The 55,522-nt window shown below is 69.3% G+C and carries 55 protein-coding genes and 2 tRNA genes (1 of these 57 cut by a window edge); 34 read left to right on the forward strand and 23 right to left on the reverse strand.

The features are described from left to right. The 17 genes from AAHG09_RS24915 to greA all read left to right on the forward strand — a co-directional run. A partial coding sequence (locus AAHG09_RS24915; protein ID WP_459558971.1) for an EF-Tu C-terminal domain-related protein occupies positions 1-127 on the forward strand: 127 nt, incomplete at its 5' end. Positions 128-296: 169 nt separating this feature from the next. Continuing rightward, positions 297-1,187, forward strand: a complete 891-nt coding sequence (locus AAHG09_RS24920) for a DUF1444 domain-containing protein (RefSeq protein ID WP_342110193.1) — start codon at positions 297-299, stop codon at positions 1,185-1,187. A gap of 179 nt (positions 1,188-1,366) precedes the next feature. After that, positions 1,367-1,443, forward strand: a tRNA-Trp gene (locus AAHG09_RS24925). Positions 1,444-1,623: 180 nt separating this feature from the next. Further along, positions 1,624-1,920 carry a preprotein translocase subunit SecE gene (secE, locus tag AAHG09_RS24930; protein WP_342110194.1) on the forward strand — a complete coding sequence of 99 codons (297 nt, stop codon included), beginning with the start codon at positions 1,624-1,626 and terminating at the stop codon, positions 1,918-1,920. Positions 1,921-1,976: 56 nt separating this feature from the next. Further along, entirely contained in the window at positions 1,977-2,510 is a 534-nt protein-coding gene (gene nusG, locus AAHG09_RS24935) for a transcription termination/antitermination protein NusG (protein WP_244041703.1), read from the forward strand. Positions 2,511-2,726: 216 nt separating this feature from the next. Continuing rightward, a complete protein-coding gene (gene rplK, locus AAHG09_RS24940; RefSeq protein ID WP_043385646.1) occupies positions 2,727-3,176 on the forward strand; it encodes a 50S ribosomal protein L11 in 450 nt (149 codons plus the stop codon). An 11-nt stretch (positions 3,177-3,187) separates the two neighbouring features. Beyond that, positions 3,188-3,886: a 50S ribosomal protein L1 gene (gene rplA / locus AAHG09_RS24945; protein ID WP_043348287.1), complete on the forward strand. Its 699-nt coding sequence runs from the start codon at positions 3,188-3,190 to the stop codon at positions 3,884-3,886. A 74-nt stretch (positions 3,887-3,960) separates the two neighbouring features. Further along, entirely contained in the window at positions 3,961-4,251 is a 291-nt protein-coding gene (locus AAHG09_RS24950; RefSeq protein ID WP_342110195.1) for a GIY-YIG nuclease family protein, read from the forward strand. Positions 4,252-4,495: 244 nt separating this feature from the next. Next, positions 4,496-6,139 carry a B12-binding domain-containing radical SAM protein gene (locus AAHG09_RS24955; protein ID WP_342110196.1) on the forward strand — a complete coding sequence of 548 codons (1,644 nt, stop codon included), beginning with the start codon at positions 4,496-4,498 and terminating at the stop codon, positions 6,137-6,139. A 527-nt stretch (positions 6,140-6,666) separates the two neighbouring features. After that, positions 6,667-7,185 (forward strand): 50S ribosomal protein L10, encoded by a 519-nt coding sequence (gene rplJ / locus AAHG09_RS24960; RefSeq protein WP_342110197.1) that lies wholly within the window; start codon positions 6,667-6,669, stop codon positions 7,183-7,185. A 48-nt stretch (positions 7,186-7,233) separates the two neighbouring features. Continuing rightward, positions 7,234-7,611, forward strand: coding sequence for a 50S ribosomal protein L7/L12 (gene rplL / locus AAHG09_RS24965; RefSeq protein WP_007566046.1), 378 nt, complete (start codon positions 7,234-7,236; stop codon positions 7,609-7,611). Positions 7,612-7,856: 245 nt separating this feature from the next. Further along, positions 7,857-11,981 (forward strand): DNA-directed RNA polymerase subunit beta, encoded by a 4,125-nt coding sequence (gene rpoB, locus AAHG09_RS24970; protein WP_342110198.1) that lies wholly within the window; start codon positions 7,857-7,859, stop codon positions 11,979-11,981. Positions 11,982-12,156: 175 nt separating this feature from the next. After that, positions 12,157-16,368, forward strand: a complete 4,212-nt coding sequence (rpoC, locus tag AAHG09_RS24975; protein ID WP_342110199.1) for a DNA-directed RNA polymerase subunit beta' — start codon at positions 12,157-12,159, stop codon at positions 16,366-16,368. 268 nt (positions 16,369-16,636) lie between these two features. Then, positions 16,637-17,734, forward strand: a complete 1,098-nt coding sequence (locus AAHG09_RS24980) for a cell wall hydrolase (RefSeq protein ID WP_342110281.1) — start codon at positions 16,637-16,639, stop codon at positions 17,732-17,734. A 212-nt stretch (positions 17,735-17,946) separates the two neighbouring features. After that, a complete protein-coding gene (locus AAHG09_RS24985) occupies positions 17,947-18,528 on the forward strand; it encodes a hypothetical protein (protein ID WP_342110200.1) in 582 nt (193 codons plus the stop codon). 66 nt (positions 18,529-18,594) lie between these two features. Further along, entirely contained in the window at positions 18,595-19,581 is a 987-nt protein-coding gene (gene acuI, locus AAHG09_RS24990; protein ID WP_342110201.1) for an acrylyl-CoA reductase (NADPH), read from the forward strand. Between the two features lie 46 nt (positions 19,582-19,627). Further along, positions 19,628-20,101: a transcription elongation factor GreA gene (greA, locus tag AAHG09_RS24995; protein WP_342110202.1), complete on the forward strand. Its 474-nt coding sequence runs from the start codon at positions 19,628-19,630 to the stop codon at positions 20,099-20,101. Between the two features lie 6 nt (positions 20,102-20,107). Here the strand turns inward: greA and AAHG09_RS25000 are convergent, their stop codons facing one another. Then, positions 20,108-20,992 carry a LysR family transcriptional regulator gene (locus AAHG09_RS25000; protein WP_342110203.1) on the reverse strand — a complete coding sequence of 295 codons (885 nt, stop codon included), beginning with the start codon at positions 20,990-20,992 and terminating at the stop codon, positions 20,108-20,110. Between the two features lie 137 nt (positions 20,993-21,129). Here AAHG09_RS25000 and wrbA point away from each other — a divergent pair, with 137 nt between their 5' ends. Further along, a complete protein-coding gene (wrbA, locus tag AAHG09_RS25005; protein ID WP_342110204.1) occupies positions 21,130-21,726 on the forward strand; it encodes an NAD(P)H:quinone oxidoreductase in 597 nt (198 codons plus the stop codon). Positions 21,727-21,868: 142 nt separating this feature from the next. Here wrbA and AAHG09_RS25010 read toward each other — a convergent pair whose 3' ends face one another. After that, positions 21,869-22,867, reverse strand: a complete 999-nt coding sequence (locus tag AAHG09_RS25010) for an L-threonylcarbamoyladenylate synthase (RefSeq protein WP_342110205.1) — start codon at positions 22,865-22,867, stop codon at positions 21,869-21,871. 125 nt (positions 22,868-22,992) lie between these two features. Here AAHG09_RS25010 and AAHG09_RS25015 point away from each other — a divergent pair, with 125 nt between their 5' ends. The 6 genes from AAHG09_RS25015 to AAHG09_RS25040 all read left to right on the forward strand — a co-directional run bounded on the left by AAHG09_RS25015 (position 22,993) and on the right by AAHG09_RS25040 (position 29,235). Continuing rightward, a complete protein-coding gene (locus AAHG09_RS25015; protein ID WP_342110206.1) occupies positions 22,993-24,732 on the forward strand; it encodes an acyl-CoA dehydrogenase in 1,740 nt (579 codons plus the stop codon). Positions 24,733-24,758: 26 nt separating this feature from the next. Beyond that, on the forward strand, positions 24,759-25,223 hold the full coding sequence (locus AAHG09_RS25020; protein WP_342110207.1) for a hypothetical protein: 465 nt from the start codon (positions 24,759-24,761) through the stop codon (positions 25,221-25,223). A 21-nt stretch (positions 25,224-25,244) separates the two neighbouring features. Further along, a complete protein-coding gene (locus AAHG09_RS25025; RefSeq protein ID WP_342110208.1) occupies positions 25,245-26,006 on the forward strand; it encodes an enoyl-CoA hydratase-related protein in 762 nt (253 codons plus the stop codon). Further along, the gene (locus AAHG09_RS25030) at positions 26,003-26,845 is read left to right on the forward strand and encodes an SDR family NAD(P)-dependent oxidoreductase (RefSeq protein WP_342110209.1); all 843 of its coding nucleotides are present in this window, start codon (positions 26,003-26,005) and stop codon (positions 26,843-26,845) included. Before AAHG09_RS25025 ends, AAHG09_RS25030 begins: the two co-directional genes overlap by 4 nt. Before the next feature lie 236 nt (positions 26,846-27,081). Continuing rightward, the gene (locus AAHG09_RS25035; RefSeq protein ID WP_342110210.1) at positions 27,082-28,770 is read left to right on the forward strand and encodes a B12-binding domain-containing radical SAM protein; all 1,689 of its coding nucleotides are present in this window, start codon (positions 27,082-27,084) and stop codon (positions 28,768-28,770) included. A gap of 144 nt (positions 28,771-28,914) precedes the next feature. Beyond that, positions 28,915-29,235 carry a DMT family transporter gene (locus AAHG09_RS25040; protein ID WP_342110211.1) on the forward strand — a complete coding sequence of 107 codons (321 nt, stop codon included), beginning with the start codon at positions 28,915-28,917 and terminating at the stop codon, positions 29,233-29,235. 141 nt (positions 29,236-29,376) lie between these two features. On the opposite strand, the gene AAHG09_RS25045 is transcribed toward AAHG09_RS25040, so the two are convergent. The 5 genes from AAHG09_RS25045 to AAHG09_RS25065 form a co-directional block, all read right to left on the reverse strand. Beyond that, positions 29,377-31,062, reverse strand: a complete 1,686-nt coding sequence (locus tag AAHG09_RS25045; protein WP_342110212.1) for a methyl-accepting chemotaxis protein — start codon at positions 31,060-31,062, stop codon at positions 29,377-29,379. 94 nt (positions 31,063-31,156) lie between these two features. Then, positions 31,157-32,161, reverse strand: coding sequence for a magnesium transporter CorA family protein (locus tag AAHG09_RS25050; protein ID WP_342110213.1), 1,005 nt, complete (start codon positions 32,159-32,161; stop codon positions 31,157-31,159). A 207-nt stretch (positions 32,162-32,368) separates the two neighbouring features. Continuing rightward, complete coding sequence (locus AAHG09_RS25055; RefSeq protein ID WP_342110214.1) at positions 32,369-32,641, reverse strand: hypothetical protein; 273 nt, start codon at positions 32,639-32,641, stop codon at positions 32,369-32,371. A gap of 53 nt (positions 32,642-32,694) precedes the next feature. Further along, the gene (locus tag AAHG09_RS25060; protein WP_412760087.1) at positions 32,695-33,954 is read right to left on the reverse strand and encodes a class I SAM-dependent RNA methyltransferase; all 1,260 of its coding nucleotides are present in this window, start codon (positions 33,952-33,954) and stop codon (positions 32,695-32,697) included. Next, complete coding sequence (locus tag AAHG09_RS25065) at positions 33,951-34,712, reverse strand: TlyA family RNA methyltransferase (RefSeq protein WP_342110215.1); 762 nt, start codon at positions 34,710-34,712, stop codon at positions 33,951-33,953. Before AAHG09_RS25065 ends, AAHG09_RS25060 begins: the two co-directional genes overlap by 4 nt. 109 nt (positions 34,713-34,821) lie before the next feature. Here AAHG09_RS25065 and AAHG09_RS25070 point away from each other — a divergent pair, with 109 nt between their 5' ends. Next, on the forward strand, positions 34,822-35,361 hold the full coding sequence (locus tag AAHG09_RS25070) for a superoxide dismutase family protein (protein WP_342110216.1): 540 nt from the start codon (positions 34,822-34,824) through the stop codon (positions 35,359-35,361). On the opposite strand, the gene AAHG09_RS25075 is transcribed toward AAHG09_RS25070, so the two are convergent. From AAHG09_RS25075 to AAHG09_RS25100, 6 genes are all read right to left on the reverse strand, one after another. Next, positions 35,354-35,821 carry an acyl-CoA thioesterase gene (locus AAHG09_RS25075; protein ID WP_342110217.1) on the reverse strand — a complete coding sequence of 156 codons (468 nt, stop codon included), beginning with the start codon at positions 35,819-35,821 and terminating at the stop codon, positions 35,354-35,356. The genes AAHG09_RS25070 and AAHG09_RS25075 overlap by 8 nt on opposite strands. A gap of 26 nt (positions 35,822-35,847) precedes the next feature. Further along, on the reverse strand, positions 35,848-35,985 hold the full coding sequence (locus AAHG09_RS25080) for a hypothetical protein (protein ID WP_342110218.1): 138 nt from the start codon (positions 35,983-35,985) through the stop codon (positions 35,848-35,850). A gap of 147 nt (positions 35,986-36,132) precedes the next feature. After that, positions 36,133-36,414 carry a hypothetical protein gene (locus AAHG09_RS25085; RefSeq protein ID WP_342110219.1) on the reverse strand — a complete coding sequence of 94 codons (282 nt, stop codon included), beginning with the start codon at positions 36,412-36,414 and terminating at the stop codon, positions 36,133-36,135. 164 nt (positions 36,415-36,578) lie between these two features. Further along, a complete protein-coding gene (locus tag AAHG09_RS25090; RefSeq protein WP_160533420.1) occupies positions 36,579-36,764 on the reverse strand; it encodes a YegP family protein in 186 nt (61 codons plus the stop codon). A 134-nt stretch (positions 36,765-36,898) separates the two neighbouring features. Further along, positions 36,899-37,372, reverse strand: a complete 474-nt coding sequence (locus AAHG09_RS25095) for an SRPBCC family protein (protein WP_342110220.1) — start codon at positions 37,370-37,372, stop codon at positions 36,899-36,901. 190 nt (positions 37,373-37,562) lie between these two features. Continuing rightward, positions 37,563-39,095 (reverse strand): DEAD/DEAH box helicase, encoded by a 1,533-nt coding sequence (locus tag AAHG09_RS25100; RefSeq protein ID WP_342110222.1) that lies wholly within the window; start codon positions 39,093-39,095, stop codon positions 37,563-37,565. Positions 39,096-39,590: 495 nt separating this feature from the next. Here AAHG09_RS25100 and AAHG09_RS25105 point away from each other — a divergent pair, with 495 nt between their 5' ends. After that, positions 39,591-40,145 carry a ComEA family DNA-binding protein gene (locus AAHG09_RS25105; RefSeq protein WP_342110223.1) on the forward strand — a complete coding sequence of 185 codons (555 nt, stop codon included), beginning with the start codon at positions 39,591-39,593 and terminating at the stop codon, positions 40,143-40,145. A 99-nt stretch (positions 40,146-40,244) separates the two neighbouring features. After that, on the forward strand, positions 40,245-40,520 hold the full coding sequence (locus tag AAHG09_RS25110) for a hypothetical protein (RefSeq protein WP_342110224.1): 276 nt from the start codon (positions 40,245-40,247) through the stop codon (positions 40,518-40,520). A gap of 210 nt (positions 40,521-40,730) precedes the next feature. On the opposite strand, the gene AAHG09_RS25115 is transcribed toward AAHG09_RS25110, so the two are convergent. Further along, a tRNA-Leu gene (locus AAHG09_RS25115) sits at positions 40,731-40,815 on the reverse strand. On the opposite strand from AAHG09_RS25115, the gene AAHG09_RS25120 reads away from it, so the two are divergent. Then, positions 40,808-40,954, forward strand: coding sequence for a hypothetical protein (locus AAHG09_RS25120; RefSeq protein ID WP_342110225.1), 147 nt, complete (start codon positions 40,808-40,810; stop codon positions 40,952-40,954). The two genes, AAHG09_RS25115 and AAHG09_RS25120, sit on opposite strands and share 8 nt — an antisense overlap. On the opposite strand, the gene AAHG09_RS25125 is transcribed toward AAHG09_RS25120, so the two are convergent. Beyond that, positions 40,939-41,244 carry a FliM/FliN family flagellar motor switch protein gene (locus tag AAHG09_RS25125; RefSeq protein ID WP_342110226.1) on the reverse strand — a complete coding sequence of 102 codons (306 nt, stop codon included), beginning with the start codon at positions 41,242-41,244 and terminating at the stop codon, positions 40,939-40,941. The genes AAHG09_RS25120 and AAHG09_RS25125 overlap by 16 nt on opposite strands. 88 nt (positions 41,245-41,332) lie before the next feature. Here AAHG09_RS25125 and lipB point away from each other — a divergent pair, with 88 nt between their 5' ends. After that, positions 41,333-42,073: a lipoyl(octanoyl) transferase LipB gene (gene lipB / locus AAHG09_RS25130; protein ID WP_342110227.1), complete on the forward strand. Its 741-nt coding sequence runs from the start codon at positions 41,333-41,335 to the stop codon at positions 42,071-42,073. A gap of 60 nt (positions 42,074-42,133) precedes the next feature. On the opposite strand, the gene AAHG09_RS25135 is transcribed toward lipB, so the two are convergent. Beyond that, positions 42,134-44,290: a carbohydrate porin gene (locus AAHG09_RS25135; RefSeq protein ID WP_342110228.1), complete on the reverse strand. Its 2,157-nt coding sequence runs from the start codon at positions 44,288-44,290 to the stop codon at positions 42,134-42,136. A gap of 366 nt (positions 44,291-44,656) precedes the next feature. On the opposite strand from AAHG09_RS25135, the gene AAHG09_RS25140 reads away from it, so the two are divergent. From AAHG09_RS25140 to AAHG09_RS25155, 4 genes are read left to right on the forward strand one after another with little or no spacing between them, the layout of a single operon-like run. Beyond that, a complete protein-coding gene (locus AAHG09_RS25140; RefSeq protein WP_342110229.1) occupies positions 44,657-45,220 on the forward strand; it encodes an iron transporter in 564 nt (187 codons plus the stop codon). 17 nt (positions 45,221-45,237) lie between these two features. Then, entirely contained in the window at positions 45,238-45,579 is a 342-nt protein-coding gene (locus AAHG09_RS25145; RefSeq protein WP_342110230.1) for a cupredoxin domain-containing protein, read from the forward strand. Next, entirely contained in the window at positions 45,576-47,009 is a 1,434-nt protein-coding gene (locus AAHG09_RS25150) for a 4Fe-4S binding protein (protein ID WP_342110231.1), read from the forward strand. The genes AAHG09_RS25145 and AAHG09_RS25150 overlap by 4 nt, the downstream gene beginning before the upstream one ends. A gap of 49 nt (positions 47,010-47,058) precedes the next feature. Continuing rightward, complete coding sequence (locus AAHG09_RS25155; RefSeq protein WP_342110232.1) at positions 47,059-47,883, forward strand: FTR1 family iron permease; 825 nt, start codon at positions 47,059-47,061, stop codon at positions 47,881-47,883. Between the two features lie 162 nt (positions 47,884-48,045). Here the strand turns inward: AAHG09_RS25155 and AAHG09_RS25160 are convergent, their stop codons facing one another. Both AAHG09_RS25160 and sseA read right to left on the reverse strand, forming a co-directional pair. Next, positions 48,046-48,513, reverse strand: coding sequence for a hypothetical protein (locus tag AAHG09_RS25160; protein WP_342110233.1), 468 nt, complete (start codon positions 48,511-48,513; stop codon positions 48,046-48,048). Positions 48,514-48,624: 111 nt separating this feature from the next. Next, positions 48,625-49,470: a 3-mercaptopyruvate sulfurtransferase gene (gene sseA, locus AAHG09_RS25165; protein WP_342110234.1), complete on the reverse strand. Its 846-nt coding sequence runs from the start codon at positions 49,468-49,470 to the stop codon at positions 48,625-48,627. Between the two features lie 472 nt (positions 49,471-49,942). On the opposite strand from sseA, the gene AAHG09_RS25170 reads away from it, so the two are divergent. Next, on the forward strand, positions 49,943-50,176 hold the full coding sequence (locus AAHG09_RS25170) for a GcrA family cell cycle regulator (protein WP_342110235.1): 234 nt from the start codon (positions 49,943-49,945) through the stop codon (positions 50,174-50,176). 21 nt (positions 50,177-50,197) lie between these two features. Here the strand turns inward: AAHG09_RS25170 and AAHG09_RS25175 are convergent, their stop codons facing one another. From AAHG09_RS25175 to AAHG09_RS25195, 5 genes are all read right to left on the reverse strand, one after another. Then, a complete protein-coding gene (locus AAHG09_RS25175) occupies positions 50,198-51,175 on the reverse strand; it encodes a type II secretion system F family protein (RefSeq protein WP_342110236.1) in 978 nt (325 codons plus the stop codon). A gap of 46 nt (positions 51,176-51,221) precedes the next feature. Beyond that, entirely contained in the window at positions 51,222-52,214 is a 993-nt protein-coding gene (locus AAHG09_RS25180) for a type II secretion system F family protein (protein ID WP_342110237.1), read from the reverse strand. 3 nt (positions 52,215-52,217) lie between these two features. After that, positions 52,218-53,660: a CpaF family protein gene (locus AAHG09_RS25185; protein WP_342110238.1), complete on the reverse strand. Its 1,443-nt coding sequence runs from the start codon at positions 53,658-53,660 to the stop codon at positions 52,218-52,220. A 30-nt stretch (positions 53,661-53,690) separates the two neighbouring features. Next, positions 53,691-54,968, reverse strand: a complete 1,278-nt coding sequence (locus AAHG09_RS25190; protein ID WP_342110239.1) for an AAA family ATPase — start codon at positions 54,966-54,968, stop codon at positions 53,691-53,693. Positions 54,969-55,035: 67 nt separating this feature from the next. After that, positions 55,036-55,522, reverse strand: partial view of a CpaD family pilus assembly protein gene (locus tag AAHG09_RS25195; RefSeq protein ID WP_342110240.1) — the 3' portion only. It continues 272 nt past the right edge of the window; only the last 487 of its 759 coding nucleotides appear in the window; its start codon lies off the right edge, out of view; its stop codon occupies positions 55,036-55,038.

Below are 55,522 nucleotides of genomic sequence, written 5' to 3' on the forward strand. Positions count from 1 at the left end.
GGGCGACAGCGTGACGATGGACGTGGCGCTGATCGTGCCGGTGGCCATGGAGGAGAAGCTGCGCTTCGCCATCCGCGAGGGCGGCCGCACGGTCGGTGCCGGCGTCGTCGCCGCCATCAACGACTGAGCCGGCACTGAGCCAGCAAGGCCCGGCGCATCCCGCGCCGGGCCACGAGCATCCCGCCGTCTCGACGGTGGCTGTCGACTTGGATGGATGTGAATCGCGCCGGCCTTCGTCTTGACGGAGCGCCGGCGTTGCTTTGTCCTGTCTCTGCCTGGTCTTGGGGGAGACTCGGATGTCGGTCGGTTCCATTGTCCGGGCCGGGTGTTTCGTCGCCCTGATCTGTGTGGGGGCGGCGGTCCTGACCGGCGCGGCCTGGGGCGATGCGTTGACCGACGGGCGTTTCCGCGCGGAGGTGACGACGCTGATCCAGGGCATCCGGCCGGGGTCGAAGGTTCTCCTGGGCGCGGATCCGGCGCAGCTCAGCGTCGGCACGAAGACGCTCGATCTCACCAACCTGTATCGGCGCGTCGACGGCCTCTCCGAAGCCGAGCGCCGTCGGGAGGTGGAGGAGTTCCTCGCCGTCGCCTTCGCGAAGGCTGCCCCGGCGCCGGACGCCGGCGACTTCACGGCGATCCGGCCGCGCCTGCGCCCGCAGCTCGTGCCGGACGAGATCCTCCAGCAATACACGATGCTCGCGCATCGACGATTTTCCGAGACGCTGCACGTGGTCTACGTGCTCGACGAGCCGAACCGCTATCAGTACGTGACCCGCGAGATGCTCGCGGGCTGGCAGGTCGATCCCGGCCTGGTGGAAACGGCGGCCGTCGCGAATCTGACGGGGACCTCGCGGGATGCGCCGTTCCAGCTGGTGCTCGGGGACGGTGCGCCCCTGTTCGCCATGGCCGATCCCGGCGACGACTTCGCCATCGCGCGGCTGCTCGTGCCGTCCTACCTCGACGAGATCCGGCATGCCCTCAAGGCAGACAGCATCACGCTGGCCGGACCGACGCGCAACCTGCTCCTCGCATGGCCATCGGACAGCCCGGCCCGGCGCGACCTGGCCGCGGAGGCCACGCGTTACCTGCGCGAGGGCCCGTACGGCCGCAGCGATGAACTGTTCCGCTTCGACGGCCGGGAAGTCCGGCCGCTGAACACGATGGAACGGGCCGATCACGGCCGGTGAGGCGTGGCGGCCGAGCGGTCGCGGCCGTCCCGGCGCCGAAGCGGCCGTCCCGCGCCGTCGCAGCGGGGCGCATCCCGATCCGGACTGGATCGGAGGCCGCGATTTTCGGTTCGCCGACCCCGTCCAGGCCGCCGAGCCCCTTGCAAGCCGGGCCGCGATGAGGCATTTGGCAACGCGCTAGGAGTGTAGCTCAACTGGTCAGAGCGCCGGTCTCCAAAACCGGAGGTTGCGGGTTCGAGTCCCTCCACTCCTGCCAGACATCCTGCCCGATCCCGCGCGGCGGCCCGGTCGACAAGGCCGCGGAGTTGCGCTAGAGCGGGCGCAATCCGAGATCTGAAGCGACCGTCGGTGCGGGCCCATCCGGGTCCTCGGCGCCGTCATTCGTGTTCCCGGAGCGGTCTCTGCCCGGGGCCGAACACGCACAGACACTGGCGCCATGGCATCGAACGAAGCGACCAAGAAGGTGGACCTGGTGCGCGGCGCGGCCCGCGGCCCCGCGAACCCGCCGCCGGCCCGGCCGGCGACCCCGGCCCGGGCGCCGCAGAAGCGCGCCACGCCGGGCGAGTTTTTCGCCCAGGTCCGCGACGAGGCCCGTAAGGTCACGTGGCCGTCCCGCCGGGAGACCACGATCACCACCATCATGGTGTTCGTGATGGTGGTGGTGACGAGCCTGTTCTTCACGGTGGTGGATCAGGCCCTGCGCTTCGTGGTCGGCCTGATCCTGGGCCTCTGAGGCCACGCCATCGGACGAGGGAGACCTCGCAGACGAATTCGGAGTTGAACGGAACCGTGTCGAAGCGCTGGTACATCGTCCACGCCTACTCGAACTTCGAGAACAAGGTCGCGCAGTCCATCAAGGACCAGGCGGCCCAGCGCGGGCTGACCGAGCTGTTCGACGAGGTGATGGTCCCGATCGAGAAGGTCGTGGAGGTGCGCCGCGGCCGGAAGGTCGATGCCGAGCGCAAGTTCTTCCCGGGCTACGTGCTGGTGAAGTGCGACCTCACCGACGAGGTCTACCACCTGATCAAGAACACCCCGAAGGTCACGGGCTTCCTGGGCGCCGACAAGTCGAAGCCGGTGCCGATCCCCGACTCCGAGGCCGAGCGGATCAAGGGCCAAGTCGCCGAGGGTGTCGACCGGCCGAAGCCGTCGGTCTCCTTCGAGATCGGCGAGACCGTCCGGGTCGCCGACGGCCCGTTCGCCAGCTTCAACGGCACCGTCGAGGAGATCGACGAGGCCCGCTCGCGCCTCAAGGTGGCTGTGTCGATCTTCGGCCGCGCCACCCCGGTGGAGCTCGAATACGCCCAGGTCGAGAAAGCCTGAGCCTCCTGATTTCGGCAGCCCTCGGGTTGCCGGTTTTTCCGGTCGGTGCTGAGCGGCGGCCGTGAAGCCGCCGCATCCCGTTGGGGATGCGGCACCATCCGCGGGAGATCCGCCCGGCCTCGCCTCCGGGACTTACGGCTCGCACCGCGACCTGCAACCGTCCGACCCGCCGCGCTTCAGGCCGCGTGGGGGCGGATTCTCATTGGGAGCAGTCCCATGGCGAAGAAGATCACGGGCTACGTGAAGCTTCAGGTCCCGGCCGGCGCGGCGAACCCGTCGCCGCCGATCGGTCCCGCGCTCGGTCAGCGCGGCCTCAACATCATGGAATTCTGCAAGGCCTTCAACGCGAAGACCGCGCAGATGGAGAAGGGCACCCCGATTCCGGTGATCATCACCGCGTATCAGGATCGCTCCTTCACCTTCGAGATGAAGCAGCCCCCGGTCACCTTCTTCCTGAAGAAGGCCGTCGGCCTGAAGATCGGCAAGAAGCCGGCCTCCGGCTCGAAGACCCCGGGCAAGGGCCCGACCGTCGGCAAGATCTCCGAGGCGCAGCTGCGCGAGATCGCCGAGAAGAAGATGCCCGACCTCAACTGCGACTCGATCGAGTCGGCCGTTGCCATGATCCGCGGCTCCGCCCGGGCCATGGGCCTCGAAGTGACGGCCTGAGGGAGGACAGCATGGCTAAGGAAGGCAAGCGCATCCGCGCCGCCCGCGAGGGCATCGAGGTCACCAAGCTCTATCCCCTCGACGAGGCGATCAAGCTGGTGAAGGAGCGGGCGACCGCGAAGTTCGACGAGACCGTCGAGGTCTCCATGAACCTCGGCGTCGATCCCCGCCACGCCGACCAGATGGTCCGCGGCGTCTGCAACCTCCCGAACGGCTCCGGCCGGACGGTGCGGGTGGCGGTCTTCGCCCGCGGCGCCAAGGCGGACGACGCCAAGGCGGCGGGTGCCGACATCGTCGGCGCCGAGGATCTCCTGGAGATCGTGCAGAGCGGCAAGATCGAGTTCGATCGCTGCATCGCGACCCCGGACATGATGCCGCTGGTCGGCCGTCTCGGTAAGGTGCTGGGCCCGCGCGGCCTGATGCCGAACCCGAAGGTCGGCACCGTCACGATGGACGTGAAGGGTGCGGTGGCCGGCGCCAAGGGCGGCTCGGTGGAGTTCCGCGTCGAGAAGGCCGGCATCGTCCATGCCGGCGTCGGCAAGGTCTCGTTCGACGCCGACAAGCTCGTCGAGAACATCAAGGCCTTCGCGGACGCCGTCGCCAAGGCGAAGCCCGCGGGCGCCAAGGGCACCTACGTCCAGCGCATCGCCGTCACCTCGACGATGGGCCCGGGCGTGAAGGTCGAGCCGAACACGGTTCTGACCGCCTGAGACAAGGCACAGCGTTCACGCTGCGGAGCGCCCGGCCGGAAACGGCCGGGCGTTTTCCGTTTGCGGGGGCGTGGATGGAGCGGCTGTCCCACGTGTACATTCTGGCGAGCCGGCGCAATGGCACGCTCTACACCGGTTCGACCACGGATCTGGCGCGGCGCGTCTGGGAACACCGCACGGGCGCGAGGCCGGGATTCACCCGGGATTACGGCGTGACCATGCTGGTCTGGTACGAGGCCTATCCGCGGATCATTGACGCGCGGGTGCGGGAATATGCGATCAAGCGCTGGCGGCGGGCTTGGAAGCTCGCGTTGATTGAGGGGTTCAATCCGGGTTGGCGCGACCTTTATGATGAGATGATCTGATGAGCCGCTGTCGCGGCGATTCTTGTGCTGGATCCCGGATCAGGTTCCGCTTCGCTGCACCCGTCCGGGAAAAGGGTGGTGCAGAATAAAACGGAACCCTTTTCCCGGGCGCATGCAGCGCCAGCGGAATGCGACCCGGGACCCAGCGCATGAAATCGCCGCGACAGCGCCGCCGCTTCTCCTCACGTCATTCTCAACCACGGAGGGGGGCGCCATCCGCCACGGCTGTGCTAGATAGGCCGCCATGCGATGCACCCTGACGGTCTCCTCCAAGCGACGCATCCTGTGCGTCTTCCCCGCCTACACGCCGTCCTTCGGGACGTTCTCACACGCCTACCCGCTGATGGGCGGGGTGAAGGCGTTCATGCCGCCGCAGGGGCTGCTGCTGATCGCGGCCTACATGCCGGAGGCGTGGGAATGCCGGTTCATCGATGAGAATATCCGCCGCGCGGGCCCGGCCGACTTCGCCTGGGCCGACGCGGTGTTCGTCTCCGGCATGCATATCCAGGAGGCGCAGATCCATGACATCCGTGACCGCGCCCATGCGGCCGGCAAGGTCACGGTGCTGGGCGGCCCCTCGGTCTCGGGCGCGCCGGAGAAGTACGGCGACTTCGACTACCTCCATATCGGCGAGATCGGCGACGCCACCGACCAGCTCGTCGCCCGGCTCGATGCCGACCTGACGCCGCCCCCCGCCCAGATGGTGCTGGAGACCAAGGACCGGCTCGCGCTCGCCGACTTCCCGGCCCCGGCCTACGAGGCGGCGCCGCTCAAGCGCTACCTGATCGGCTCCCTGCAATTCTCCTCGGGCTGCCCCTATCGCTGCGAGTTCTGCGACATCCCGCAGCTCTACGGCCGCCAGCCGCGCCTGAAGAGCCCCGAGCAGATGTGCGCCGAGCTCGACGCGATCATCAGCCAGCCGGGCCATCCGGCGGTGGTCTACTTCGTCGACGACAATTTCATCGCCAACCGCAAGGCCACCCGCGAGATGCTGCCGCACCTCGTCGCATGGCAGAAGAAGAACAACTACCCGCTCCAGTTCGCCTGCGAGGCGACGCTGAACATGGCCAAGCAGCCCGAGATCCTCGAGCTGATGCGGCAGGCGAACTTCATGACGGTGTTCGTCGGCATCGAGACCCCGGAGGCCGAGGCGCTCAAGGGGATCGACAAGACCCACAACGCCGCCGTGCCGATGTACGAGGCGATCGAGACCCTGAACTCCTACGGGCTGGAGGTGACCTCCGGCATCATCCTGGGGCTCGATTCCGACACCGACAAATCCGAGCAGAATCTGATCGACTTCATCGACCGCTCGGCGATTCCCGTGCTGACCATCAACCTGCTCCAGGCCCTGCCCAAGACGCCGCTCTGGGACCGACTGGAGCGCGAGGGGCGGCTCCTGCACGATGCCAGCCTCGAATCGAACGTCCTGTTCAAGCGCCCACACGACACGGTGGTGTCGAGCTGGCGCCGGGCGATCGCGCATGCCTACGAGCCCGAAAAGATCTTCGAGCGGTTCAAGCACCAATGCGCGGTGACCTACCCGAACCGCATCACGACGCCGACCGCGGGCAAGCTCACCTTCACCAACCTGCGCCGCGGCCTGATCCTGGGCTTCAACATCATCACCCGGGTCGGGATTTTTTCCGACTATCGCAAGCCGTTCTGGAGCGCGGCGGGCTATGCCCTGAAGCGCGGGCAGATCGAAGCGGTATTCAACATGGGCTTCGTGGCCCACCACCTGATCCGCTTCACCCGCGAGGCCCTGCGCGGCGAGCACAACGCCTCCTTCTACGCCGCCAAGGCCGCGGAGGCGAAGGAAGCGCGCGATCGCAGCTGGTGGGAGGCGGCCCGGCGGAAGCTGGTGCCGGAGCGGGAGGCGGCGTAGCGCGGCGCTTCCTGGGCGATGCAATCGCGGCAGGGCTCTTTAAGAAGCCCTTGCCTGCGGCGGAAAAGTCGCGCTTCGGCCCTTGGCAGGCGGCTTGCTAGGCTCTATACACCGCGCCTCACGCATTTCATCCTCACGGAAGGAGAACGGCCAATCGGCCGGTTTCCGCTCGAAATGTCGCCCGGGCAACCGGGTGGCACTGGCCGGACGGACCCCAGGGGCCAAACGCCCCGCGGAGCCTTGTCCGGCCATGTCCTGTCCGAGACTGCAGGTGCCGGTTCGCCGGCTTAATCCGCCAGCCTGCACAGACGGGGAAGACCGAATTCAAGAACGCCTCGCTGCGGCTCGCGCCGCGGAGGGGCTATCGGTTTGAACCAACTCGCCCGAGGCGGCCCGGAAGGGTCCGCGCGGGGACAGGGCCGCGAAGCGTCGTTCGGACGTTCCCGGTCTTACGGCCGAGATCACGTCCGGGCGGCATGTGCAACCGGCGGACCCGAAACCGGGTTCCGCCAACCGGAGAGAGCCCAGTGGACCGGACAGCTAAAGCTGATCTCGTCTCGACGCTCAACGGCGTGTTCAATGAGAGCGCCGTCGTCGTCGTGGCCCACTACAAGGGCCTCACGGTCGCCGACATGCAGAAGCTGCGCACGCAGATGAAGCAGGCCGGCGCCACCGTGAAGGTCGCCAAGAACAGCCTCGCCGGCATCGCACTCGATGGCACGGACGTCGCCTCCATCAAGCCGCTCCTGAAGGGCCCGACCCTGCTCGCCTATTCCGGCGATCCGGTCGCAGCCGCCAAGGTCGCGGTGGATTTCGCCAAGGCTAACGACAAGCTCGTGATCCTCGGCGGCGCCATGGGGACGACCGCCCTGAACCCGGACGGCGTGAAGGCTCTGGCCTCGCTTCCGTCCCTCGACGAACTGCGCGCGAAGATCGTGGGCCTCGTGCAGGCGCCCGCGACCAAGATCGCCCAGGTCGTCAACGCGCCGGCGGCGAAGCTCGCCCGCGTGTTCGGGGCCTATGCCAAGAAGGACGAGGCCGCCTGAGGCCCTTCAAAAACCATCCGTTCGAACCGATATTGAGAGGAATTTACCATGGCTGATCTCGCCAAGCTCGTCGACGACCTGTCCTCGCTGACCGTTCTCGAGGCCGCTGACCTGGCCAAGATGCTCGAGGAGAAGTGGGGCGTCTCGGCGGCTGCCGCCGTCGCCGTCGCCGCTGGTCCGGCTGCCGGTGGCGCCGCTGCCGCCGTCGAGGAGCAGACCGAGTTCACGGTCGTCCTCGCCGCCGCCGGCGACAAGAAGATCGAGGTCATCAAGGAGGTCCGCGCGATCACCGGCCTCGGCCTCAAGGAAGCGAAGGACCTCGTCGAGGGCGCGCCGAAGCCGGTCAAGGAAGGCGTCGCCAAGGACGAGGCCGAGAAGCTCAAGGCCCAGCTCGAGAAGGCCGGCGCCAAGGTCGAGCTCAAGTAAGTCGACGATGGGCCGGCTTCGGCCCATCATCTCACGAAGGTCCGTTCCGGGCCGATCGTGACCGGAGCCCGCGGGTGCACACCCGCGGGCTTTAGGCCGCTTCGGCGGATGGTCCCGAAAGGGGCCGCAAACGAGATTCGGTTCGGTGGCGCGGCTCGGCGGGGCGCGCGTCACGGCCCGGCGCGGGAGGTCCCTTTCGGGAACGCTTCCCCGGGCGCGAGGCACGCGGGTAGGAGCGAGGTCACATGGCCAACACGCTGGTCGGTCGCAAGCGCATTCGGAAGTTCTTCGGCAAGATCAAGGAAGTTGCCGAGATGCCGAACCTCATCGAGGTTCAGAAGGCGTCCTACGACCAGTTCCTGATGGTCGACGAGCCCGAAGGCGGGCGCGGCGACGAGGGGCTGCAGAGCGTGTTCAAGTCGGTGTTCCCGATCTCCGACTTCGCCGCCACGGCCCTTCTGGAGTTCGTCCGCTACACCTTCGAGCAGCCGAAATACGACGTGGACGAGTGCCGCCAGCGCGGCATCACCTTCGCGGCCCCGCTGAAGGTCACGCTCCGCCTCATCGTGTTCGATGTCGATCCCGACACCCAGGCCAAGTCGGTCAAGGACATCAAGGAGCAGGACGTCTACATGGGCGACATGCCCCTGATGACGGAGAACGGCACCTTCATCGTCAACGGCACCGAGCGCGTCATCGTCTCGCAGATGCACCGCTCGCCGGGCGTGTTCTTCGACCACGACAAGGGCAAGACCCATTCCTCGGGCAAGCTCCTGTTCGCCGCCCGCATCATCCCGTACCGGGGCTCCTGGCTCGACGTCGAGTTCGACGCCAAGGACATCGTGCATGTCCGCATCGACCGGAAGCGCAAGCTGCCGGCGACGTCGCTGCTCTATGCCCTGGGCCTCGACGGCGAGGAGATCCTGTCGACCTTCTACAACAGGGTCGTGTACGACCGGGACGGCGCCGACTGGCGCGTGCCGTTCGATGCCGAGCGCATGAAGGGCATGAAGGCCACGGTCGACCTGATCGACGCCGATTCCGGCGAGGTCGTGCTCGAGGCCGGCAAGAAGCTCAACGCCCGCAACGCGCGCCAGATCACCGAGAAGGGCACCAAGTTCCTCAAGGCGACCGACGAGGATCTCGTCGGGCAGTACATCGCAGAGGATCTGGTCAACGCCCAGACCGGCGAGATCTGGGCCGAGGCCGGCGAGGAGATCTCCGAGAAGCTCCTGAAGAGCCTCGAGGATGTCGGCACCACCGAGCTGCCGGTGCTCGACATCGACCACGTCAATGTCGGTCCCTACATCCGCAACACCCTGGCGGTGGACAAGAATTCCGGCCGCGAGGGTGCTCTGTTCGACATCTACCGGGTCATGCGCCCGGGCGAGCCGCCGACCCTCGACACCGCCGAGGCGATGTTCCACTCGCTGTTCTTCGATTCCGAGCGCTACGACCTCTCGGCGGTCGGCCGCGTGAAGATGAACATGCGTCTCGACCTCGACGCCGCCGACACGGTCCGCACCCTTCGCAAGGAGGACATGCTGGCGGTGGTCAAGGCGCTCGTGGAGCTGCGCGACGGCAAGGGCGAGGTCGACGACATCGATCACCTCGGCAACCGCCGCGTCCGCTCGGTGGGCGAGCTGATGGAGAACCAGTACCGCCTGGGCCTCCTGCGCATGGAGCGCGCCATCCGCGAGCGCATGAGCCAAGTCGATATCGACACGGTCATGCCGCAGGACCTGATCAACGCGAAGCCCGCGGCCGCGGCCGTGCGCGAGTTCTTCGGCTCGTCGCAGCTCTCGCAGTTCATGGACCAGACCAACCCGCTGTCCGAGGTGACGCACAAGCGCCGCCTCTCGGCGCTTGGCCCGGGCGGTCTGACCCGCGAGCGCGCCGGCTTCGAGGTGCGCGACGTGCACCCGACCCACTACGGCCGCATCTGCCCGATCGAGACGCCGGAAGGCCCGAACATCGGCCTGATCAACTCGCTCGCCACCTTCGCGCGGGTAAACAAGTACGGCTTCATCGAGACCCCGTTCCGCCGCGTGCGCGACGGCGTGGTCACCGACGAGGTCGCCTACCTCTCGGCCATGGAGGAGGCGAAGTACTACGTCGCCCAGGCGAACGCCCAGATGGACGAGGCCCGCAAGCTCACGGAGGACCTCGTGGTCTGCCGTCGCGCCGGCGAGGTGATCGTCGTGGGCCCCGAGCGCGTCGACCTCATGGACGTGTCGCCGAAGCAGCTCGTCTCGGTCGCCGCGGCTTTGATCCCGTTCCTGGAGAACGACGACGCCAACCGCGCGCTCATGGGCTCGAACATGCAGCGCCAGGCGGTGCCGCTGGTCCGCGCCGACGCCCCGTTCGTGGGCACCGGCATGGAGGCGGTGGTCGCCCGGGATTCCGGCGCCGCCATCGCGGCCCGCCGGGCCGGCATCATCGATCAGGTGGACGCCACCCGTATCGTCATCCGCGCGACGGAAGAGGCGGATGCGAACAAGCCGGGAGTCGATATCTATCGTCTCCAGAAATTCCAGCGCTCCAACCAGTCGACCTGCATCACGCAGAAGCCGCTGGTCCGCGTCGGCGAGTTCGTGAAGAAGGGCGAGATCATCGCCGACGGTCCCTCGACCGAGTTCGGCGAGCTGGCGCTCGGCCGGAACGTGCTCGTCGCGTTCATGCCGTGGAACGGCTACAACTTCGAGGACTCGATCCTGCTCTCCGAGCGGATCGTGAAGGATGACGTGTTCACCTCGATCCACATCGAGGAGTTCGAGGTGATGGCCCGCGACACCAAGCTCGGGCCGGAGGAAATCACCCGCGACATCCCGAACGTTTCGGAAGAAGCGCTCAAGAACCTCGACGAGGCCGGCATCGTCTACATCGGTGCCGAGGTGAATGCCGGCGACATCCTCGTGGGCAAGATCACCCCGAAGGGCGAGAGCCCGATGACGCCGGAGGAGAAGCTGCTCCGCGCCATCTTCGGCGAGAAGGCCTCGGACGTGCGCGACACCTCCCTGCGGGTGCCGCCGGGCGTCACCGGCACGATCGTCGAGGTCCGGGTGTTCAACCGCCACGGCGTCGACAAGGACGAGCGCGCCCAGGCGATCGAGCGCGAGGAGATCGAGCGGCTCGCCAAGGACCGCGACGACGAGCAGGCGATCCTCGACCGCAACACCTACGCCCGTCTGGCGGATGTGCTGATCGGTCAGGCGCCGGTGGCCGGCCCAAAGGGCTTCAAGAAGGACACCACGCTCACCCGCGAGCTGATCAACGACTACCCGCGCTCGCAGTGGTGGCAGTTCGCCGTCATCGAAGACCGTCTCATGACCGAGATGGAGGCGATGCAGAAGCAGTACGACGAGTCTAAGAAGCGCCTGGAGCAGCGCTTCCTCGACAAGGTCGAGAAGCTGCAGCGCGGCGACGAGCTGCCCCCTGGCGTCATGAAGATGGTCAAGGTCTTCGTGGCGGTGAAGCGCAAGATCCAGCCGGGCGACAAGATGGCCGGCCGTCACGGCAACAAGGGTGTCGTGTCGCGGATCGTGCCGATCGAGGACATGCCGTTCCTGGAGGACGGGACGCATGCCGACATCGTGCTCAACCCGCTGGGCGTGCCGTCGCGTATGAATGTCGGCCAGATCCTGGAGACGCACCTGGGCTGGGCGGCTGCGGGCCTGGGTCGCAAGGTGTCGAAGGCGGTGGATGCCTATCTGAAGACGCAGGACATCGCGCCGCTGCGGGAGGAGATGACGGCGATCTACTCCCCGGGCGAGCTCGACGGCCTGACGGACGAGGAGCTGGCCGAGGCCGGCAACAACGTCCGCCGCGGCGTGCCGATGGCCACTCCGGTGTTCAACGGCGCCAAGGAGGCCGACATCGAGCAGATGCTGGAGATGGCCGGTCTCGACCGCTCGGCGCAGTCGACGCTCTATGACGGCCGCACCGGCGAGCCCTTCGACCGCAAGGTGACGATGGGCTACATCTACATGCTGAAGCTGCACCACCTCGTGGACGACAAGATCCACGCCCGGTCGATCGGCCCGTACTCGCTCGTCACCCAGCAGCCGCTGGGCGGCAAGGCGCAGTTCGGCGGTCAGCGCTTCGGCGAGATGGAGGTCTGGGCGCTGGAGGCCTACGGCGCGGCCTACACGCTGCAGGAGATGCTCACGGTGAAGTCGGACGACGTGGCCGGCCGCACCAAGGTCTACGAGGCGATCGTCCGCGGCGACGACACGTTCGAGGCCGGCATCCCCGAGTCGTTCAACGTGCTCGTCAAGGAGATGCGCTCGCTCGGCCTCAACGTCGAGCTGACGTCCTCCAAGAAGGCCGCCAACGACCAGCTCGAGCCCCCGGCCGACGCGGCCGAGTAAGCCGGCAAAAAACCTCCCGTGGCGGCGGCGTACCGCCGCCACGGTCGAGCGGGGAGGGGAGGGGCCTTCCAGGGTTCGACGACGGTGAGCAGCGCCCGCGCGGGGCGCGGCGCCGGATTGTTTTCAGGACGCGGTGGCCCGGCGCGGGGCTGCCGGCGTCAACAAGGAGCGGATCATGAACCAAGAGGTCATGAACCTTTTCAACCAGCAGGCCACGCCGGTCAGCTTCGACCAGATCAAGATCTCGATCTCGTCCCCGGAGAAGATCCTCTCCTGGTCGTACGGCGAGATCAAGAAGCCGGAGACCATCAACTACCGGACCTTCAAGCCCGAGCGCGACGGCCTGTTCTGCGCGCGCATCTTCGGGCCGATCAAGGATTACGAGTGCTTGTGCGGCAAGTACAAGCGCATGAAGTACAAGGGCGTCATCTGCGAGAAGTGCGGCGTCGAGGTCACCCTCGCGCGCGTCCGGCGCGACCGCATGGGCCATATCGAACTGGCCGCCCCCGTCGCGCATATCTGGTTCCTGAAGTCGCTGCCCTCCCGCATCGGCCTGCTGCTCGACATGGCGCTCAAGGACCTTGAGCGGATCCTGTACTTCGAGTCGTACTGCGTCATCGAGCCGGGCCTCACCCCCCTGAAGGAGCGTCAGCTCCTGACGGAGGAGGAGTACCTGCGCGCCCAGGAGGAGTACGGCGAGGACTCGTTCACCGCCATGATCGGCGCCGAGGCCATCCGGCGCATCCTGCAGGAGCTCGACCTCGACAAGATCGCCAACGATCTGCGCGAGGAGATCGCGGTCACCACCTCGGAGCTGAAGCCCAAGAAGCTCCTGAAGCGGCTCAAGATCATCGAGGCCTTCCAGATGTCCGGCAACAAGCCGGAATGGATGATCCTCACCGTCGTGCCGGTGATCCCGCCGGACCTGCGCCCGCTGGTCCCGCTGGACGGCGGCCGCTTCGCGACCTCCGACCTGAACGACCTGTACCGCCGCGTCATCAACCGCAACAACCGCCTGAAGCGGCTGATCGAGCTGCGCGCGCCCGACATCATCATCCGCAACGAGAAGCGGATGCTGCAGGAGGCGGTCGACGCCCTGTTCGACAACGGCCGCCGCGGCCGCGTCATCACGGGCGCTAACAAGCGCCCGCTGAAGTCGCTCGCCGACATGCTCAAGGGCAAGCAGGGCCGGTTCCGCCAGAACCTGCTCGGCAAGCGCGTCGACTACTCGGGCCGCTCGGTCATCGTGGTCGGCCCGGAGCTGAAGCTGCACCAGTGCGGCCTGCCCAAGAAGATGGCTCTGGAGCTGTTCAAGCCGTTCATCTACGCGCGCCTGGACGCCAAGGGTTTCTCCGCCACGGTGAAGCAGGCGAAGAAGCTCGTCGAAAAAGAAAAGCCGGAGGTTTGGGATATCCTCGATGAGGTGATCCGCGAGCACCCGGTGATGCTGAACCGCGCGCCGACGCTGCACCGCCTCGGCATCCAGGCCTTCGAGCCGAAGCTGATCGAGGGCAAGGCGATCCAGCTGCACCCGCTGGTCTGCGCCGCGTTCAACGCCGACTTCGACGGCGACCAGATGGCCGTGCACGTCCCGCTGTCGCTCGAGGCGCAGCTGGAAGCGCGCGTCCTCATGATGTCGACCAACAACATCCTGCACCCGGCCAACGGTCAGCCGATCATCGTGCCGTCGCAGGATATCGTGCTCGGCCTCTACTACCTGTCGATCGTGGCCGAGGGCGCGCCGGGCGAGTACAAGCCCGACAACGCCAAGAACCCGATGCAGGGCGTCTACGGCGACATGGGCGAACTCGAGCACGCGCTCGCCGCCAAGGCGGTGTCGCTGCACTCGAAGATCAAGTGGCGCTGGACCGGCATCGGCCCGGACGGCGAGCCCCTGACCAAGACCTACGAGACCACCCCCGGCCGGGTGATCCTGTCCGGCGCCCTGCCCAAGCACCGGAAGGTGCCCTTCGACGTCGTCAACAAGCTGATGACCAAGAAGGAGATCTCGGCGATGATCGATACCGTCTACCGCCACTGCGGTCAGAAGGAGTCGGTGATCTTCTGCGACCGGATCATGGCGCTCGGCTTCAACCACGCGTTCAAGGCCGGCATCTCGTTCGGCAAGGACGACATGGTCGTGCCGGAGAACAAGTGGTCGATCGTCGACACGACCCGCGCGCTCGTGAAGGATTACGAGCAGCAGTACAACGACGGCCTGATCACCCAGGGCGAGAAGTACAACAAGGTGGTCGATGCCTGGGCCAAATGCTCGGACAAGCTGGCCGCCGAGATGATGGGCCGGATCTCGGCCGTCCAAAAGGACGAGCACGGGGCCGACAAGCAGGTCAACTCGATCTACATGATGAGCCACTCGGGTGCCCGTGGCTCGCCTGCCCAGATGAAGCAGCTCGCGGCGATGCGCGGCCTCATGGCCAAGCCGTCGGGTGAGATCATCGAGACGCCGATCATCTCGAACTTCAAGGAAGGCCTGGACGTTCTGGAGTACTTCAACTCCACGCACGGTGCCCGTAAGGGCCTGGCCGACACCGCGCTGAAGACCGCCAACTCCGGCTACCTGACCCGCCGCCTCGTCGACGTGGCGCAGGACGCGGTGATCCGCGAGGTGGATTGCGGCACGACCAACGGCATCAAGATGCGCGCCATCGTGGATGCCGGTCAGGTCGTGGCGACGCTCGCCACCCGCATCCTGGGCCGCGCCACGGCCGAGGATCTGGTGGCCGCGGACGGCACGGTGATCGTCAAGACCGGCGAAACCATCGAGGAGCGGCACCTGCCGGCGATCAACGCCGCCGGCATCCAGGAGGTGAAGATCCGCTCGGTGCTGGTCTGCGCGACCAAGAGCGGCGTCTGCGCCACCTGCTACGGGCGCGACCTCGCCCGCGGCACGCCCGTCAACATGGGTGAGGCCGTCGGCGTCATCGCGGCGCAGTCGATCGGCGAGCCGGGCACGCAGCTCACGATGCGCACCTTCCACATCGGTGGTGCGGCCCAGATCGCCGACTCGTCCTTCATCGAGTCGAGCTTCGAAGGCACGATCAAGATCCGCAACCGCGCCGTCGCCAAGAACACGGACGGGGACCTGATCGCCACGGGCCGCAACGTGGCGGTGGTCATCGTCGGGTCGGACGGGGTCGAGCGGGCGGTTCACCGCCTGCAATACGGCGCCAAGCTCCGGGTCGACGAGGGTGACAAGATCAAGCGCGGGCAGCGGATCGCCGAGTGGGATCCCTACACCCGTCCGATCCTCACCGAGGTCGACGGCCTCGTGGCCTACGAGGATCTGGTCGACGGCCAGTCCATGACCGAGACCACCGACGAGTCGACCGGCATCGCCAAGCGCGTGGTCGTCGACTGGCGCGGTTCGGCCCGGACCTCGGACCTGAAGCCCGCGATGGTCGTGGTCGATCGGGAGGGCAAGGCGCTCAAGCTGCCGCGCGGCTCGGACGCCCGCTACTTCCTGCCGGTCGACGCCATCATCGGCTTCGATCCGGGTGCGACGGTCAAGGCCGGCGACATCCTCGCCCGTGTCTCGACCGACTCGGCCAAGACCCGCGACATCACCGGCGGTCTGCCGCGTGTGGCGGAGCTGTTCGAGGCCCGGCGCCCGAAGGACGCGGCGATCATCGCTGAGAAGTCGGGCACCATCGCGTTCGGCCGCGACTATAAGAACAAGCGTCGGCTCACGCTGACGCCGCATGACGGCTCGGAGGCGGTCGAGTACCTGATCCCGAAGGGCAAGCACATCCACCTGCAGGACGGGGACGTGGTCGAGCTCGGCGATTACATCGTCGACGGAAACCCGGCGCCGCACGACATCCTGGCGATCAAGGGCGTGGAGGAACTCGCCGCCTACCTCGTCAACGAGATCCAGGAGGTCTACCGGCTGCAGGGCGTGTCGATCAACGACAAGCACATCGAGGTGATCGTCCGTCAGATGCTGCAGAAGGTCGAAGTGACCGATGGCGGCGACTCGGACATCCTCTCGGGTGACCAGATCGATCGGACCGAGCTGACCGAGTTCAACGAGAAGCTGCTCGCCGAGGGCAAGAAGCCGATCCAGGGCGTCCCGGTCCTGCTCGGCATCACCAAGGCGTCGCTGCAGACGAAGTCGTTCATCTCGGCGGCCTCGTTCCAGGAGACCACCCGCGTCCTCACCGAGGCGGCGGTCAACGGCAAGGTCGACACCCTGGAAGGCCTGAAGGAGAACGTCATCGTCGGCTCGCTCATCCCGGCCGGCACGGGCTCGATGGTGGCGGATATCCGCGCCATCGCCCGCCGCCGCGACGCGATGATCCTGCAGCAGAAGCAGGCCGAGAGCGGCGCGATGCCGGTCGAGGAGCTTCCCCCCGCCGCCGCCGAGTGAGGCCGCCGGCAGGACTGAGATGAGAGAGGGCGGCCTTCGGGTCGCCCTTTTTCGTGGCCGCTGTCGAAGCGGGACGCCGCGCGCGGCACCGGCTTAACCGGCGCTCAACCATACCGGGCGATAAACCTCGCACGGCCGCAGAAACACCCTGGAAACGGGGAGGCTGGGGTCGGTTCGGGTGCGTGAGTACGGGTCGGGCGTCGTGGCAGCGAAACGAGGACGACGGGAAACGGGTCTGCGCTGGCTCTCGGCCGCGATGACCCCCTGGATGGTCGGCCTCGGCCTGCTGGTGTCGTTCACGGCCGATGCCGGCACGGAGAACGCCCTCGGATCGAGCCGCCTCAGCCTGATCGATGTCGACACCGTCCCGCCCCTGCCACCCGGCACGGTGCTGATCGGCTCCGCCCTGCGCCGCCTGAACGACGAGCCGCCCCGGACGGTGTTCAAGACCGGCGCGCACGTCTTCCCGATCGTGGAACGGGCCGGCAAGGGCAACCCGGCCCGGCCGCCGGCCGAAAGCTTCGCGCGCCGCGCCGTGAACCTCCGCGAGACCGGTGCCGCCCTGGTCTTCGGCGACGTCACCGGCAGCGTCACCGGCGTGCTCACGCAAGGGGCCGCGGTCTGGGATCCGGAATCCGAGCCGGAGGCCACCTTCCTGCCCGTCCCCGATCTCGGCTTGACCACCGGCTCCGGCAGCGCGGCCTCCACGGGCGCCGGCACGGCCGACCTCACGGAGGACGGCGACCCCGCGCGCTTCGACGGCTCGACCCCGCCGGTGCCCCGCGCCGTCGCCCTGTCGTCCACCACCCCGGCGCCGGCCGACGCGATCCCCGTCGAGGTGGCGGCTGCGAGCCTCGCGCTGCCCGATTTCGCGATCCGCACCGAGCGCCCCGACAGCGCCCAGCCGGTCCCGGAGGATGCCCGGCGGCGTTACGCCGACCTGATCGACCCCGAATCCCTCGACAAGGAGCAGCGCTGCCTGTCGGAGGCGGTCTATTTCGAGGCCCGCAGCGAGCCTGAGGCCGGACAGGCCGCCGTCGCCCAGGTGGTGTTGAACCGCGTGAAGAGCGGTCTCTATCCGGCGAGCGTCTGCGGCGTCGTCTACCAGAACCGGCACCATTACATGGGCTGCCAATTCTCCTTCGCCTGCGAGGGCAAGTCGCTGCGCATCACCGATGCCGGCGCTTGGGAGTCCGCCACCCGCATCGCCCGCTCGGTGATCGAGGGCCGGACCTACCTCGCCGAGGTCGGCGCGGCGACCCACTACCACGCCGACTACGTCCGGCCGAGCTGGGCGCGCCGCCTGCGCAAGATGGACGTGATCGGCCGGCACATCTTCTACCAGCTCAAGGCCGGTCAGACCTGACCGAGTCCCGGCCGGACCTGATAAGAGATCCTCAAGAGGATCCGAGCAATTTTACCTAGGTAGGCGACGACTAAGCAGTCGAAACCAAGGGTTAATTTTACCCTCGTTCCCGATAAAGCTTGCGCGCCGGGCAACGAGTCTGGCCTCTGGTACGTCGAGACGGGTGCCGCCTATGCGGCCCCTTCCGCCGTATTGCGTACCAGAGGATTTCCATGACCGCGCCGGTCGCCAGCACCCTCGTCCTCGCCGCCCTGGGCGGCCTGCTCCTCGCCGCCCCCGCCCAGGCCGGCGGCTGCTACGGCAGCGAATGCTACCGCCGCGTGGTCATGCCGCCGGTCTACGACACGGTGCAGGAGACCGTGCTGGTGCGCCCGACCCGCACCGTCTACCGCACCGTTCCGCCGGTCTACGACACCGTGACGGAGCGCGTGATGGTCTCCCCGGGCGGCCGGTTCTGGCAGACGAGCCGCGGGCCGGGCGGCGAGCTGATCGGCTGCTGGGTCACCACCCCGCCGCGCTTCGCGGTCCGCACCCGGACCGTGGTGGTCCGCCCCGCGCAGGCGATCCCCGAGACGATCCCGCCGGAATACGCCAGCGTGAGCCGGCGCGTCCGCGTGGCGCCCGCCCGGGCCGGCTGGGTGCCGGTCGGCGGGGGATATGGCTACGCCCCCGCTTCCTATGGCGGCCCGCTGATCGGCTCGATCCCGGATGCGGTCGGCATGACCGGCGCCAGCTCCTCGGATCTCGGCGTCGCCCTCGGCTTCAGCTACGGCAGCCAGTACGAAGGGTACTGATCGAGTCCCATTGCCTTGATTCCGGGCGTCCCGGCGACACCTCACCGCCAGCGACGGGAGGTGACGATGGGGACGTTCAAGGCCTGGGTGGTCGAGAAGGGCGAGGCCGGCCAGAGCCTCGCGTTCCGGGATTTCGACGAGGCCGACCTGATGGACGGCGACGTCACCGTGCGGGTGACGCACTCGACCCTGAACTACAAGGACGGTCTCGCGCTCACCGGCTCATCACCGGTGGTGCGCCGCTTCCCGATGATCCCCGGTATCGATTTCTCCGGGATTGTCGAGACCTCTGACCATCCCGAATACAAGCCGGGCGACGCCGTGGTGCTCACCGGCTGGGGCGTCGGCGAGACGCATCTCGGCGCCTACGCGCAGCGCGCCCGGGTGAAGGGCGACTGGCTGGTGCCGCTGCCCCAGGGGCTCACATCCGAGCAGGCCATGGCGATCGGCACCGCGGGTTACACCGCGATGCTGTGCTGCATGGCGCTCGACGCCCATGGCGTGACGCCCGCCCACGGCCCGGTCATCGTCACCGGCGCCTCGGGCGGCGTCGGCTCGGTGGCGGTGGCTTTGCTCGCGCGGGCGGGCTGGCACGTCATCGCCTCCACGGGGCGCGATAGCGAGGCCGACTACCTCAAGGGCCTCGGCGCCGCCGAGATCCTCGACCGGGCCGAACTCTCGAAGCCCGGTAAGCCGCTCGGCAAGGAGCGCTGGGCGGCCGGCGTCGATGCGGTCGGCTCCACCACCCTCGCCAACGTGCTGGCCCAGACCCGGGCCGACGGAGCCGTGGCGGCCTGCGGGTTGGCGCAGGGCATGGACCTGCCGACCTCGGTGGCGCCCTTCATCCTGCGCGGCGTCTCGCTGCTGGGCATCAACAGCGTCACCACCCCGCAGCCGAAGCGCCGCGAGGCCTGGGCGCGGCTCGCCCGCGACCTCGACATGGAAAAGCTCGCCAGCATGACCAGCACGGTCGGCCTGGAGGAGGTCGGCCGGCTGGGTGAGGAGATTCTGGCCGGGAAGGTGCGGGGGAGAACTGTGGTGGAGGTCGCGTAGGACCGACGGCTGGAACCTGTGCCGTGCCAGCCGTGTTTAATTTTTCATGAGCGTCGCATTCGTCAAAGAGCCCGAGGGCGGGGAAGCGTTCGAGAATCTGCCGGACCGGCCGATCTCGCCCCACACCAACTTCGTGACCCCGGAGGGCCTGGCCCAGATCGAGGCCGAGGTCGCGCGTCTGGAGAAGGAGGTCGCCTCCCTGGACCCGGCCGACAAGGCCGAGGATTCTCGGATCGGGCGCGACCTGCGCTACTGGGCGGCGCGCAAGAACACCGCGCAGGTCGTGGAGCCGAAGGGCGGCGATACCGTGCAGTTCGGCTCGACCGTCACGGTGCTGCGCGAGGACGAGTCCGGCAAGGAGACCCGCCAGACCTTCCGCATCGTCGGCGAGGACGAGGCCGACCCCCACAAGGGCTCGATCTCCTACGTGGCGCCGCTCGCCCGGGCGATCACCGGCAAGACGGTGGGCGACGTGGTCGAGGTCAACGGTCACGAGGTCGAGGTGGCGGAGATCCGCTGAAGGCGGTCAGGATCCGAGACCCAGCCCCTCGAAGCGCGGCCGCAGGGGCGTGATCGCCTCGGCCATGTGTTCCATGAACGCGCGCACCCGGGCGGCGTGGCGCAGGTCCGGATGCGTCAGGACCCAGAGATCGACGCCAAGCTCGGGGTGTGGCCCCGACAGGCGGCGCAGGCCCGGATGGGCGTCGCCCGTGAAGCAGGGCAGGGGACCGATCCCGAGCCCCGCCGCGACCGCGGCTTCCAAGCCGGTCACCGTGTTGATCCGCAGCCTGACGCGATCCGCCGTCGTCTGCGTGCCCACGAAGCGCGTGAACGTGCCGCCGGCCACGGTCGGATCCGGACTGACCCAGGTTTCATCCGCGAGATTGCCGTACGCCCGGTCGACCCGGCCGTAGATGCCCCAGGCCACCGCGGCGAGGCGGCGTCCGACCAGGGTCTCGCTCGGATCGCGGCTCGCCCGGATCGCCACGTCGGCATCCCGGCGCGAGAGGTTGAGCGCCGCCTCGGCCAGGATCAGCTCGATCCGGATCTCCGGGTAGCGCGCACCAAAATCCGCCAGGATGGGCATGAGCAGTTCCACGGCGAGGCTCGTCGGCGCCGTGACGCGCAGCTCCCCGGAGGGCGTTTCGCTGCGGCCGGCGGCCGTGCGCTCGAACCGGGTGACGTCGGCCTCGATCCGGCTTGCCGCCTCGATCATGGCCTGGCCGCAGGCGGTCGGCGCGTAGCCGGTCCGCAGGCGCTCGAACAGCCGCACCCCGAGCTTCGTTTCGAGGGCCGTGAGCCGGCGGAAAGCGGTCGAGTGGTTGATCCCGAGCTGCGCCGCGGCCGCCGTCAGGCTGCCGCGCTCGGCCACGGCCTTCACGAAGCGAAACGCGTCCCAATCCAGCGTCATGCCCGAGCCTTGCATTCCTGCAAGGCATGGTTTGCGCAGCAGGGCATTTTTGCAAGGCCCGAAACGCGCGATGGAGGCGCCATCGTGCCGCCCGACGATTCGGGCGGCCGTCCGAAACGCGAACCGGAGATTCCGACATGGCCAAGGTTCTGGTGCTGTACTACTCGACCTACGGACACGTGGAGCAGATGGCCTACGCCGTCGCCGAGGGCGCCCGCGAGGCGGGGGCCGACGTGGTGGTGAAGCGCGTGCCGGAGCTGGTGCCCGAGGAGGTTGCCCGGCAGAGCCACTTCAAGCTCGATCAGGCCGCCCCGGTCGCGACGGTCGACGAACTCGCCGATTACGACGCGATCATCTTCGGCACGCCGACCCGCTACGGCAACATGGCCTCGCAGATGAAGCAGTTCATCGACCAGACCGGCGGGCTGTGGATGAAGGGCGCGCTAGTCGGAAAGGTCGGCTCGGTCTTCACCTCGACGGCCTCCCAGCACGGCGGGCAGGAGACGACGTTGACCAGCTTCCACACGGTGCTGTTCCACCACGGCATGGTGGTGGTCGGGCTGCCCTACAGCTTCCAGGGGCAGGGCGGCGTCGAGGCTGTTAAGGGCGGCACGCCCTACGGCGCCAGCACGATCGCGGACGGCGACGGCTCGCGCCAGCCGAGCCCGGTGGAGCTGGAGGGCGCCCGGTTCCAGGGCCGCCACGTCGCCGGCATCGCGGCCAAGCTGGCCTGAGGATTTTGCCCAAGAAAAAAGGCTCGGATTGCTCCGAGCCTGAAAGGGAAAAGGCCATTGGGGGCTGAGAAGGCCTTCGTGACCAATAAACGGGCGGCGGAAGGGTCTGTTCCGCCGCTGGCCAAAAAAATCGCACCCTGCCTCAACGGGGTGCGGCGGCCCGGGCTAGGCGGTCGCGGATCGCCTCGCCGAGGCCTTCGTCGGGGATCGGCACCACCGCGATGGTCGCCGCGCCCGATGCATCGAGGTCCCGCAGGGCGCCGAACAGGCGCGCCGCGGCCTCCTCGGCATTCCCCGCCGGGCTGAGGTTCAGCGCGGCGCAGGCCTGTGCGTGACCCTCGGGGCGGGCCGCGCCGAACAGCAGCACGGCCTCCCCCGGCTCGATGCGCGTCGCGTCGAGGCGGACCCGCGCCCGCGGGGCGTAGTGCGAGGCGAGCATCCCGGGGCCCGCCGGCCGGTCGGCATCGGCCGCCTCCGAGGTCGCCGGGTCGTGGCCGAGGACGGCGCGCAGCGCCGCTCGGGTGATCCCGCCGGGCCGCAGCAGACGCGGCGGGCCGCCGAGGCAGGCCACCACGGTCGATTCGACCCCCACCGGCGTATCGCCGCCATCGAGCACCGCGGCGATCCGGCCCGCGAGGTCGTCGAGCACGTGTGCGGCGCGCGTCGGGCTCACCCGGCCCGAGCGGTTGGCCGAGGGTGCGGCCACGGGCCGGCCGACCGCGGACAACAGAGTCCGCGCCAGCGGATGCGCGGGAACCCGCAGGGCGACGCTCGGCAGGCCGGCGCGGGCGAGGTCGCTGACGCGTGAGCCCCCATGGGCCGGCACCACCAGGGTCAGGGGGCCCGGCCAGAAGGCTTCGGCGAGGCGGCGCGCCTGCGCGTCGAAGTCACCCTCCGTCAGGGCCGCGGCCAGATCCGGCAGATGGGAGATCAGCGGATTGAAGCGCGGCCGTTCCTTGGCGGCGAAGATCCGCGCCACGGCGGCGGGATCGGTCGCGTCCGCTCCGAGGCCGTAGACCGTCTCGGTCGGGAAGGCCACGAGGTCGCCCGCCCGCAGGCGTGCCGACGCCTCGGCGAGGCCGGCCGCATCGGGGTCGAGCCGCCGGGTCGCGGCCGGGACCGTTGACCCGGGATCGTTCATGGGGGAAGCCGTCTCAGAGACAAGGGCACGGCGCGCGCCTATTCTCGGGCCGCCGTAGACCCGGGATGCGGGCGCGGTCAAACCCGCGCCGGATCGAGCGCACGGGCCGCCCAGGGAGGATCGTCATGAGTTACCGCGCCCCGGTCCCCGAGATGCTGTTCACGCTCCGGCACGTGGTGGGGCTCGACGCGGTCGATCCCGAGGATGCCGAGGCGATCCTCTCCGAGGCCGGGCGGATCGCCGCCGGCGTGCTCGCCCCGCTCAACCGCGTCGGCGACCGCCACGGCACGCCGTTAACGGAGGGGCGCGTCACCACCCCGCCGGGCTGGCGGGAGGCCTACCGCACCTTCACGGAGGGCGGCTGGAACGGGCTCTCGGCCGAAGCCGACCATGGCGGCCAGGGCCTGCCGAAGCTGATCGAGGCCGCCTGCACCGAGATGTGGAACGGCGCCAACCTCGCCTTCGGCCTCTGCCCGCTCCTGACCCAGGGCGGCATCGAGGCGCTGGCGGCCCACGGCTCCGACGACCTGAAGGCGCGCTACCTCGAGAAGCTGGTCTCGGGCGAATGGCCCGCCACCATGAACCTGACCGAGCCGCAGGCCGGTTCCGACCTCGCCCTGCTGCGCACCCGCGCGGTCCCCGCCGGCGACGGCACCTACCGGATCACAGGATCCAAGATCTACATCACCTACGGCGAGCACGATCTCGCCGACAACATCGTCCACCTCGTCCTGGCCCGGCTGCCGGACGCGCCGGCCGGAACGCGCGGCATCTCCCTGTTCCTCGTGCCGAAGGTGCTGCCCGATGGCACCCGCAACGACCTGCGCTGCTCCGGCGTCGAGCACAAGCTCGGCATCCACGCCTCGCCGACCTGCTCCATGGCGTTCGGCGATCAGGGCGGCGCCACCGGCTGGCTGATCGGCCAGGAGAACAGGGGGCTGGCCTGCATGTTCACGATGATGAACGCGGCCCGCCTCAATGTCGGCCTCCAGGGCGTCGGCGTCGCCGAGGCCGCGACCCAGCGGGCGCTCGCCTACGCGCAGGAGCGCCGGCAGGGGAAGGCCATCGGTGCCGCCGAGGCGACGAGCCCGATCGTCGCTCATCCCGACGTGCAGCGCATGCTGCTCACCATGAAGGCCTACACGGCCGCCGCCCGGGGCATCTGCTACCTCACCGCCGCCGCCCTCGACGCGTCGAAGGATACGGAGGGGCAGCCCGCCCTCGACCGTGCCTCCCTGCTGACCCCGGTGGCCAAGGCCTTCTCGACCGATCTCGCCAACGAGGTGACGTCGCTCGGCGTGCAGGTCCATGGCGGCATGGGCTTCGTGGAGGAGACCGGGGCGGCGCAACTCATGCGCGATGCCCGGATCCTCGGCATCTACGAGGGCACCAACGGCATCCAAGCCATCGACCTCACCGCCCGCAAGCTGCCGCTGAACGGCGGCGCCACGGCGCGCTCGCAGATCGCCTGGATGCGCCGGGCGGCCGAGGGCCTGCTGAAGGCGGGCGATCCGGCCTTCGGCCACATGGCGGCGCGGCTGCGGGACGGGATCGGCAGCCTCGACCGGGCGACGAGCCATCAGCTCGCGGCGCTCGCCTCCAACCGGCCGGAGAACGCGCTCGCCGGGGCGACCCCGTATCTGCGCCTGTTCGGCCTCGTGCTCGGCGGCGCCTGCCTCGCCCGGAGCGCGCTCGCGGCCTCGGCCGCCCGGAAGGCCGGCGAGACCGATCCGGCCCATGCCGCCCGCATCGCGCTCGCGCGCTTCTATGGCGAGAACCTCCTGGTGGCCGCCTCCGGGCTGGAGCAGAGCGTGGTCGAGGGCGGCGCCTTCACGGACGAGGCCGGCTCGGCCCTGGCGGTCTGAGGGAGGGCCGGAGCCGCAGGCATATCGTGCTGGCTCCGCCCTGCGACACGATGTTCAATGCCCGCGATTCGTCCCCCGGCCGGGCCGTGGCCGCCCGGCCGTGGGAGACGATCGGGTCGGGGAGCCGACAGGGGGTGGGCATGAATTTCGACAAGCAGCGGCGTCTCGTCGAGCGCCTGCTGGAGCGGACGCGCGCGGGGGAGCTGGTCTGGCAGGAGAGCATCCGGCCGGACGTGTTCCAGGCCGCCTTTCAGAACAGCAGCGTGCAGATCAAGTCGGTCGATGACGGGCGCTTCACCGAGTTCCACGTCTCGATCATCGATGCCATCGGACGGATCGTCGACGATTTCGGGCGCGATGGGCTCGATCGCGACAGCCCGCGCCAGCCGGGCTCGTGGTCGCGCGTCCTGGAGGAACTCTACGCCCTGGCGCGTCGGAGCGCGTTGCGGGCGGATGACGCGATCGACAGTATACTGGCTGAAATCGAGTAGGGATCGGATCCGGACGCCGCCATGCAGACGATCATCATCAGCGACCTGGAGGGCGGCGTCCGCCTGATCACCCTGAACCGCCCGGAGAAGAAGAACGCGCTCACGGGCGCGATGTACGACGCCATGCGCGACGCGCTGGTCGAGGCCGACGGGTCGGAGGCGATCGGCGCCGTGGTGTTCGCCGGGCAGCCCGGCATGTTCAGCGCCGGCAACGACCTCGCCGACTTCATGGGGCATGCGGGGGACGGGTTCAGCAGCTCGCCGGCTCTGGCCTTCATCCGCCAGCTCGCCCGCACCCGCACCCCGATGGTGGCGGCGGTCGACGGGATCGCGGTGGGGATCGGCGCGACGCTCTGCCTGCATTGCGACCTCGTCTATGCCAGCCCGGCGGCGCGGCTGCGCATGCCCTTCGTGGACCTCGGCCTCGTGCCGGAGGCGGCGTCGAGCTACCTGTTGCCCCTGCGGGTCGGGCGGCTCCGGACGACCGAGTTGCTGCTCCTGTCCCGGCCGCTGGAGGCCGACGAGGCGCAGGCGCTCGGCCTCGTCAACGCGGTGCTCCCGGCCGACATGCTGGTCGAGCAGGCCGTCGCCCAGGCGACCAAGCTGGCCGCCCTGCCGCGGGGGGCGCTGGCGGCCTCGCGCGCGCTGATCCGGGGCGATCAGGCCCAGGTCGAGGCGGCCCTGGAGGCCGAGGCCAAGGCGTTCGACGCGCAGCTGCACTCGCACGAATCCCAGGAGCGGCTCTCCGCCTTCCTCAACCGCGCCAAGCCTGCCTCGGCGTGAGCGCGCCCGATCTGTCGCAAAAGATCTGCCTGGTTGCGGGCGCCTCGCGGGGCGTCGGCCGGGGCCTCGCCCGGGCGCTGGGCGAAGCCGGCGCCACCGTGATCGTGACGGCCCGCTCCAGCGAGACCGGCGCGCGCACCGAGATGCGGTCGGAATCGATCGAGGACACCGCCCGCATGGTCGATGCGGCCGGTGGGCGCGGCCATCACTACCTGTGCGACCACCGCTCCGAGCGTGCCACCGACGCGATGATGCATTGGGCCTTGCGGCGGTTCGGGCGGATCGATGTCGCGGCCTGCAGCGTCTGGGGCGGCAACGAGGGTTATGACGGGGAGCGCTATCCGGACGGCGCCGGCTGGGGCACGCCGTTCTGGCGCCGCTCCGCCGAGCCCTATCTCGGCTTCCTCGAAGCCGGTCCTTTGCCGGCTCTGCTCCTCGCCCGCGCGGTCGCCCCCGCCATGGTGGCGGCGCGCTCAGGCCTGATCGCGCTGGTCTCCTTCGGGACCGAGGATTATCTCGGCGACATCTTCTACGACTCCGCCAAGGCCGCCACCAACCGGCTGGCGCTCGCCTTCGGCCGGGAACTGGCGCCGCACGGCGTTACGGCGCTCGGCCTGTCGCCGGGCTTCGTCGCCACCGAGCGGGCGCGCGATCTCGGGCAGGACGTCCACGCCACCGAAGGCCCCCTCTATGCCGGCCGGGCGCTCGCCGCCTTGGCGGCCGATCCGGACATCGCCGCCCACGCGGGCGCGGTGCTGCATGCGGGCGACCTCGCGCGGATCTACGGTTTCACCGACGCGGACGGCACGCAGCCGGAGCGGTTCCAGGTCGAGCCGTAACCCGTCCGTCAGACGGCTGTCGCCGAAATGGCGCAACTCTTGGTTAAGAGGCTGAGCCTCGCCGCGGCATCGCGTGCAGGGGTTGATTCGCGGCGCCCGGACGGGTGTCCTGTCGGCCCTGGCGCTCCGGAATGTTGCGGCAGCGAAAAACGGCCTCAATTCGCTCGCAAGTGAGGCTTGCTGCGCGGCCTGACTCCCATCGGAGCCGGGCTGCGCGTGTGAACGAGGGAACTGGCATGTCGCAAGCGAACACGGCCCCGCGCGTGCTGATGGTGTTCCCGAAGTTCTACGAAAACTCCATGTGGAACTTCAAGGAGGCCATGGAGATCCAGGGCGCCCGCGCTCCGGCGCCGCCGCTCGGCCTGATCACGCTGGCCGCGATGCTGCCGCCGGCCTGGCAGGTGACGCTGATCAACCGCAATTGCGAGGAGCTGACGGACGCGCAGATCCAGGCGGCCGACCTCGTGATGACCGGCGGCATGCTGCCCCAGGAGCCGGACTGCCTCGTCGTCATCGACAAGTGCGTGGCGCTCGGCACCCCGGTCTGCGTCGGCGGCCCGGCGCCCACCTCGACGCCGGAGGTCTACGACAAGGCGGACTTCCTCGTGCTCGGCGAGGCCGAGGGCATCCTCGACACCTTCGTGGCAGCCTGGGAATCGGGCGAACGCCGCGGCCGCTTCACGGCGGAGAAATTCAAGGCCGACGTCACCAAGAGCCCGATCCCGCGCTTCGACCTGCTGACCTTCAGCCACTACCTGTATATCGGCGTCCAGTTCTCGCGCGGCTGCCCGTTCACCTGCGAGTTCTGCGACATCATCGAGCTCTACGGCCGTGCCCCGCGGACCAAGACCACGCCGCAGATGCTGGCCGAGCTCGACCGGCTCTATGGCCTCGGCTACCGCGGCCATGTCGATTTCGTCGACGACAACCTGATCGGCAACAAGAAGGCGATCAAGCTGTTCCTGCCGCACCTGATCCAATGGCAGGCGGATCACGGCTACCCGTTCAAGTTCTCGACCGAGGCCTCGCTCAACCTCGCGGATGACGAGGAACTGCTCGGGATGATGCGGGACGCGAATTTCTTCGCCCTGTTCACCGGGATCGAGACGCCCGACGAGGCGACCCTGATCCAGACGCAGAAGAAGCAGAACACCAAGCGCTCGATCGCCGACAGCGTGCACAAGCTGTACGAGCACGGGATGTTCGTGACCGCCGGCTTCATCGTCGGCTTCGACACCGAGCAGGACAGCATCTCCAAGGCGATGTCGCTCTGCATCAGCCAGACCGGCATCCCGATCGCGATGGTCGGCCTGCTCTTCGCCCTGCCCAATACCCAGCTCTCGCGCCGCCTGCGCAAGGAGGGCCGGCTCTACGAGAACTACGCGGCGACCACCGCCGATCAGGGCGACCAGTGCACGCAGGGGCTCAACTTCGTGACCCTTCGCCCGCAGCGCGATGTGCTGGCCGATTATCGCGACGTCCTGCAGGAGGTCTACGACCCGGTGAACTTCTTCGACCGGGTGCGCGTCGTGGCGCGGCGGGTGAAGCGGCCGAAATTCGCGGCGCAAAAGCTCAACTGGCGCCACGTCGTCCATGATCTGTGGTCGCTCGCCCGGGTGTGCTGGCGGATGACCGTGCGGCGGCCGGAACTCGCCAAGCACTTCTGGAGCGTGTTCCTCGAGACCGCCCGCCGCAACCCGGCGGCCCTGGAGGCGGTGGTCACCAACATGGTGATCTACCTGCACGTCTATCCGTTCTCGCGCTACGTCATCCGCGAAATCAACGGCCGGATCACCGAGCTCGATGCCGGCCGCTGGGTGCAGCCGCCGGTGCTGGCCCCGGAAGCCGAGGGCTGCGGCAAGGCGGCGCCCGTGGGCAAGGTGGTGGCGAAGGCCGAGGTGAAGCACCTCGCCGCGGTGGCGTAGGGAGTCGTCGGCGCGGATCGGATCCCTGCGCCGCGCTTGCGACCGCGCTCCGCAAACCTTAGCTGATCGTGCGCGAGGCCACGTCCTCCCCCCGACGCGCGGGGCACAAGTCCGGGACGGCCCGGCCCTTTCAGGAGGGTCGCCATGGCCTGGATCTATCTCATCACCGCGGGCCTCCTTGAGGTCGTCTGGGCCTTCGCGATGAAGCAGTCCGACGGCTTCACGCGCATCTGGCCGACGGCGGTCATGGCAGCCGCGATGGCCGGCAGCGTCGGCTTTCTGGCACTCGCCATGCGCACGCTGCCCCTCGGCACCGCCTACACGATCTGGACCGGCATCGGCGCGGTCGGCGCGTTCCTGGTCGGCCTCGCGGTGCTCGGCGAGGCGGCGAGCGCCACCCGGCTCCTCGCGGCCGGCCTGATCGCCTCCGGGCTCGTGCTGATGAAGCTGTCGAGCCCGGCCTGAGGCTTCAGGGTTCAATCGACCCCGGATCGTGGGTTTCCAAAGGGCCGAGCCCTTTGGCGGGTTCCCAGGGCGGAGCCCTGAGACTTGGACCAGGGCTCCGCCCTGGACCCGCGAAAGGTCTCGACCTTTCGAAACCCTGACTCAGGCGGCCCGCACGGTCGTGAGGAACGTGTCGATCTCGCGCCGCAGCTCGGCGGATTGCTCCGAGAGGCTCGCGGCCGAAGCCAACATCCGCGTGGCGGCCGTGCCGGTCTCATCGGCGGCCCGTGCCACCGCGTCGATCGTGCCGGTGACCGCGCCCGTGCCGGTGGCCGCCTCCGCGACGTTCCGGGCGATCTCCCGGGTCGCCGCGCCCTGCTCCTCGACGGCCGCCGCGATCGAGGTCGCCACGCCGTCGATCTCGCGGATCCGGGCTGCGATGCTGTCGATCGCGTGGACGGTCTGACTCGTCGCCCCCTGGATGCGGCCGACCTGTCCGGAGATCTCCCCGGTGGCCTTGGCGGTCTGTTCGGCGAGCTGCTTCACCTCGGCGGCCACCACCGCGAATCCCTTCCCGGCGGCCCCGGCCCGGGCGGCTTCGATCGTGGCGTTCAGCGCCAGCAGGTTGGTCTGGCCGGCGATGTCGGTGATCAGGCGCACCACGTCCCCGATCCGGCCGGCCGCCGCGCTCAACTCCTGCACGAGGCTGGCGGTCGAACCGGCCTGGACCACGGCGCTCCGGGCGAGGTCGGCCGAGCCGTCCACCTGACGGCTGATCTCCTGGACCGAGGCGCCGAGCTGCTCCGCGGCGGCCGCCACGGTGCCGACATGCTGTGCCGCCTCCTGCGCGGCCCCCGCCACCGTCGCCGAGCGCGCGGCCGTATGGATGGCCGTGCTCGACATCGCTTCCGCATCGGCACGCAGGTCGCTTGCGGCGTCCGAGACCCGCGCGAGCACGCCGCCGACCGCGGCCTCGAAGGCTTCGGCCATGGTGTGGACGGCGCGGCGGCGCTGGGTCTCCGCGTCCTGGCGGGCGACAGCCGTGTCCCGCTCCAGCGCGCGGCTGTGGATGAGGTTGTCCTTGAACACCTGCACGGCCGCCGCCATCGCGCCGATCTCGTCGCGCCGGCCGGTATGCGGAACCGCCACGGTCTCGTCGCCCTCGGCGAGCCGCCCCATGGCGCCGGTCATGCGGGCGATCGGCCGGGCGATCCCGAACACCGCGAACAGCATCGCGGCGGCGGCGACCACGAGGCCGACCACGGTGGCGGCGAGCGCGATGCGCTTGGCGCTGGTCGCTTCCCGTACGGTCTCGGCGACATTGGCGTCCGTCTGGGCGCGCGCCGAGGCGATCGTCTCGCCGAGGCTCGCCACGGCCGCGTCGTTCTGGGCCCCGGTCGCGGGATCCAGCACCAGGGCGAGGGCGCCGGGCTGGTCGCCTGCGATCATCAGCTCGACCACCTGAAGCTGGATGTTCTGGTAGGCGTTCCAGGCCGTGGTGAAGCGCTCGTAGGTCGCTTGATCCGCGGGTTTCGTCAGGCGGCTCTGGAACGCTTGGCGCAGGTCGGAGAGGGTCCCGAGCGTATCGGTGAGCGCGGTCTGGTTCTTGTCCAGCGCCGCCGCATCGCGGGAGGCGACCGCGAGCCTGTACAGGTTCAGCCGCGCGTCCCGGACGGCCTTTCCGATCGATTCGGCGAGGTTCTGCGTCGGCAATGCCCGCTCCGAGACCGCGACCGCGTTCGCTTCGATCTCCGACAGGGCCACGACGCTGGCAAGGCCCTGTCCGACAGCCGCGAGCGCGAGCAGGCCGATCGCGCCGGAGAGAACCGCCTTGAGGGAGAGACGCATCGGGGCTTCCGTCTTCGCGGCCGCGCCGCAACTTGAACCCGGGTATTCTCCAATAAGATTGTTAACTCTTTGCCGATCGAGGCTGGTATGATGGCTACAGCCACTTCTTCCATCGGAAGAAAAAGTACGGGAATATGGCCGCAACCACCATCATGACCAAGGCCATGGGGTAGCCGAACGAAAGATCGAGTTCCGGAATCGACTTGAAGTTCATGCCGTAGATCGACGCAATCAGGGTCGGCGGCATGAAGACGACCGCCATGACCGAGAACAGCTTGATGATGTTGTTCTGCTCCAGGTTGACGAGACCGAGGGTCGCGTCGAGCAGGAACTGGATTTTGTTGCTCAGGAAGGTCGCGTGCTCCTCCAGGGATTGAAGATCCCGCAGCGTCGAGCGGACATCCTCCCGGAGATCGCGCGGCGCCTTGTTGGTCCGGTACGTCGCCGAGAGCGAGAGCAGGATTCGCTCCATCGAGACGAGGCTCTCGCGTTGCTTGGAGATCAGGTCGCCATGCCGTCCCAGGGCGCGCAACGTGTCCTGAAGGGCGGTGTTGCGGGCTGACGGGTCGTCCTGCACCTCGAAGATCTTGCCCGAAAGGCGGTCGATCCGCTCGCCCTGGAGCTGGAGCACGTCGGCGGCCCGGTCGATCACCGCCTCGATCAGGCCCGCCAGGATGGTCTCGCCGGAGGGCGTGGAGGCACCGCCGTTGCCCATCGAGCGGCCGGCGCGCTGCGTGTACATCCGGAAGGCCTGCGGCTCCTCGTGGCGCACAGTCACGAGCCGGTTGCCCCGCAGGATGAAGGTGATGCCGGTGAGCCCCGGCTCCTCGGAATCGCTCACCTTCGAGAGCACCCGCCCGGTCATGTAGCGGGCGCCCTCCTCGACGTAGAGCAACTCGGACGGTTCGATGTCCTTCATCTCCTCGCGGGTCGGCACCTCGATGCCCGCGAAGGCCTCGACCTTCATCTCCTCCTCGCGGCTCGGGCGGATCAGGTCGAGCCAGACGGTATCGTCGGGGATCGTGTCCTGAAGATCGACGATGCGGCGTTCAAGGAGCGTGGATCCGGCGCCGAGGGCAGGCTGGTGGATGAAGATCACGAACAGGTCTCGGGTGCAGGACGATCACGGGACAGCGCTGGGTTTATCCGCATCCGGCACGGCGACTCCCGGCGCAAGCTGCGCCGCGGGTGTGGCGGTGTTTTCTGACGCTTCCGTGACATCGCGGCCCGGTTTTTCCGGAATGCACGGATCGCCCCAGAGCCGCAGGCTCCGAGGCCGACCTGTCGGCCGCCGCGAGAGACCGTTCTAGTTGCAGCCGTCGCAGATGCTGTTGTCGATCTTGTCGGTGAGCGCCCGCTCGCGGCGCTCTTCCCCCCGGGTCGGGACCTCACCCGGGCCCATGGACGTGCCCGGCGGCTTGGTGACGCCGTACCGGTTGGTGTTCGGCGCCGTGATCGTCGAGGCCGGGCCGCCGCCGGTGCCGGTCTGGTCGGGGGCGACGGTCTGCGCGGCCAGCGGACCCGTCAGGGCTAGGCTCAGGGCGGCGAGCGCCAGCGGGCGCAGGGTTCCTCGGGGCATGGGACATCTCCAATTGCCGAGAGAACGTGAGACGTCCCCGTGGGTTGCGTGCGTCACCGACGCCGCGCGGCGCGGCGGAACACGCCGACCATCTCGACATGTCCCGCGTGGCGGAACTGGTCGACCGGCGTGACCGAGTCCAGACCGTAGCCGCCGGCCACGAGGGTCGCGGCGTCCCGGGCGAAGGTGCCGGTATCGCAGGCGATGCCGATCACCAGCGGCACCCGGGACGCGGCGAGCTGACGGGCCTGCGCCTCGGCACCGGCCCGGGGCGGATCGAACACCACCGCGTCGAAGGCGTCGAGTTCGAGGGGCAGCAATGGGCGGCGGAACAGGTCGCGGCGCTCGGTGGTGATCTGCCGGAGGCCCGTCGCCGCCCGGGCGGCCCGGTCGAGGCCGGCGAGCGCTGCCGCATCGGATTCCACCGCGTGGATGGCGGCGCGCCCGGCCATCGCGAGGCTGAGCGGGCCGCAGCCCGCGAACAGGTCCGCGATCCGCCTCACACGGGGTCCGAGGGCCGCGAGGGTCAGCTCGGCGAGCGTGGCCTGTCCGGCCGCGGTGGCCTGGAGGAAGCCGCCCGGCGGCGGGTACAGGCGCGTGCCGCCACCGGTCACCGAGACCGGCTCGGCCTCCATCAGGCGCTCCCCGTGGAGCGACAGGCGGGCGAGCCCGAGCTCGCCCGCGATCCGCACCAGGGCGGCGCCGACGCCCGCACTCACCGGACCGTGGCCGCGCAGGTCGACGTCGAGACCCTGGTCGGTGGCGGTGACGGCCACGTCGAGGGGCTTGCGGCCGTGGCCCAGCGGAGCGGCGAGGCGGCGCGCCACCTCCGGGGCCGGATGCAGCGCCGGCACGGTGATCGGGCACTGGTCGATCGGCACCAGCGCGTGGCTGCGCGCCGCCATCAGGCCGGCCTCGGCCCGGCCCTCGACGGCGCGGACATGGAGGGTGAGCCGCCGCCGGCCGGCGCCGTGGGCGTCGATCGCCGGTTCGGGCGTCACGGCGAGCCCGGCCTGCGACAGGGCCTGGGCGACGAGACCCCGCTTCCAGGCGAGCTCGGCCGGCCGGGCGAGGTGCTGGGTGCGGCAACCGCCGCAGCGTAGGACGTAGGGGCAGAAGGGCTCGACGCGGTCGGCCGAGGCTTGCTCGACCGCAAGCAGTTCGGCACGGCGCCCCTCGCGCTGAACCGTCACGCGCTCGCCGGGCAGCGCGTACGGGACGATGGTCCCGTCCTCCGCGATGCCGTCGCCGCGGGCGCCGAGATCCCGGATCGTGATCGTTTCGCTCAAGGACTCGCTCAGGGACTCGCTCACGCAAACCTCGCGCCGATCAGGAACTCGGCATTGCCGTCGCCGCCGGTCACGGGGGAGGCGATCAGGCCCAGGATCGCGGCGCCGAGCCGCTCCAGCTCGCCGCGCACGGAGGCGCAGACCTCCGCGTGGACGGCCGGGTCGCGCACGAGGCCGCCCCGGCCGATCCGCTCGCGGCCGGCCTCGAATTGCGGCTTGATCAGCGCGACGAGGCCCGAGCCCGGCGCCAGGAGCGCCGGCAGCACCGGCAGCACGAGGCGCAGGCCGATGAAGCTGACATCGACGCTCGCGAGGTCCGGGCGCGGGATGAGCGCGTCCGGATCCAGGTTGCGGATATCGGTGCCCTCCCGGTTCGTCACCCGGGGATCGGCTGCGAGCCGCGGGTGGAGCTGTCCCCGGCCGACATCGACCGCATGGACGTGGCGCGCCCCCCGGGTGAGCAGCACGTCGGTGAAGCCGCCGGTCGAGGCGCCGACATCGAGGGCGACGCGGCCCGCCGGATCGAGCCCGAACGCGTCGAGCGCCGCCGCCAGCTTGAGGCCGCCGCGGGAGGCGTAAGGGTGCTCGGCGACGGCCTCGACCCGGGCCCCCGGTTCGATCTGCTCCGAGGCGCGCGCGAGCGGCCGGCCGTCGACGCGGACCTTCCCGGCCCGGATCGCGGCCTGCGCCCGGGCCCGGCTCTCGAAATGGCCGTGCTCCACGAGGAACAGGTCGGCGCGCCGCGCGGCGACGCGATCCGGTATGGTCCGGTCTGAGGTCATCAGGGCTTCGTGCGGTCCCGGCAGATCTGCAGCATAGGTTCCCGCGCCAGGCCCTTCCGCCGGCCGGCGCGCTCCCTAACTAGACCGGGCCTGACAGGAGAGCCACCGCATGATCCGTACCCTGCCGCTGCTCGCAGTGCTCGCCACCGCCGCCGCGGGCGGCGCCTACGCCCAGGAACCACCGAAAGAAGCCCCGAAGGCCGCCGAGACCTTCTCGGCCCCGATCAAGAACGCCAAGGGCGACACGATCGGCTCGCTGGCGATCCGGGACGGCGCCAATGCCCTGGTGCTGCGCGTCGCGCTCCAGGCCGGCGCCCTGTCGCCCGGCTGGCACGGCCTGCACTTCCACGCCGTTGGCGACTGCTCCGATCCGAAGTTCATGAACTCCAAGGCCCACGTGAACCACGACCAGAGCAAGCACGGCCTGCTCAACCCCGACGGGCCCGACGAGGGCGACCTGCCGAACCTCTACGTGGCGCAGGACGGCTCGGCCAACGCCGAGGTCTGGAGCGAGACCCCGCTCAACGGCGAGGGCGGCCTGAAGGACGGGGACGGCTCGGCGCTGATTATCCACGCCAACGAGGACGACCACACCAGCCAGCCGATCGGCGGCGCCGGCGACCGGGTCGCCTGCGCGGTGATCAAGTAGCCGGGGTCTCGATCACCGCCTGGGGCGAGGGCACCGCCGGCGGGATCGGCCGTGGGCGGCCGTCCTCGTCGATCGCCACGAAGGTGAGGGTGGCCTGCGTCACCCGCTCGCGGACCTGGGTGCAGAAGCGCCGCGCCCAGGCCTCGACCTCGATCTTCATCGAGGTGCGGCCGACATGCGAGACCCGGGTATAGACGCACAGCACATCGCCGACCCGGACCGGCCGGATGAACGTCATGGCGTCGAGCGCCACGGTGACGACCCGGCCCTGCGCCCGGTCGACCCCCGCGATGCCGCCGGCCTGATCCATCTGCGACAGCACCCAGCCGCCGAAGATGTCGCCGTTGGCGTTGGTGTCGGCCGGCATCGCGATGGTGCGCACCGTCAGGTCGCCCTTGGGCAGATCGAGTTCCGGAGGCGGCGTCACGCTCGCGGCCGATGCGATTCCGACGTGCTGCATGCCGTCCACCCGTCCGTCGCGCGCCGTCAGCTCAGAAGGCCGGCGAGCTTGAGCCCGGCCGCCAGCAGGATGGCGGCCGCGCTCAGGATGCATTCGAGCGGGATCGATTGCCAGAGCTCCGAGGTCGCCGCTGCGGGCTCGGCGCTTTCTGCAAGATCGTTCATCGGGAATCCTCCCGGGCCGGCCGATCTGTCGCCGCCGGTCCCATCGCCGGCATCATACCGCATGGCCGTCCCAGGTGCATCCCGAATCGGGGCACGAAAAAGCCCGGCGGCTTGGGGAGCCGCCGGGCCGGTCAAGCTCGGCTGTGCTTAGTAGAAGAACCGCCGACGGTAATAGTGGCGACGGAAGTAGGGCCTGGGGCCATAGAACCGGCGGCCGTAGAACCGGCGACCGTAGTAGGGACGGCGGTAATAGGGCCGCGGACCGTAGAAGCGGCGACGGTAGTAGTACTGGGCCTTCTCGGTCACCGCCGGGGCGGCATTGGCCGGCAGGGCGAGGCCCGGACCGATCGGCGCGGCGGACGCGCCCTCCGGCGCCGCGGCCGCGAAGCCCAGCACCAGCAGGGCCGCGAGCAGGAATTTCCTCAGCACGGTCTCGACTCCCTTTGTGATTGCGTCTCTGACGACGAACCGCACGGGAAGTGAGAACCCACCGCCCGGTCCGAGACGCTGCAACGCGTGGGCGAGGCGAAGCGTTGCAGCGTAACCACTGCTGAGTTCCGGACAGGGTTGATCGCGCGTTGAGACCCCGGTGCTCAGGCGATCTTCGTGGTCATATCCTCGATGCGCGCCTCGGCGCATTGCCGCACGAGGGCGATGCCGTGCTCGCAATCCTCGCGGCGGACATAACCCTCACCCGATTCGGCGATCACCTCGCCGTTGCGCGCCCGCAGGCGCCAGCGCCACTCGCCCTTCGCGTCCCGGTAGAGTTCGAACCGCATGATCCCGGCCCCCTGACGATCCGCTCGATGAGATGGGGAGCGCGGCCCGGAAGGGAAGGCACCCCAGCGGTCCAGGGCGCCGAGGCCGGATGCGGGGCAGCGCCGACGCCGCCCCGCACGCAGCTCAGCCCGGCTTACTTCGCCTTATCGGCGATGCCCTTGAGGCCGGCCTCGTAGACGCCCGCGATCGCCTCCTTGGCCTTGTCGTCCGGGGCGCCCTTCGCCTTGAACGTCCCCGACCACGTCACCTTGGAACCGCTGCCGGCCTTCGCGACCATGATGGTCGAATGGTAGTCGGTCACGGGCAGCGGGCCCTCCAGGATCGTGTAGGTGTAGTCCATCTTCTTGTCGTTGCGGGACTCTTCCTCTTCGACGATCGTGCCGCCGCCCTTCAGGCTGAGGGTGCGGACATCCTTGCCGCCCTTCTTGGACAGGGCGCATTTCTCGATCACCGGATGCCAATCGCCGATCCCGCAGAAGCCGCCGATGGTCTTCCACACCGTCTCGGGCGAAGCCGCAACATCCACGGATTTCGAGACTTCGAGCGCCAGGGCCGGCGAGAGCGACGCAGCGACCAGCGCGGCGGCCGGGACCAGAATCCTGAACATGAGGCGTTTTCTCCGATGATTGGTCTGAGGGCCTTGGGGCCGGCGCAACCAACTAGCGCGGGATCGAGTCGCTACGAGATCAACCTCTGAACGATCACGCATGTGTGAGCACACGAAAAACCGCCCGGGACGGTCAGGCCCCGGGCGGTTGTTTCATCCGCGATGCTCTTGCGGGTGATGTTCCTGCAGATCAGGAGCGCGGCGCGCGCTCCAGCCAGCCGATGGTGCGACCCTCGCCGCCGCCACCGCTGCGCGGACGGGCCTCGGCCCGCTGGGGCCGGCCGTCGCGGTTCGGGCGGCCCTGGTTCGGGCGTTCACCCTGCGGCCGGGCCGGCCGGTTGTCCGGACGGGGGTCGCGACCCTGCGGAGCGGGACCGCGGTTGTCGGCGCGGCCGTCCTGGGGACGACCCTGCCGGGGCGCACCCTGGCCGCCGAAGCCGCGACCGCCTTCCGGGCGTCCCTGCTGGGGACGGCCCTGCTGCGGCCGGGACCGCTGGCCCGGACGGCCGCCGCCGGGGCGCTGCTGCTGCCGCTCGGGCCGGCGCTCCTCCTCACGGGCGATCTCGGCCGCCTCCTGGCGGGAGGGCGGGTTGAAGCCCTCGGGGAAGCCCGCCACCGGCACCTTCTGGCGGGTGATCCGCTCGATGTCGCGCAGGTAGGCCTTCTCCTCGTCGTTGCAGAACGAGATGGCGAGCCCGTCGGCGCCGGCGCGGGCGGTGCGGCCGATCCGGTGGACGTAGCTCTCCGGCACGTTCGGCAGGTCGAAGTTGACCACGTGGCTCACGCCCTCGACGTCGATGCCCCGGGCCGCGATGTCGGTGGCGACCAGAACCCGGCAGGAACCGTCCTTGAACGCGGCGAGCGCCCGCTCACGCTGGGGCTGGCTTTTGTTGCCATGAATCGCCGCCGCCGCGATGCCGACCTTGTCGAGGCCGCGCACGACCCGGTCCGCCCCGTGCTTGGTGCGGGTGAAGACGAGGACGCGCTCGATCGCCGGATCGCGCAGGATGTGGCCCAGCAGTGCCTGCTTGGCGCCGGTATGGACAAAGATCACCTGCTGCTCGACCCGCTCGGCCGTGGTGGCGACCGGCGTCACCGCGACCTGGACCGGGTCCTTGAGGTACTGGCTCGCGAGGCCGGCGATGTTCTTCGGCATGGTGGCCGAGAAGAACAGGCTCTGGCGCTTCTCCGGCAGCATCTTCACGATGCGCTTGAGGGCGTGGATGAAGCCGAGGTCGAGCATCTGGTCGGCCTCGTCGAGGACGAGGATCTCGACGCCCTCCAGCGTCAGCGACCGGCGCTCGATCAGGTCGATCAGCCGGCCCGGGGTGGCGACGAGAATGTCGACGCCCGGCGCCAGCGCCCGCTCCTGTCGGCTGATGGTGACGCCGCCGAACACCACCGTGGTGGTGTAGGACAGGTGACGGCCGTAATCGGAGAACGACTCGGCGATCTGGTTGGCGAGCTCGCGGGTCGGCGAGAGCACCAGCACCCGGCAGCCGCGGCGCGGGGCGCGACGGTCCGAGAGCGAGAGGCGGTGCAGGATCGGCAGCGCGAAGGCCGCGGTCTTGCCGGTGCCGGTCTGGGCGATGCCGCAGAGGTCGCGGCCCGTCATGGCCGGCGGGATCGCCTGGGCCTGGATCGGGGTCGGCGTGACGTAGCCAGCCTCGCCGAGCGCCCGCAATACGGGCTGGGCGAGGCCGAAATCAGTGAATTGGGTCAAGGATGTATCCGATGCAGCAGGACTGGCCGGGCACCTCGCGCACTGGCGAGTTGGGCCATGATCGGGCCGGTCCGTTGGCAGGGGGCAGCCCGCGTGATGGGGCGGCCCGGGTGCATGCACGTTATGAAGAGGGGGGCCGGATCACGCCGTAGGGCGCCCGATCCGTCACGCAGCCCCCTCAAGCGGGCCATGACGGCCGCTGACGCTGCATCGCCGATATGCGGGTGTGCGGCTGCGAAGTCAATGGAGCGCAGCGCGGCTTGGCGCATGGCACCGCCCCCGTCAGCGCACGGCTCATGGGATGCCGTTTCCGGGCAATCCTGGCGGGCAGCCCGTTGGCTGGGGGGGGAACGGACCGTGGGGTGCAGCGATCGGCGCCCATATGGCGGTGCAGCGCGGGTCGGATGAACCTTGAATTGCCCCGCGCGATCCGTGAGGAAGCGCGGAGGCATTCACGGCCCCGACGGGCATCGGGCCAGCCGAAGAGGGGAGAGAATGATCCGTTCCGTTCTGTCGGTGAGCGCCGGTCTGGCGGTGATTGCGGTCCTCTTCTCAGCCCTGTGGATCGGCTATGGCCCGCGTCCGCAGGGCGGGCCGGACAAGCGGGGCGCCGGGGCCATTCCCCTGTCGCAACAGGCGCACACCCCCGTGGACGCCAAGGGCCAGGCCATCCGGAGCATCGTGCCGGGATCGCCCTCCCGTCCGGGGATGGCGGCGACGGTCCCCCCGATAGCCCCGCCGTCCCCCGCCGCACCGGCCAACGCGCCGGCCGACCCCGGTTCGCCCGCGCCGGCTTCCGACGGCATAGCCACGACGGGTCTGAGACCGGAGATCGCGCCCGGCGGGACCCAGGATTCGGCCGTGTCGCCGGGTGGGAGCGTCGATCTCAACACGGCCTCGGTCGAGCAGCTGAACGGCCTCGGGGCCGGCATGATCGGTAAACGGATCATCGAGTTCCGCCCCTACACGTCGCCCGAGGAGCTGCTGACGCGCCGTGTCCTGAAGCGGGCCGATTACGACACCATCAAGAACGCGATCACCGTCCGATAAGGACGCGGTCGCATCCGCGGAATGAACAGGCGGCCATCGCGGACGTTGACGCACGGATCACGCGCAAGACGTGATCATGGAACGCTCAAGGACTCTGCCATGCGCACGACCGCACTGATCGCCGCTGCCGGACTGCTGGCGATGGGAACCGCCAGCTGGGCCGCCGAGTCGACCGCCGGCACAGGCTCGTCCGGCACGACGCCCCGCATGCAGGGCTCGCCCAACGCCGCGGGCTTCGGCAAGGCGGAGACCACCGGGACCGCCGGCGCCAATACGCCGGACACGACCCCCAGCGAGAACGGCAAGATGAAGGGCCCGCCGAACGCGGCGGGATTCCAGCACGGCACGCCGTCCGGCGCGCCCTCCGGCCGCTGAGCCGCGGCGGAGACGGTCGGAGCGACCCGCTCGCAGGGGCCGATGCTCCTGCGGTCGGGTGCCGTGGTCGTGCATGACCATGGCCAGTCCGCCTTCGAGAGGACTGGCTCAGCGGCCGCGATGCGCGTTCTGCTTGAGTCAGAGACTTGCGTGAGGGCCGATCGCCCGTGCCACGTCTTGCACCAATCTTTTCGCATCGAGAGAAAAGATTGGTGCGGCCAAGAGGACTCGAACCTCCACCCCTCGCGGGACTAGCACCTCAAGCTAGCGCGTCTACCAATTCCGCCATGGCCGCATCGGACGCGATGATCCGTGTCCGCTCGCTCGACACAGGCGGCCTGCGGGAAACCCCGGAGGCCGATACGGTGTCGGCGGCGCAGCGGATAACAGATCGCTCCGCTGCCGACAAGCGTTTCGCTCATGCGGATTCGTAGCCGCTCTCCAGAAGCGAGGCCGCGCCGTCGCCGATGCTGGCGCCGGGCTCCACGATCGAGGCCGCCTTGCGGATCAGCTCCGTCACCTCGACGGAGATTCGGTCGCCCGTCACCACGATCTGCCCGCGGGCGATCGGATGGTCGTTGGCCAGGATCTCGACCATGTCGCTGTCGCTGGCGTCCAATTCGATCACCGCGCCGCGGCCCATGCGCAGCAGCATGTGCAGGGGCATCCGGGTGCGGCCGAGCACCACCGTCAGATCGACCTTCAGCGTCTCGAAGACCGCCACCGCCCACCACCCCGTCTCGCGGCCAAACCTTGCAACCGCCGGCCGCGGATGTTGAAGGCTTCGACCATCGATGCAGGATGGTGAACCCTTGGTAAACGCGACGCGCCTGACGGTGAGCCCGCACGCCTTCCCGAAGCGATCCGGATCCGATCCGGTCGCCGGGCCGGTGGCGTGGCGGGTGAGCGACGGGCCCGTCGCGTACGAAGCCGCCACCGCCTGGATGGAGGACCGCGTCGAGGCGATCGCCCGCGGCACGGCTCCGGAATGCGTCTGGCTGCTGGAACATCCGCCGCTCTACACGGCCGGGACGTCGGCGCGGCCGGAGGATCTCGTGGCGCCCGACCGATTCCCGGTCCACGCCACGGGGCGGGGCGGGCAGTACACCTACCACGGGCCCGGCCAGCGCGTGGCCTACGTGATGCTCGACCTCGACCGGCGCAGCCGCGACCTGCGCGCCTACGTGGCGAGCCTGGAGGCGTGGCTGATCGCGACGCTGGCGGCCTTCAACGTTCGCGCCGAGCGCCGGGAGGACCGGGTCGGCGTCTGGGTGCGCCGCCCCGAGAAGGGGCCGGAGGTCGAGGACAAGATCGCGGCGATCGGCATCCGGGTGCGCCGCTGGGTGAGCTTTCACGGCATCAGCCTGAACGTCGAGCCGGATCTCTCCCACTTCGACGGGATCGTCCCCTGCGGGGTGCGCCAGCACGGCGTGACCAGCCTGGTCGATCTCGGCCTGCCGGTGAGCATGGCCGAGGTGGACATGCAGCTGCGGGTGGCCTTCGAGGATATCTTTGGGGTGACGGTGATGGAGGACGTGGCAAACGCTGATTGACCGGTCCCGGACCGGCCAAGCCAGCGACACGCATTTGTTTCGCGGCGTCGTGAAGCCGCCTCAGAAATCCGCGTGCAACCGCGAGGCGAAGAAGTGGGCCGGCCCGCGGTCGCGGTTGTAGCCGGGGTTGTTGATGAACTGGTAGTCGAAGGTCAGGGTCACGAACTTGGTCAGGTTCAGGGCGTAGTAGGTCTCCAGCGCCCGCTCGGTGCCGTAATTGAGCCGCCCGTCGCCGATCAGCAGCCCATAGAAGCCCGCCGCGAAGGCGGCCCGGTGCGAGGGCGAGAGGCCGTTCATCGCCGCGCCGATCCCGATCGTGTCGTCCGGCCGGTCCCAGGCCTTGCCCTTCAGCGACAGGCCGCCCGAAAAGCTCTGGTCGATGTCGGTGAACGAGATGTTCTCGGTCCGCCCGTCGTTCAGGCTGGCCCGGGCGAACAGGCCGAGTTCCGGCGTCAGCGCCTGTTCCAGGTTGATGTAGCCGCCGGTCTTGCGGCGCGGGCGCCGAATCGCGACGGCGGCGTCCGTGGCGTTTTCGAAAAAGCCGAGCTGCGTGAGCGTCACGCTTTCCCGGTTGTTGGCCGAGACGCCGACATTCGAGAACAGGCCGAAGCGCAGCTTGCCCGGCTGGTCCAGCCCCGGCAGGACGTAGCGCTGCTCGAACTCGGCGTTGAGACCAGCGCGGCGGAACACCCGCGGATCGAGCACGTCGCTCGACGGCTCCTTGGGCACCTGGGTGTAGGCGGCCCGGATCGCGAACTCGGGCCGGTTGTACTCGGCGTAGACGCCCTGCGTGAAGCCGGGGAGGTTGGCCGGGAAGTCCCAGGCCGAGGAGCCCCACAGCGACCAGTTGAAGAAGTCGACCCGCGGATCGTGCGCATAGATGTTGCCGTCGAAGAAATCGCCCAGCGCGAACTTGCCGGCGATCAGCGTGATCCGCTCGGCATCGTAGCGGGTGGCGACCTGGTTCGGCCCGTCCGGCACCTCCACGGTCTCGCCGCCGAGGTTGATCGTCTGCTTCACGTAGTAGCGGTTCGAGCGCAGCTTCGGGAACGGGGCGCCGGCCTTCTGCGCTTCTCCGTTGACGAAGCCGGCCACGCCCAGCGTCCGCGACAGACCGAAGCCCTGGCTGAATTCGGGGTTGTAGTAGACTTCCGTGGTGTCGGTGAGCTTGAGCCCGAGGAAGATCGTGGCCGTCGTGGTCTGCCGGGCCTGATGCGGGATCAGGCTCTGCGCCCCCTCGTAGGGCGAGCGGAAGCCTGGGACCCCCTGGGCGATCAGAGTGGTCTGCCCGTGCAGCGAGAAGCGGCCGGTATCGCCGTTGTCGGGATCGTGCGGCGCGGTCTCGTCCGGGTCGGGCGGCACCCTCAGCCCGTCCGGGAACCACATCAGCCGCAGGAACATCTGGTTCGACGTGAAGCTCGCCCGGGTCGAGACCGGGCCGCCCATATCCCCGGGCACGGCGCCCAGGGGAAAGCGCCGGCTGCCGCCGAGATCGATGTAGCGGTAGTCGATCCCGAGGGCGAGATGGTCGCTGACGGCGTATTGCACCCCTGCGCCGAGGGTGAAGCCGAGATAGCCGAGTTCCCGCTGCGCTGTAGCTTGGCCGCCCGTGTCGAGATCCGGATAGGTCGCGAGGACGCGGGCATTGGCGCCGGCGAGGCCGAAGGTGCCGTAGATCAGGTAGCGCTCGAAGCTGTAGCCGAGCCGCGCGCGCAGGGTGCCGTAGAGTTCGGTCTTCGCACGCACGATGTTGAAGACCGGGTCCACATCCGCATAGCCGAAGCCCGCGATGGTCGAGGGAACCGGGCGCTTCAGGTTCGCGACGTCGAGGCTGGCCTCGAAGCCGTAGACCCACGGGCCGGTCTGCCAGGACCAGCCACCGAACAGCCCGCCGACCGCCGTGGTGGCGTTCCGCCCCTGGTCGCTGCGGCCCGTCGAATCGCCGCTCTTGAAGGCCGGCACCGGCCGCCCGCCGATCGTCGTCGGGCCGAACGTGTAGGCCCCGTAGGAACCGCCCGCGCTGCCCTCCAGACCGATATAGCCGCCCGACCAATCGGTGTAGGCGGCCACCTCCGCCGCTGGACGCGGTGTCGCGAGGTCCGCCGCGCCAGCGGGTGCCGTGATCGCAGGCGTCAGCAGGAGAGCCGCGACCTGGGTCAAGGCCGGGATACGGATCCGGGATCGTGCCTGAACCGGGGACGCGGGACGGATTCTCATACGACTCACAGCAACAATATAGCTTTTGCTAAAACCCGCTTCGCCCCAGCGCAAGCCACGGCGCGGCCAGGCTGTGTACGCGGCGTCGCGGGTGCGGCATCGCGACGTCCGATTTTCGATCACCTTCTCGGCTCGCAGCGTGGCAGTTGCATGACGATCCCGAGATTGCCGCGGTGGTCAAGGTCCGGCCGGCCACAGGCAGGCGAAAAGTCTTTGGGGTAACAGATTACAATCGACCGTGGGCGAGACTGAAACTGGGAAATACACCCGCGTCATCTCGGAAGGCTCTCAGATTAGAATTGTTATTATTTGATGCTGGTGCGATCCCTATTTGAACTTCTGTCGGGAGCGTCTATGTGCAGAACCATGCGCGCCTCCACCGCTCCCCTGATTCACCGCGGCTTCGTCGCGGCCGCCGCCCTCGTGATCGCGGGATCCGCCGCGGCCAAGGAAGTGCCGATCGGCCCGCACGTGACGCGCAACGGCCTGGAGGTCGCCGCCGTCTACCTCCAGCCGATCGAGATGGAACCCGCCGGCATGATGCGCGACGCCGCGCAGTCGGACATCCACCTCGAGACGGATATCCGCGCCGCCAAGGACAACCGCAACGGTTTCGCCGAGGGCGACTGGATGCCGGCCCTCGACGTGCGCTTCGAGGCGGTGAAGCTCGACGGCGACAAGCCCACCGACCAGAAGGTCTCGGGGATGCTGATGCCGATGGTGGCCAATGACGGGCCGCATTACGGCGACAACGTCAAGTTGTTCGGCCCCGGCCGCTATCGCCTCAAGGTCACGGTCGCGCCCCCCGGCAAGGACAGCCATTTCGGTCGCCACGTCGACAAGGAGACGGGGGTCGGCCCGTGGTTCGAGCCCTTCGACGTCGTGCAGGACTTCACCTTCGCCGGCGTCGGCAAGAAGGGCGCCTATTGAGAGCTTTGGAGGTGTTCGTGATCCGCCCGCCGCGCCTCGTTGGTTTCGCCGCCCTGCTCCTCGCCGCCTGTGCGGCCGGGCCCGTGCGGGCGGACGATATGCCGGTGATCAAGGTGGAGATGCGTGACGGCGTGATCCTCCCGGCGGTGATCGAGGTGCCGGCCAACACCCGGTTCAAGCTTGAGATCTCGAATACCGGCCAGTCGCCCGTCGAGTTCGAGAGCACGGAACTCAAGCGCGAGAAGGCGCTGGCCGCCGGCTCGACCTCGGCGATCGTGTTCCGCACCCTCGATGCCGGCACCTATCAGGTGTTCGACGACTTCCACCCCGATGCCAAGGCGACCCTGGTCGCCAAATGAGCGCGTCGACGGCAGCGCCCGCTTCCCTCTCTATAGCCTCCGGCCCCGCCTGGCGGAGCTGGATCGATGCGCGCCTCGCCGCGTTCGGCGACGGGATGCGGCGCTACGGCTGGGTGATCCGGTCGGTGCAGTGGCTGATCATCGCGGTCTACGCGGTGCTGGTGATCGTGCCTGCCCTGCTGCCGCTGCCCGGAAACGCCGCCCATATCTGGACCAACCTCACGCTCGCCGCGCAGTTCGCCTTCTGGGGGATCTGGTGGCCGTTCGTGCTGCTCAGCATGGTGCTGGTCGGCCGGGCATGGTGTGGCATCCTCTGCCCCGAGGGGGCGTTGAGCGAGTTCGCCAGCCGCTGGAGCCGCGGCTACGCGGTGCCGCGCTGGATCACGTGGCAAGGCTGGCCGTTCCTGGCCTTCGCGGGCACCACGGTCTACGGCCAGATGACCAGCGTGTACGGTTACCCGAAGCCCGTCCTGGCCGTGCTCGGCGGCTCGACCCTCGCGGCGATCGTGGTGGGGCTGCTCTACGGGCGCAACAAGCGGGTCTGGTGCCGCTACCTCTGCCCGGTCAACGGCGTCTTCGCGGTGCTGTCGAAACTTGCGCCGATCAGCTTCCAGGTCGACCGCGCCGCCTGGGCGGCCTCGCCGAAGCCGGCCCGGGGCAGCAAGGCGTTCAACTGCGCGCCGCTCGTGCCCGTCAAGACGATGCGCGGCGCCGGCGCCTGCCACATGTGCGGGCGATGCAGCGGCCATCGCGGGGCGGTGCGCCTCGCCCTGCGCTCGCCCAACCACGAGATCGTGCACGTGGCCGGCACCGAGCCGGATCTCGACCAGACCGTGCTGATCCTCTTCGGCATGCTGGCCCTGGCGGTAGGCGCGTTCCAGTGGTCGGCGAGCCCCTGGTACGTCGAGGCCAAGCAATGGGCCGCGACCTGGCTCATCGACCATGGGATCACGTGGCCGCTTGAGATGTCGGCGCCCTGGTTCGTGCTGACGAATTACCCCGCCCGCAACGACGTCATGACCCTGCTCGATGGCGGGCTGCTCCTGGCCTATATCGGCGCGGCCACCGTGATCCTCGGGCTTGCCCTGTCGGGCATCGTGGCGCTGGCGACCCTGTCCCTCGGGGGCTGGTCGCTCCGGCGCTTCCACCACCTGACGCAGACGCTGATCCCGGTGGCGGGCTGCGGCGTCTTCCTAGGCCTCTCGGCGCTGACCGTCACGTTCCTGCGCGGCGACGGCATCGTGATTCCTTACGTGGCCGAGATGCGCGCTGGGCTGCTCGCCGGGGCCAGCCTGTGGAGCGTCTGGCTCGCGTGGCGGGTCGCCGGCCTCGACGTCGGCGGGGTCCGGCGGGCTGCGGCGGCGACCTGCATTGCCGGTGCCGCCGCCCTCTCGGTGGTCAACTGGGTGCTCATGTTCTGGATCTGGTAGCGCGGTCCGCGCGGCCTCTCGCAACACCTCGCAATCTCTGGAGACCGCCATGATCGGCGCCTTCGTCATCGCCTTCCGCGAAGTCATCGAGGCGGGCCTCATCATCTCGATCGTGCTGGCGGCGACCCGCGGCATCCCGGGCCGGATGCGCTGGGTGATCCTGGGCATCGCGGGCGGGTTTGCGGGCGCCGGTCTGGTCGCCCTGTTCGCGGAAAAGATCTCCGACGCGTTCGAGGGCAGCGGGCAGGACATCCTGAACGCCGCGGTGCTGATCGTCGCGGTGCTGCTGCTGGTCTGGCACAACACCTGGATGAGCAAGCACGGCAAGGAATTGGCGGGCGAGTTGCGCGCGGCCGGCGCGGCGGTGCGCTCGGGCGAGCGCGAGGCCGCCGCCCTGTCGATCGTAATCGGTGCCGCGATCCTGCGCGAGGGCGCCGAGCTGGTGCTGTTCCTCTACGGCCTCGTGGCCTCGGGCACTTCGGGGGCCGATATCCAGTTCGGCGCGGTGGCCGGCATCGGGGCGGGGGCGTTGCTCTCGGCGGTGACGTATTTCGGGCTGGCCTCGATCCCGAGCCGCTACGTGTTCTCGGTGACGAGCGTGCTGATCATCTTCCTGGCCGCGGGCCTCGCCGCGCAGGCGGCCCAGTTCCTGGCCAATGCCGGCGTGGTCGACGTCCTCGGCCACACCCTCTGGAACAGCTCGGGCGTGATCGCCGAGACTTCCTGGCCGGGCCGGATCCTGCACGCGCTCGTCGGCTACACCGACAGGCCGACCGCCCTGCAGGGGCTAGTCTATCTGGCCACCATCGTCGTCATGGTCGGGCTGATGCAGTGGAGCGCCGTCGACAAGCGCCGGGCCGTGCGGCCGGCCTGAGGCGCCGGGCTTCACGAGGAATTTCAAAGGACTTCAGCCCTTTGGTGGGGTGCCGGGGCGGAGCCCCGGCGGATGCGGCCTTGGCCGCCAGCAGGGCTCTGCCCTCCACTCGCAAAAGGTCCTGGACCTTTTGAATCCGGGACTTCGGTGGGAGCGTGAGACCTAGGCCTGCGCGGCCCACTTGGCGGGGTCGGCCGGCTTCTGCTTGTAGATCGCGCCGGCGAAATCGACGTGCAGTTCCGTGGCGACGTCATCGCCCCGGTGCGCCAGAAGCTCAAAATGCTTGGGCTTCCGGCGTGGCATGTCGGTTACCGTCCAGCCGCTGGCGGCGGCCGCCGCGAGGGCCTGAGCGGGATCGGCCGGAACGTCCGGCCGCGCCGGGTGGTGGGGCTTCTTGTGCTGGATCAGCACCGGCTCCCGGCCCTCGGCGGCGATCCGCGTGACCTTGATCTCCGAAGGGCGGCGCTCGCCCTCCAGGCTGACGCGCAGGCCGGATGCGAGCGGGAACGCCTCCGCACCCTTGGGGCCGAGATCGGCCAGATGGGTTGTCCCGTCCGCCTTGAGGGTGAAGCGGTGCGCGAAGACGTGCTGAATGGTGCCCGACAGGGCCTCGGTGTCGTGATGCGGCATGATCTTCTCCGTAGAGCGCCCAGCCGAGGCGCTTTCGATATATCGGATTGGACCATGTCGCGTTCAAGGCGGTCTGATCGTCGCCCGCCAAACGCCGGCGCGCGGGAACGGTTAAGCCCCGGTCGCCACCGCCCGGTTCGGATCGGCGCCCCATTCCGACCACGAGCCGTCGTAGAGGCCGCGCGCCGGCCGGCCCATCGTCTCCAGGGCCAGCGCGATGATCGCCGCGGTCACGCCGGAGCCGCAGGTCGTCACGATCGGCCGGTCCGGATCGACGCCGTTCTCCGCGAAGACGGTGGCGAGCTCCTCCGGGCTCTTCATCCGGCCGTCGCGTTGCAGCGCCGCGTAGTGCAGGTTGCAGGCACCCGGCATGTGGCCGGGGCGGACGCCGGGGCGCGGCTCCGGCTCCTCGCCGCGGAACCGCGTGCCTGAGCGCGCATCCACCACCTGGGCCGAGCCGCTCGCCAGGGCGCGGGCGACGTCATCCGCATCCGCCACCGCGCCGTGATCGAGCCGGGCGGTGAAGTGCCGGCGCTCGCGGGGCTGAGGCTCACCCTCCTCGGTGGGATGGCCGGCTGCGATCCAGGCCGGCAATCCGCCATCCAGCACGAGGGCATCGCGCACCCCGAAGGCCTTGAGCATCCACCAGACCCGCGGTGCCGAGAACAGGCCCATCCCGTCGTAGACCACGATCTGCTGGCCGTCGCCGACGCCGAGGGCCCGCATCCGCGCGGCGAACACCTCGGGGCGCGGCAGCATGTGCGGCAGGCTCGACTCGGTGTCGCTCATGGCGTCGAGGTCGAAGCGTCGGGCGCCGGGGATGTGAGCAGCGCGGAACTCGGCCTCGGGATCACGGCCGGCGGCCGGCAGATACCAGGAGGCATCGAGGATTACGAGGTCGGGGGCGGTGAGGCGGTCGTGCAGCCAATCGGGCGAGACGAGGGGCGCGTGGGCCATGGGCGGGTCCGGCACTGGAGCGCTCTCAGCCGAGGTGGACACCGGCTCGGCGCAGGAGAGCGCGTCAAGGGAGTGACGGAGGGCCGTACCCGATCGCGTTGGGATCGGGCACGGCCCTCGTCGCGGGAGCCCGCACCAAACCACAGGTCGTTCCGGCTTGCACGCCGAGGCGGGGATCGCGTGTAAGAGATCACGCCGTTTCGTCAGCTTGGCGAATGCCAATCGAACCGGCGTTACGGCAGCTAGCTACGCATCCTGCACCGTGCTCCGATGCAGCGTGTGCAGGCTGGTCTTGTTTTAAATTGCTGTAACCCCAGTTACGACAACAAGATGACGCCGATCGCGTCGGTCAACGCGGCCGGCCACGGGCGAGCCGACCCCGTGGGTCGCTGCCGGATCGGTGTTCCACCCTCGTGTCTGCCGGGGCCCTCGGGTCCCACCGAGCAGGAAGATTATTGAGCCGATCGACACCATGAATCAACTCGTTCGCATGTCCCAGATCGGCGATGCCGAGACCGTCAAGGAGCCGTCGGCCGATCTGCGCGTGCCCTTCGCGCAGTCCGGGGCCTTCGTGTGCAAGTACATCATCGGCGAGCCGAACGACCGGGCGATCTGTTGCGGCGCGCCCGCCGCCGACGGCAAGAGCTGGTGCGCCTATCACCGCCGGATCGTGTTCGAGCCGACCCGTCCCGGCCGCATCCGCTGAACGGGGTGTCATCCCCGATCGTCACTGGGTCCGCATGATCTGGATGACGGCCGGGGTGATGATGACGACGAACAGCACCGGCAGGAAGAACAGGATCATCGGCACGGTCAGCTTGGGCGGCAGACCGGCCGCCTTCTTCTCGGCCTCGGTCATGCGGTGGTCGCGGCTCTCCTGAGCGAGCACCCGAAGGGCCTGCCCGACCGGCGTGCCGTAACGCTCGGCCTGGATCAGGGCGGTCGCTACCGCCTTCACGGGGTCGAGCCCCGTGCGCAGCACCAGATTCTCGTAAGCCTGACGCCGATCCGGCAGGAACGACATCTCGGCGGTCATCAGCGCGAGTTCCTCGGCCAGCACCACCGACGAGGTGGCGATCTCGGTGCTCACCCGCCGGAAGGCGTGCTCGATCGCCATACCGGACTCGACGCAGATCAGGGTCAGGTCGAGGGCGTCCGGCCACGCCTTGCGGATCTCGGTCTGCCGCTTCTTGGCGGCGTTGACCAGGAACAGCTCCGGCGCCTTGATGCCGGCATAGGCGGCGCCGATCACGAGCCCGAGCCGCACGAGGTACGAAGCGTCGACCGCCTCCAGCACGAACAGGTAGAACAGCGCGCCGATCACCGAGGCGACCGGCACGACGAGGCGGAAGAATAGGAAGGCGGTCTCCGCGCCCTGGCCGCGATAGCCCGCCTGCATCAGCTTGCGCTTGGCCGTGTCGGTGGCGAGCCAGCGCTGCAGCTGATACCGCTCGACGATCGACTTCATGTAGGCCTTGGGCTCGACGCGCAGCGTGCCCCGGGTCGTGGGCTGGGCTCCCTTCGCGCGCTCGCGCCGCCGGATCTGCTCGCGCTCGTCGCCCACGAGCTTCATCCGCTTCTCGAGCTTGTCGGTCTCGAAGAACGGCTGCGCCACCGCGAAGGCGGTCGCGGCCGCCGCGATGGCGGTCAGCGCCGTCCCCATGAACCGGGGGTCGAACAGCTTCGCGGCGATGTCGTCGATCATGGGACCGGATCCGGGACGGGCGGGCGGCTGGCCTGACGGCCCGCCGTCAGAATTCGAAGGCGATCATCTTCTTGATGGTGAAGACCCCGATCGACATCCAGATCGCCGCGACCACCAGGGCGATCTTGCCGATATCGGTCGTCCAGAGCAGCGAGATGTAGTCGGGGCTCGTCAGGGTGGTGATGCCCGCGACCCCGAAGGGCAGGCAGGCGATGATCGAGGCCGAGGCCTTGGCCTCCATGCTCATCGCCTGGATCTTGCCGCGCATCTTGGCCCGGTCGCGCAGCACCGTGGAGAGGTTGTTCAGCGCCTCCGACAGGTTGCCGCCCGATTGCTGCTGGATGTTGATCACGATCACGAAGAAGTTGACCTCGGGCGTCGGCACCCGCTCGAACAGGCGGGTCACCGCGTCGCCCAGCGACAGGCCGAGCGCCTGGGTCTCCACCACGGTCCGGAACTCGCTGCGGACCGGCTCCTCGGCCTCGCGGGAGACCATGCGGAAGCAGTCGCCGACCGGGATGCCGGTGCGGATGCCGCGCACCACCACGTCGACGGCGTTGGGCAATTCCTTGTTGAACTTGGCGATCCGCTTGAGCCGCAGGCGGCGCAGCAGCCAGGCCGGCAGGCCGAAGCCCCCCGCGAAGGCGGCGCCGAGACCCGCGATCGGGCTTTCGGTGACCACGAAGATCAGCAGCCCCAGGACGACGGCACTGACGGCCGACATCATGTAGAACGTCTTCTTCGTCCAATCGAGGCCGGCGCGGGCGAGCTTCAGCTCCACCGAGGCCTTGGAGGCACCCTTGGCCTTCGCCTCGATCTCGCTCAGCGTCTTGGCGACCTGCTCGCGGCGGTTGACCGCCACGCCCCGCAGGGCCGCTCCGGTCGGGTTGACGCCGATCGCCTTCAGCCGCTTGTTGGCCCGGCGATCGCCGTCGAGCAGGGGCAGGACCGCCACGTAGGCGATGGCCGCCACCGCGATGCCGATGAGGCCCGCGACGATCGGCAGGTTCGAGGCGCCGAGGGCGGCGAGATTGGGCATGCCTCAGCTCCGATCGACGACCTCGGCGGCGTCGAGCGCCTCGCCGAGCCGGCGCTCCAGGCCGTAATAGCGGGCGCGCTCCCAGAATTTCGGTCGGCCGATCCCGGTCGAGCGGTGGCGCCCGACCAGCCGGCCGTTCGCGTCCTCCCCGACGATGTCGTAGAGGAAGACGTCCTGCGTGGTGATGACGTCGCCCTCCATGCCGAGCACCTCGGTGATGTGGGTGATCCGCCGGGAGCCGTCGCGCAGGCGCATCGCCTGGATCACCACGTCGATCGAGCCGCAGATCATCTCGCGCAGGGTTTTCGAGGGCAGGGTGAAGCCACCCATCGAGATCATCGACTCGATACGCGACAGGCACTCGCGCGGGCTGTTGGCGTGGAGCGTGCCCATCGAGCCGTCGTGGCCCGTGTTCATCGCCTGCAGCAGGTCGAAGGCCTCGGGTCCGCGCACCTCGCCGACGATGATCCGCTCGGGCCGCATGCGCAGGCAGTTCTTGACGAGGTCGCGCATCGTGACCTGGCCCTGGCCCTCCATGTTGGGGGGACGCGTCTCCAGGCGGACGACGTGCGGCTGCTGGAGCTGGAGCTCCGCCGCGTCCTCGCAGGTGATGACCCGCTCGTCGTGCTCGATGAAGGCGGTGAGGCAGTTGAGCAGCGTGGTCTTGCCCGAGCCCGTGCCGCCCGAGATGACCACGTTGCAGCGCGACTGGCCGATGATCTTCAGCACCTCCGCGCCCTCGGGCGAGATCGCCCCGAAGCGCACGAGCTGCTCCAGGGTGAGCTTGTCCTTCTTGAACTTACGGATGGTGAGCGCCGGGCCGTCGATGGCGAGCGGCGGCGCGATGACGTTGACGCGGGACCCGTCCGGCAGGCGCGCGTCGCAGATCGGCGAGGCGTCGTCGACGCGCCGGCCGACCTGGCTGACGATCCGCTGGCAGATGTTCATCAGCTGCTGGTTGTCGCGGAACCGGACGCTGGTCAGCTGGATCTTGCCGTTGACCTCGATGAAGGTCCGGTTGGCGCCGTTGACCATGATGTCGGCGATGTCGTCGCGGGCGAGCAGCGGCTCCAGCGGGCCGTAGCCCAGCACGTCGTTGCAGATGTCGTCGAGCAGCTCCTCCTGCTCGGCGATCGACAGGACGATGTTCTTGAGCCCGATGATCTCCGTGACGATGTCGCGGATCTCCTCGCGGGCGGTCTCGGAATCGAGCCGCGAGAGCTGCGTCAGGTCGATCGCCTCGATCAGGGCGCCGAAGATCAGGCTCTTGGTGCGGTAGTAATCCTCCGATCGCGCGGCCTCGACCACCACCGGGGTGGCCGGTTCCGACCGTCGCGGGGGTGGCGCGGTATCGCGCGGGGCCGCGGCCGGCGGCGGCGCAGCCTGCGTCTTCTGGAGCGGCGCGGGGGCGGGCGCTGCGCCGGCGATCTGGCGTCTACCGAACATGGGCCGGTTCCGGGGCGCGGTCGGGCCGCATCACGAGGCCTTCCCGCCGACGAGCTTGATGCCGCCGAGCTTCGTGCCGGCGAAGCGCGCCAGCAGCGGCTCCAGCAGGCTCGTGCGCCCGCTGCGCCGGGTCTCCGGGCGTCCGAGGGTCAGGGCGGCGAGGTCGTTGAACAGCTCCGCCACCTTCGACCCGGCCTGGATCTCGGCGATCATCTGACCGTTGTTGGCGGCCGTGCCGAACAGGGCCGGCTCGAACGGGATGGTCAGCGCGACCGGGGCCTCCAGGGTCTTGGCGAATTCCGGCGTGCCGATCTCGGGGCGCTTCGGCACCCCGACGCCATTGAGCAGGATCCGTGGCGGGGCATCGTTCGGGCGCCCGTGCTTGAGCGCGCCGAGGATGTTCTTGGCGTTGCGCAGGCTGGCGAGGTCGGGGCCCGCGACGATCAGGATCTCGTCGGCCGCCGTGAGGACGCGCTTCGACCACGCGTTCCACTGGTGCGGCACGTCGAGCACCACGCAGGGCACGCTCGCCCGCAGGTACTCGATCAGGGCGTCGAAGGCCGGCTCGGACAGGTCGATCGTGCGGTCGAGGCTCGCCGGCGCCGAGAGCAGGCTCAGCGTGTCGCTGCACTTCGACAGCAGCCGCTCGACCAGCGCCGAATCCAGGCGCTCGGGGGCGAACACCGCCTCGGCGATGCCCTGGGGCGGGTCCTGGTTGAAGTTGAGCGAGGCGGTCCCGAAGGCGATGTCGAGATCGGCGATCACCGTCTGCATGCCCTGGTTGCGGGCGACCGACCAGGCGAAATTGTGCGCCACCGTGGAGGCGCCGATCCCGCCCTTCACCCCGTAGACCGCCACCGTGCGGCCGACCGGCTTGACGCCCGGGGCGGTGAACAGGTCGGAGATCGCCGCGATCAGGGTCAGCGGATCGACCGGCGCCATCAGGTAGTCGGACACCCCGCGCTGGATCAGCTGCCGGTAGAGGACCACGTCGTTGAGGTGGCCGATCACGAGGACGCGGGTGCCCTCGTCACAGACCTCGGCCAGGGCATCGAGGCATTCGAGCGGCTTCGAGCGCGGCCCCTGGGTCTCGATGACGATGACGTTCGGCGTCGGCGCGTGCCGGTAAGCCTCGATGGCGGCGGCGCCGCCACCCATGCGGACCTTGACCTGCGCCTTCTGCATGCGCCGGTCGAGGGCCGCCCCCTCGATCATCGCGGCGGTCTCGCTGGTCTCGCAGAACGCCTGGATGGTGATCCGGGGCACCGGGGCGATCGTGCGCTCGGCTGTCTCGGACAGGTCTGCCATGACGGCACTTTCAGGTTCGCGTTCGGGGTGCGGCGTCGGGTTAAATGAGGTGGCCGTGTCGGCCAGCCTATCGGCCGACCTGAGATTTCACGTCGGTCTGCCCATCTTGCCGCCATGTGGTTGATGGATCCTTGCCTTCGCGCAACTGGCCAATGTCCCGGACCCGCTTGACCGTATCGATCCGGCCCTCGGGCCGGCCGCGCACGAGATCGACGGGGTCGGCGACCTGGGCGGCCACGGCGGTCTGCGTGGCGCAGCCGAGGTTCCACATCGGGCGATTGCTGTAGTCGAACGCGAAGTTGCTGGTCCCCGTCTCCTGGGGCCAGAGCCCGCACGCGTCGGAAACCTTGGCCTGCATGCGCTGGAAGCTCAGGCGGACCGGCGCGGCGAGGCTCGGGGCCGTCACGGCGTAGGGGGTGACGGCGATCTCGCGGGGGCTCACCCGGTCCTGCGCGGCCAGGCGGGTCAGGGCGGCCGCGGTGCGCTCGGCGGACGCGGCCTGGGCCGGCGGTCCGCCGCGGGGGACCTCCATCAGCAGGGTTCCACGCCCGTAC

This window comes from Methylobacterium guangdongense (genome assembly GCF_038442355.1).
Taxonomy (GTDB): Bacteria; Pseudomonadota; Alphaproteobacteria; order Rhizobiales; family Beijerinckiaceae; genus Methylobacterium; species Methylobacterium guangdongense.

Excerpts from the sequence above, each read along its gene's own strand:
- AAHG09_RS24920 (WP_342110193.1), top strand. The coding sequence starts at position 297 with ATGTCGGTCGGTTCCATTGTCCGGGCCGGGTGTTTCGTCGCCCTGATC.
- secE (WP_342110194.1), top strand. The coding sequence starts at position 1,624 with ATGGCATCGAACGAAGCGACCAAGAAGGTGGACCTGGTGCGCGGCGCG.
- rplK (WP_043385646.1), top strand. The coding sequence starts at position 2,727 with ATGGCGAAGAAGATCACGGGCTACGTGAAGCTTCAGGTCCCGGCCGGC.
- rplA (WP_043348287.1), top strand. The coding sequence starts at position 3,188 with ATGGCTAAGGAAGGCAAGCGCATCCGCGCCGCCCGCGAGGGCATCGAG.
- AAHG09_RS24950 (WP_342110195.1), top strand. The coding sequence starts at position 3,961 with ATGGAGCGGCTGTCCCACGTGTACATTCTGGCGAGCCGGCGCAATGGC.
- AAHG09_RS24955 (WP_342110196.1), top strand. The coding sequence starts at position 4,496 with ATGCGATGCACCCTGACGGTCTCCTCCAAGCGACGCATCCTGTGCGTC.
- rplL (WP_007566046.1), top strand. The coding sequence starts at position 7,234 with ATGGCTGATCTCGCCAAGCTCGTCGACGACCTGTCCTCGCTGACCGTT.
- rpoB (WP_342110198.1), top strand. The coding sequence starts at position 7,857 with ATGGCCAACACGCTGGTCGGTCGCAAGCGCATTCGGAAGTTCTTCGGC.
- rpoC (WP_342110199.1), top strand. The coding sequence starts at position 12,157 with ATGAACCAAGAGGTCATGAACCTTTTCAACCAGCAGGCCACGCCGGTC.
- AAHG09_RS24980 (WP_342110281.1), top strand. The coding sequence starts at position 16,637 with ATGGTCGGCCTCGGCCTGCTGGTGTCGTTCACGGCCGATGCCGGCACG.
- AAHG09_RS24985 (WP_342110200.1), top strand. The coding sequence starts at position 17,947 with ATGACCGCGCCGGTCGCCAGCACCCTCGTCCTCGCCGCCCTGGGCGGC.
- acuI (WP_342110201.1), top strand. The coding sequence starts at position 18,595 with ATGGGGACGTTCAAGGCCTGGGTGGTCGAGAAGGGCGAGGCCGGCCAG.
- greA (WP_342110202.1), top strand. The coding sequence starts at position 19,628 with ATGAGCGTCGCATTCGTCAAAGAGCCCGAGGGCGGGGAAGCGTTCGAG.
- AAHG09_RS25000 (WP_342110203.1), bottom strand. The coding sequence starts at position 20,992 with ATGACGCTGGATTGGGACGCGTTTCGCTTCGTGAAGGCCGTGGCCGAG.
- wrbA (WP_342110204.1), top strand. The coding sequence starts at position 21,130 with ATGGCCAAGGTTCTGGTGCTGTACTACTCGACCTACGGACACGTGGAG.
- AAHG09_RS25010 (WP_342110205.1), bottom strand. The coding sequence starts at position 22,867 with ATGAACGATCCCGGGTCAACGGTCCCGGCCGCGACCCGGCGGCTCGAC.
- AAHG09_RS25015 (WP_342110206.1), top strand. The coding sequence starts at position 22,993 with ATGAGTTACCGCGCCCCGGTCCCCGAGATGCTGTTCACGCTCCGGCAC.
- AAHG09_RS25025 (WP_342110208.1), top strand. The coding sequence starts at position 25,245 with ATGCAGACGATCATCATCAGCGACCTGGAGGGCGGCGTCCGCCTGATC.
- AAHG09_RS25035 (WP_342110210.1), top strand. The coding sequence starts at position 27,082 with ATGTCGCAAGCGAACACGGCCCCGCGCGTGCTGATGGTGTTCCCGAAG.
- AAHG09_RS25040 (WP_342110211.1), top strand. The coding sequence starts at position 28,915 with ATGGCCTGGATCTATCTCATCACCGCGGGCCTCCTTGAGGTCGTCTGG.
- AAHG09_RS25045 (WP_342110212.1), bottom strand. The coding sequence starts at position 31,062 with ATGCGTCTCTCCCTCAAGGCGGTTCTCTCCGGCGCGATCGGCCTGCTC.
- AAHG09_RS25055 (WP_342110214.1), bottom strand. The coding sequence starts at position 32,641 with ATGCCCCGAGGAACCCTGCGCCCGCTGGCGCTCGCCGCCCTGAGCCTA.
- AAHG09_RS25065 (WP_342110215.1), bottom strand. The coding sequence starts at position 34,712 with ATGACCTCAGACCGGACCATACCGGATCGCGTCGCCGCGCGGCGCGCC.
- AAHG09_RS25070 (WP_342110216.1), top strand. The coding sequence starts at position 34,822 with ATGATCCGTACCCTGCCGCTGCTCGCAGTGCTCGCCACCGCCGCCGCG.
- AAHG09_RS25075 (WP_342110217.1), bottom strand. The coding sequence starts at position 35,821 with ATGCAGCACGTCGGAATCGCATCGGCCGCGAGCGTGACGCCGCCTCCG.
- AAHG09_RS25080 (WP_342110218.1), bottom strand. The coding sequence starts at position 35,985 with ATGAACGATCTTGCAGAAAGCGCCGAGCCCGCAGCGGCGACCTCGGAG.
- AAHG09_RS25090 (WP_160533420.1), bottom strand. The coding sequence starts at position 36,764 with ATGCGGTTCGAACTCTACCGGGACGCGAAGGGCGAGTGGCGCTGGCGC.
- AAHG09_RS25095 (WP_342110220.1), bottom strand. The coding sequence starts at position 37,372 with ATGTTCAGGATTCTGGTCCCGGCCGCCGCGCTGGTCGCTGCGTCGCTC.
- AAHG09_RS25105 (WP_342110223.1), top strand. The coding sequence starts at position 39,591 with ATGATCCGTTCCGTTCTGTCGGTGAGCGCCGGTCTGGCGGTGATTGCG.
- AAHG09_RS25110 (WP_342110224.1), top strand. The coding sequence starts at position 40,245 with ATGCGCACGACCGCACTGATCGCCGCTGCCGGACTGCTGGCGATGGGA.
- AAHG09_RS25120 (WP_342110225.1), top strand. The coding sequence starts at position 40,808 with ATGGCCGCATCGGACGCGATGATCCGTGTCCGCTCGCTCGACACAGGC.
- AAHG09_RS25135 (WP_342110228.1), bottom strand. The coding sequence starts at position 44,290 with ATGAGAATCCGTCCCGCGTCCCCGGTTCAGGCACGATCCCGGATCCGT.
- AAHG09_RS25140 (WP_342110229.1), top strand. The coding sequence starts at position 44,657 with ATGCGCGCCTCCACCGCTCCCCTGATTCACCGCGGCTTCGTCGCGGCC.
- AAHG09_RS25150 (WP_342110231.1), top strand. The coding sequence starts at position 45,576 with ATGAGCGCGTCGACGGCAGCGCCCGCTTCCCTCTCTATAGCCTCCGGC.
- AAHG09_RS25155 (WP_342110232.1), top strand. The coding sequence starts at position 47,059 with ATGATCGGCGCCTTCGTCATCGCCTTCCGCGAAGTCATCGAGGCGGGC.
- AAHG09_RS25160 (WP_342110233.1), bottom strand. The coding sequence starts at position 48,513 with ATGCCGCATCACGACACCGAGGCCCTGTCGGGCACCATTCAGCACGTC.
- sseA (WP_342110234.1), bottom strand. The coding sequence starts at position 49,470 with ATGGCCCACGCGCCCCTCGTCTCGCCCGATTGGCTGCACGACCGCCTC.
- AAHG09_RS25170 (WP_342110235.1), top strand. The coding sequence starts at position 49,943 with ATGAATCAACTCGTTCGCATGTCCCAGATCGGCGATGCCGAGACCGTC.
- AAHG09_RS25175 (WP_342110236.1), bottom strand. The coding sequence starts at position 51,175 with ATGATCGACGACATCGCCGCGAAGCTGTTCGACCCCCGGTTCATGGGG.
- AAHG09_RS25180 (WP_342110237.1), bottom strand. The coding sequence starts at position 52,214 with ATGCCCAATCTCGCCGCCCTCGGCGCCTCGAACCTGCCGATCGTCGCG.
- AAHG09_RS25185 (WP_342110238.1), bottom strand. The coding sequence starts at position 53,660 with ATGTTCGGTAGACGCCAGATCGCCGGCGCAGCGCCCGCCCCCGCGCCG.
- AAHG09_RS25190 (WP_342110239.1), bottom strand. The coding sequence starts at position 54,968 with ATGGCAGACCTGTCCGAGACAGCCGAGCGCACGATCGCCCCGGTGCCC.